Genomic DNA, 55,931 nt, shown 5'->3' with positions numbered 1-55,931 from the left:
GCCCGCCACATTGACGAGGATGTCCAACGGCCCCACGGTGCGCTCGACTTCGTCGACGGCCGCGTCCACGGCGGCCGCGTCGGTCACGTCGAGGACAAGACCGGTGATGCCGGAGCCCGTCTCCTGCCGCTTGACGTCGGGGGACCGGTCGGCGGCCACGACCCGCGCGCCGCGCTCGGCGAGCGCGCGGGCCACGGCCCGGCCGATGCCCCGGCCCGCGCCGGTGACCAGCGCGACCCGGCCGGCCAGCTCCGACTCGGCTATGCCGGAGGTCACTTGGCCATCGCCTTCTCGATGTCACCGAGCACCGAAACGGCGGCCTGCGCACCGCCGAGGCTGGTCCACTTCGAGCCGTCGATCTCCGTGGTGTGGCCCTTCTTGACCGCGTCGAGCTGCTTGTACGCGGCCTTGCCCTTCAGCTCCTTGAAGAGGTCGGCGTCCGGGCCCTTGGCGGCGAGCGTGCCGATGAACAGCCAGTCGGCGTCGATCTGCTTCAGGTCCTCGTCGCTGAGCGGCGTCGAGTGGCCCTGGCCCTTGTCGTTCTGGATGCCGGGCCGCTTGAAGTCCAGGTCCTTGAGGACGTCGGAGATGAAGACGCCCTGCTGCATCACGGCGGTGCCCTTGGCGGAGTAGCGCGCGACGGAGACGGAGGCGCCCGCGTTGTCGCCGAGGTCCTTCTTCAGGGCGGCGGCCTTGGTGTCGTAGTCCTTGAGGAAGGCGGTGGCCTCGTTCGACTTGCCGAGCACCTTGCCGGTCAGCTCCAGGGACTTCTTCCAGTCCTTGGTCTTGTCGATGGTGACGACGGTCGGGGCTATCGCCTTCAGCTGCTTGAGCACCTGCTGGTCGGCGAGCTGGCCGGCGAGGATGACGTCCGGCTTGGCCTGAAGCACCTTCTCGATGTCGGGGCCGGTGACCGCGCCGACGACCGGGATGCCCTTCGCCTGGTCGGCCAGGTACTCGGGGGCGCCCTTCTGGCCGCGGCCCGCGGAGAGGCCGACCGGCTTGACCTTCAGGGCGAGCGACGAGTCCAGGTCCATCTCGGACAGCGCGACGACCTTCTCCGGGTTGGCCGGAACCTTCACCTCCGCACCGGTGGCGTCGGTGACGGTGACGTCCTTCGCGGCGTTCTTGGCGTTCTTCTCGGAGCCGGAGTCGTCGGACGAGTCCGAACCGCAGGCGGAGAGCGTGAGCGCGGAGGCCAGGGCGAGGGCTGCTGCCGCGGTCAGCCGGGTGCGCGGGGAGTGGTTCGAGGACATGTCCGTGATCTCCATGATTCAGTCGTCCGGGGGTCAGTCCGGACATAAGGGTCATCTCTGGCCGCGTCGGGGCATGACGAACTGGCCCTGAAAGGACAGGGAGTTCGTGGCCACCCCGACTCGGGGCTCCAGGTCAAGGTTAGGTTAGGCTAACTTCATGTTGGTTGCGCAAGAGGGGCGGGTCCCAACGTCCGGATCCAGACCTCCGACACCGGACCTGGCCAAGATCCATCGCCCCACGCTGTGGGCGGCCGCCGCCCTGCTCGTGCTGCTCGTGCTGCTCGGCCTGCTGTCCCTCCTGGTCGGATCGGGGTCGACGCCGATGGGCCGCGCCTGGGACTTCCTCATGGGAGATCCGTCGGCGCGGGCCGACGCCCAGATCCGGCTCGCCGTCATGGACGTACGCCTGCCGCGGACCCTCGCAGGCCTGCTCGTCGGGGTCGCGCTCGGCGCGGCGGGCTGCCTCCTCCAGGCCGTCACCCGCAATCCGCTCGCCGAGACGGGACTCCTCGGGGTCAACTCCGGTGCGGCCCTGGGCGTGGTGATCGGTCTCACCTACTTCGACGTGACCTCGGCGTACGGCGTCCTCGTCTGGGCCCTTGTCGGCGGGATGGCCGCGAGCGCGGTCGTGCTGCTGCTCGCCGCGTCGGGGCGCGCGGCCGGGTCGCCGCTGCGGCTCGTCCTCGCCGGATCGGCGCTCGGCGCGACCTTCCACGGCATGACGTCGTACATCCTGCTCGGCACCCAGTCGACCTTCGACACCTACCGCTACTGGACCATCGGTTCTCTGGCCGGAATCAAGACGTCCGAGACCTATCCTCTGATCCCGATGATCGCGGTCGGTCTCGTCATCGCCTTCTGCTGTGTACGACCGCTGTCCGCGCTCGCCCTCGGCGACGACAGCGCACGCTCCCTCGGCCACCACCCCGGCCGCATCCGGCTCATCGTGGCGGTCGCGGTCACCCTGCTCGCCGGAGCCGCGGTCGCCCTCGCCGGACCCATCGCCTTCCTCGGGCTGCTCGCCCCGTACGCCGCACGGGCCGTCACCGGACCGCGCATCGCCGGTCAGTTGGTGCTCTCCGCGCTCGTCGCGGCCAACGTGATGATCGTCGCCGACCTGCTCGCCCGCGTCGTGATCCGCCCCTGGGAGACCCCGGTGAGCGTCCTTCTCGCCTTCATCGGCGGCCCGTTGCTGATCTGGATCGCCCGCTCGCAGCGGATGTCCACGGCGGGGGTGTCCTCATGAGCGCCCAAGAGACACCGCGGACCGAGAAGGCCGAGAAGGCCGGGCAGACCGGGCAGACCGGGCAGGCCGGGCAGACCGCCGGGGCGGACATCACCCCGCCCGACTCCACCCCGGTCCGCGTCGGGACCTTCTCCTGGCTCTTCCCCTACCGCAGCGCGCTCGCGGCCGTCGGCCTCACCCTGGTCATCGCCGTGGTCGTCTCCCTCGCCACCTTCGCGAGCTCGACCGGCATGAGCTTCTCCGACAGCCTCGAAGGGCTCCTCGGAACCGGCGACTCCGCCACCGTCATGCTCGTCCAGGACTTCCGCCTCCCGCGCATCGCGGTCGGCCTCATGGTCGGCGCGGCGCTCGGCATCGCCGGATGCCTCACCCAGACCCTCGCGGGCAACCGCCTCGCCACACCGGACATCATCGGCGTCAACGAAGGCGCCACCGCGGCCGTCGTCGCCTCCGTCGTCGGCTCGTCCACCGGGATGATCGGCGACTGGTGGCTCGGCCCGCTCGGCGCCGCCGCCGCGGCCATGGTCGTCGTCGCCTGCGCGGGCGGCGCGGGCAGCGGCGGCTACCGCATCCTCGTCGTGGGCATCGGCGTCTCCACCGTCATCGGCGCCGTCACCGACCTCGTCATGTCCCGCGAGAACGACAACACCGCGGGCGGCGTCTTCCTCTGGACGGTCGGCTCGCTCAACGGCAGGGACTGGAGCGTCGGTACGCCGCTGTCGCTCGCCCTGCTGGTCCTGGTCCCGCTGGCCCTGGTCGCCGGAAGCCGCCTCCAACTCCTGCGTTTCGACGACGACATGGCGGCCACGCTCGGCGTCAACGTCCGCCGGGTGCGCGCGGCGACCCTCGCGCTCGCCGTCGCGCTGTCCGGCGTCGCCGTCGGCATCGGCGGCCCGATCGCGTTCGTCGCGCTCGCCGCACCCGTCGTCGCGTCCCGGCTCAGCGGCCCCACCCGCGTACCCGTCATCGGCTCGGCCCTGGTCGGCGCGGCCCTCGTCGGGGGCGCCGACGCCCTCGGCCGGGTCATCGCCCCGGTTGAGATCCCGGTCGGCGTCGTCACCAGCGTGCTCGGCGGACCCTTCCTCCTGTGGGTCCTCTTCGGCAAGAACTCCCAGCAGCAGAGCGGAAAGGCCTGACCCCCGTGCAACTGACCGTCGAGGCGCTCACCTCCGGCTATCCAGGGCACACCGCCGTGGACGGCGTCGACCTGGCCATACCCAGCGGACAGGTCGCCGCGATCGTCGGGCCCAACGGCTGCGGCAAGTCGACCCTGCTGCGCTCCGTCGCCCGCCTCCACAAGCCGGCTTCGGGCACCGTACGCGCCGGGGACGAGGACGTCTGGCAGCTCACCCAGCGCCGCGCGGCCCACCGCATCGCCCTGCTTGCCCAGTCCCCGCAGGCCCCCGAGGCGGTCACCGTCGCCGGACTCGTCCGCTACGGCCGCCATCCGCACCAGGGCCTGTTCCGCCAGTGGTCGCGCGAGGACGAGACGGCCGTACGCGAGGCGCTCGAGGCCACCGGCACCACGGAACTCGCCGGGCGTCGCCTCGACCATCTCTCCGGCGGCCAGCGGCAGCGCTGCTGGCTCGCGATGGTCCTGGCCCAGCAGACCCCGATCGTGCTGCTCGACGAGCCGACCAGCGCCCTCGACCTCGGCCACGCGGTCGAAGTCCTCTCCCTGGTACGGGAGGTGGCCGCCGCGGGCCGCACCGTCGTCATGGTCCTGCACGACCTGGCGAGCGCCGCCCGGTACGCCGACACGGTCATCGCGATGAACGCGGGCAAGGTCGTCGCGCACGGCCCGGCCCGCGAGGTCGTGACGGCGCCGCTGGTCAAGGAGCTCTACGGCATCGACGCCGACATCCTGGAGGCACCGGGCGACGGCTCCCCGGTGGTCGTACCGGCAGCCACGAAGGTCACGCCGACCGGCTGACCGCGAAGTCCGCCGCCGTCCAGGCGAGCCCCACCGCCCCGTCGAGCATGGCCAGTTCGGCGGCCGGGGTGGCCGCCGCGGCCGCGAACTCCGGCTGATGCGGGCCGCAGTCGCCGCCGCTGATGTCGAGCACCGGGTGGATGGACGGCACCACGTGCGAGACGTTGCCCATGTCCGTGGACGCGAAGGGCCCGCGCCGCTGCGGCTCGGGCCGCCCGAGGACACGGGCGTTCGCCTCCCACAGCGCGACAAGACCGGCATCCGACCGGAAGTCGAGATAGTCGGGCGCGGGCTGCTCCAGGTCCAGCGCGCACCCGGCGGCGAGCGCCCCCGCCCGGAAGCAGTCGGCGACCCGCTCGCGCAGCTCCCGCAACTCCTCGACGGACGGAGTCCGCAGGGCGTAGGCGGCGCTCGCCCGCTCGGGAATGGCGTTGAGCGCCGTCCCCGCCTCGGTGGTGATGCCGTGCACCTTCCACTCGCCCGGCAGCTGCTGCCGCAGCAGTCCGAGCGCCACCTGGGCCACGGTCAGCGCGTCCGCCGCGTTCCGCCCGTCCTGCGGGTTGAGCGTGGCGTGCGCGGACTTCCCGGTGTACGTCGCGGAGAGCGCCCCCATCGCGTACGAGTGGAAGTCGGCGACCTCGAACGGGCACGGGTGGATCATCATCGCCGCGTCGACCCCGGCGAACGCGCCGGCATCGATGAGCAGCGCCTTTCCGGCCCCGCTCTCCTCCGCCGGGGTGCCCAGCACCCTTACGGTGAGCCCCAGTTCATCGGCGAACGGCGCCAGCCCGAGTGCGGCGCCCACCCCGGCCGCCGCGATCAGATTGTGCCCGCAGGCGTGCCCCATGCCGGGCAGCGCGTCGTACTCGCAGGCCAGCGCGACGGTCACGGGACCGGAGCCGACGGTCGCCTCGAAGGCGGTGTCGAGCCCGTACGCGGGAGCGGTCACCGCGAAGCCGTGGTCGCGCAGCACATCCGCGCACCACCCGGCCGCCCGCCGCTCCTCGAAGGCGATCTCCGGATGCCCGTGGATCCGCCGGCTGAGTCCGACGAGCTCGTCACGGACCTCCTCGATCCGTGCCCGGATGGCGGCCTTGGCCTCGTCCGTGCTGCCCGTCACCCGGTCCTCCTCGCGGTTCCTGTCGACGACGCGGTTCCTGCCGACGTCCCGTCCGGTCAGCTTACGGTGCCGTGCAAAGGCCGCTCAGACCGGCAGGAGGCGGCCGATCAGCGCGCTGAGCTGCTGTGCGTTGCGGCACTCGTGCATGTCGACGAGTTCCGCGTACGTCAGTGCCACCGAGTCGCCGGTCTGCCACAGGGCGCGGCGCTCGGGGTTGAGCCAGTGCACCTGACGGGCGCGTGCGGCGATGTCCTTCAGGGCGCGCACATGGGGGTCGCTCATGTTCGTCCGGGCGTCACCGAGGACGAAGACCGTGCTGCGCGAGCTCAGGACGTCGGCGTACCGCTCGGCGAACTCGCCCAGGGACGTGCCGTAGTCGCTGCCGCCGTGATAGCGCGTCACGGCGGCGGCGGAGATGATGCGGGTGCTCAGGCCCTCGGGGTCGGCCGTGCCGCGCGCGATCAGGTCCGTGACCTCGTCGACCCGGTTGACGAAGGCGAACACGCGGACCTTGCTGAACTGGTCGTGCAGTGCCTGCACCAGCAGCATCGTGAATCCCGCGAAGCCGGCCACGGAGCCCGACACATCGCACAGGAGCACCAGTTCGGGGCGGGCCGGGCGACGGCGCCGCAGCATCGGGCGCATCGGGATGCCGCCCGTGGACAGCGAGCCGCGCAGCGTGCGGCGCAGATCGATCCGGCCGCGGGCGGCCCTGCGCCTGCGGGCGGCGAGGCGCGTCGCCAGCTTGCGGGCCAGCGGCTGCACGGTCCTGCGGAGTTCGTCGAGCTGGGAGCGGCCCGCGATCAGGAAGTCGACCCGGTCGGCGGTCGGCAGGATCGCCCGCCGCGCGATGGTGTCCGCGCCCCGCCGCTCGGCGACCCGGCGGCGGGCCTCGGCGCCCACGCGGCGGCGGAAGTCCTCGATGCGACGGCGGGCCTCGTCCGCTTCGAGCCGGTCGGTGAAGCCGGCCCCGCCGGAACCCGCGCCGGGGGAGCCCTCCCGGATGGCGGCGAGCATCCGGGCGAGCAGGGTCTCGGGGCGGAGCCGGGAGAGCGTCTGGTGCGCGGACCAGCCGTCGGACCCGCCGGAACCGCCGACCCCGCCGGACCCTTCGCCGCCCGCCCGCGTGCCGTATCCGCCCAAGCCGTCAACGGCCTCGGCCGCCAGCTGGGCGAGCAGCGCCCGGTCGTCGGCGACGAGGGCGGCGGTGAGCCGGTCGCGCAGGTCGTCCCGGTCGAATTCCCGCTCGGGGCCGCCCGGTGCCTGCGGGCCGCCGACGCCGCGCGGAAAGTACAGGTCGAAGACCGGATCGAAGACCGGGCGCTGCCCCTCGCCGTGCAGCAGCGCGGCGGCGAGGCCCTCGCGGATCCGCTCCCGGTCGGTCATGCCGAGCGCTTCCAGCGCCTGCCCGGCGTCCACCGTCTCGCCCGTGCCGATCCGGATGCCGTGCGAGCGCAGCGCCTGGACGAGGGACGTCAGGCGTTCGGGGACGCCGGCCGGGGACGGCGCGTTCACACGGCGTCCAGGTCCAGCTTGGCCGCCGCCTTCAGTACGTCGTCCTGGTGCTTGAGGACGACGCCGAGACTGTCGCGTACGACGTCCTCGTCGAGGGAGTCGGCGCCGAGGGCCAGCAGTGTGCGCGCCCAGTCGATGGTCTCCGCCACCGAGGGCTGCTTGCGCAGGTCCATCGCGCGCAGCGCCCCGACCACGCGGACGACGGACTTCGCGAGCGCCTCGTCGAGCCCCGGCACCTTCAGCCGGACGATGCGGCGCTCCAACTCCTCCTCGGGGAAGCCGATGTGCAGGAAGAGACAGCGGCGGCGCAGCGCCTCCGACAGCTCGCGGCTCGCGTTCGAGGTGAGGACGGTGAAGGGGCGGCGCGTCGCGGTGATCGTGCCCAGCTCGGGCACGGTCACCTGGAAGTCGCTGAGCACTTCGAGGAGCAGCCCCTCGACCTCGACGTCCGCCTTGTCCGTCTCGTCGATCAGCAGGACCTTCGGGTCGTCGCCGCGGATGGCGGTGAGCAGCGGGCGCGGGAGCAGGAACTCCTCGCTGAAGATGTCGGTGCGCGTCTCGTCCCACGTCTCGTCGCGGCCCGCGGTGATGCGCAGGAGCTGCTTGGCGTGGTTCCACTCGTACAGGGCGCGGGACTCGTCCACGCCCTCGTAGCACTGGAGCCGTACCAGCGTCGCCCCGGCGACCTCGGCGACCGCCTTGGCCAGCTCGGTCTTGCCGACGCCCGCCGGGCCCTCGACGAGCAGCGGCTTGCCCAGGCGGTCGGCGAGGAAGACGGTCGTGGCGACGGCGGTCGACGCCAGATACCCCGTCTCGGCGAGCCGCTCGGCGACATCGTCCACGGATGTGAAGAGCAACGGGGCCTCCGGATGGGCACGGAACGAAGGGGCGACCGCGCAATGACGCGATGACTCCTGCCACTTGATCAGCAGCCCGGCGCGCGGCACAACGGCCCGGCCGTGTTTGCGTCGTACGTCACGTGCGCTCGGCACCGCTCCGGGCTGCTGGGTCTAGTACCGAGACCCGTAGGGTGGCGGCATGAGGCGGACCTCCTTCGCGAACTGGCCCTGCTCCATCGCCCGCACCATGGATCTGCTGGGCGACTGGTGGACTCCTCTGGTGCTCCGTGAGGCGTTCTACGGCATCAAGCGCTTCGACGTCTTCCAGCAGGAGCTGGGCATCGCCCGCAACACGCTGACCGACCGGCTGCGCCGCCTGGTCGACGAGGGCCTGATGGAGAAGCGCGCCTACCAGAGCGAGCCGGTGCGCTACGACTACGTGCTCACGGAGAAGGGGCGCGACTTCTTCGGCGTACTCGCGGCGATGAACAGCTGGGGCAACCGCTGGCTGAGCGGCGAAGAGGGTCCGCCGGTCGTCTTCCACCACGACCGCTGCGGGCACGAGGGCGAGGCCGAGGTGGTCTGCGGCCACTGCAAGGAGCCGATGACGGCCGCCGACACACGGGCCAGGATCGGCCCCGGCTATCCGGCGCGGCTCGCCGAACGGCCGGACATCCAGGACCGGTTCAGCCGCTGAGCCCACCGTCCGAGCGTCCGTCGGCACGCCCTTGACGAGTGAGTCTATCTACGCAACTCTCGTGGTCGGCAGGGTTCGGCAGGGTTCGGCAGGGCGAAGACAGCGACACTGACGAGAGGGCGACCCACGATGGAGTGGACAGGCGCGCGCTATGCGGACAAGCCGACGGCCGAGGTGCGCCGACGGATCGCGGCCTCACCGGAGCGCGTGTGGGAACTCGTCGCGGACATCGGCCTGATGCCGGAGCTGAGCGCGGAACTCCGCGCGGTCCGCTGGCTGGACGGGGCGACGGGGCCCGCGATCGGCGCGCGTTTCGCGGGCCGCAGCGAGCACGAGTCGCTCGGCGTGTGGGAGACCACGTCGTACGTCGTGGAGTGCGAGGCCCCGCGCGTCTTCGCCTGGGCCGTCGAGGATCCCGAACAGCCGAGCGCCCTCTGGCGGTTCAGCCTGCGCCCGCAGGACGACGGCGGCACCGAACTGACCCAGTGGATGCAGCTGGGGCCCGGCCGATCGGGGCTCTCCTTCGCGATCGACCGGATGCCGGAGAAGGAGCAGAAGATCGTCTTCGTACGGATGAGGGAGTTCGAGCGGAACATGACGGCCACGCTGGACGCGATCAAGGAACTCGCCGAGGGAACCCGGCCCGTCCCGGAGAGGCAGGGCGCGTGATGCGTACGTCGACGACCATCGAGGCGTCCGGGCCGGACTGGCGGGAGACCGCCGACTTCGTCACCGAGGCCGAGAAGCTCGGCATGGACATCTGCTGGGTCGCGGAGGCGTGGGGCGCCGAAGCGCCGTCCCCGCTCGGCTACTTGGCGGCCCGCACCGAGCGGATGCTGCTCGGCTCGGGGATCATCCAGCTCGCCACCCGGACCCCGGCGGCCATCGCCCGCGCGGCGATCACCCTCTCGAACATCTCGGAGGGCCGCTTCATCCTCGGACTCGGCCCCTCGGGGCCACAGGTGATCGAGGGCCTGCACGGCGTGCCGTTCGCCCGACCGCTGACCCGGATGCGGGAGACCGTGGAGATCGTGCGGCAGGCGGCGACGGGGGAGAAGATCGCCTACGAGGGGCGGGAGTTCACCGTCCCGCTGCCCGGCGGCGAAGCGAAGCCCATGCGCCTCGCGATGCGCGCCGAACACGAACTGCCCGTCTACCTGGCCACCCTCTCGCCCAAGATGCTGCACCTGACCGGCGAGATCGCCGACGGCTGGCTCGGCACCAGCTTCGTGCCCGAGGGCGCGAAGGAGGCGTACTTCGACCACCTGGACGCGGGCCTGACCGCCGCGGGCCGGACCCGCAGCGGCCTCGACATCTGCCAGGGCGCCGAAGTCGCCTTCGCCGCCGACGAGGACGCGCTGCGAGCGATGGTGGCGGGCCGCAAGAAGGAACTCGCCTTCAGCCTGGGCGGCATGGGCTCCGCCACCACCAACTACTACAACAACGCCTACAGCAGGCAGGGTTGGGCGGACACGGCCGCCGAGGTCCGCGCCCGCTGGCAGTCCGGCGACCGCGACGGAGCGGCGGCCCTGATCACCGACGAGATGGTCCTCGCCACGACCCTGATCGGCACCGAGGACATGGTCCGCACCCGCCTGCGCGTCTGGCGCGACGCGGGCGTGGACACGATCCGCTTCTACCCGGCGGGCAAGACCCTGGACACCCGCCTCGCCACGCTCGCCAGGGCGATCGGGCTGGTACGGGAGGTGGACGCGGAGCCTACGGGCCAGCCGGCGGCCGCCACAGTGAGGTGATCTCCGCGGTGCGGGCCGAGTGCAGGTGATGGGAGGGGGCGGACGCCCGGCGATGCCGAGGCGGCGTGCGACGCGCACCCCGGCCGGCTACGACGGGTGCGGAGCCAGGCGCACCCACTCCGCCGTCCGCAGTCGCCACAGTGAGGTGATCTCCGCGGTGCGGGCCGCGTGCAGGGGGTTGGTGGGGGTGGAGGGCCGGTGGTGGCGGGGTGCGGTGTCCGGGTGGGTGCGCGGCGCGCGGCCCGGTCGTGGGGATGGGTGCGGAGTCCGGCGTGCGTGCCTACTCCGTTGCCCGTAGTCGCCACAGTGAGGTGATCTCCGTGGTGCGGGCCGCGTGCAGGGGGCGGTGGGGGTGGAGGGCCGGTGGTGGCGGGGTGCGGTGTCCGGGTGGGTCTGCGGCGCGCGGCCCGGTCGTGGGGATGGGTGTGGAGTCCGGCGTGCGTGCCTACTCCGTTGCCCGTAGTCGCCAGAGTGAGGTGATCTCCGCGGTGCGGGCCGCGTGCAGGGGGTCGGTGGGGTCGGAGGGGCGGTGGTGGCGGGGGTGTGTGTCGAGGCGGTCCGTGACGTGCAGGCCGGCCGATGTGATGGCCGAGCGGAGTTCGTCGGGGGCGCGTAGACCCAGGTGTTCGGGCAGGTCCGACATGATGAGCCAGCCCTCGCCGCCGGGCAGCAGATGACGGGAGAGGCCGGAGAGGAACGCGCGGAGCATGGCGCCCTTGGGGTCGTACACGCCTTGCTCCAGGGGGGAGTTGGGCTTCGCCGGGAGCCAGGGCGGGTTGCAAACGACGAGGGCGGCGCGGCCCCGGGGGAAGAGCCCGGCGGTGATCTCCACGCGGCGGGTCAGACCGAGCCGCCGCATGTTGTCGGCGGCGCAGGCAAGGGCACGCGGATTGCTGTCGGTGGCGACGACCCTTTGGACCTCCCGGTGGGCGAGGACCGCGGCGAGGACTCCGGTGCCGGTGCCGACGTCGAACGCCGTCCCGTCGTACGCGGCGGCGGGCAGCGGGGCCCGCGCCACCAGGTCCAGATACTCGCCCCTGACCGGCGAGAACACCCCGTAGTGCGGATGGATCCGAGCGCCGATCGCCGGGATCTCCACGCCCTTCGTACGCCATTGATGCGCGCCGATCACGCCGAGCAGCTCGCGCAGCGACACCACCGACGGGCCCTGCCGGGGCGGGCCGTAGGCCTCCGTGCAGGCGGCCCGGACGTCCGGCGCGCGGCGCAGGTCCAGGGTGTGGTCCTCGCGCAGCGGCACCAGCAGCTTGCCGAGCACGCGGGCCCGGTGGCCGGCCGCGCGGCGCTGGAGGTGGAAGGCCGCCGCGGGCGACGCGGCGGCAGCAGGAGGAGGCTTGCGGTCGACGCGGCGGCCCAGGGCGCGCAGCAGCTGGCGGGCCTGGTGGTAGTCGCCCTGCCACAGCAGGGCGGTGCCTTCGCAGGCGAGGCGGTGGGCGGCGTCGGCGCCGAGCCGGTCGTCGGCGGGGACGACGCGGCGGGGCAGCGGCAGACCGGTCTCGGAATGCCAGCGGACGGTGTGCTCGGTGTCGCCGTCGGTCCAGCGGATCCGGTGGATCTCGGACAAGGGTGGTACTCCTCGGTGAGTGAACGTGCGGGGCACGAACAGCACTTCGACGAGGAGCGGGAGGGGCGTGGCCCGGCAGGACGCGCCGGGCGCCAGGCGGCTGGCGGCGGGCCTCGGCAGGAGGCTCAGCGGCGCAGCGGCTCCCGCGTCGAAGTGCGGGAGACGTCGCCGAGCACCAGGCCGGGCACGATGCCGAGTGTCATGACGGTCTCCTGGAGGAGGCGGGGCACTGAAGAGCTGCGAATCTCTCATGCGGAGCGGCGGCCGGGCAATCGGGTTTTCCGCCCTTGTGACGAAGATCGTCAACTCCCTTGTCGTGACGGCCTGTTGGCTCCGTCAAGCGCTCGATCTACCCTGGTATCCGCCTGAGGGGGTCGCATGAGCGGAACCGAAAGCGAAAGGGCCGGACAGACTCGGGGCACGGGACGGGCCGCCCCGCCCGGAAAGGGCGAGCGGGTCGCCGACTGGGCGGACGGCCGCCTCGGCATCCATACGCTGGCCAAGAGCCAGATGCGCAAGATCTTCCCCGACCACTGGTCGTTCATGTTCGGCGAGATCTGCCTCTACAGCTTCCTGATACTGATCCTCACCGGGATCTATCTGACCCTCTTCTTCGAGCCGAGCGGCGCCGAGGTCGTCTACGACGGGGTCTACACCCCGCTCAAGGGCATCCAGATGACCCGCGCCTTCGAGTCGACGGTCGACATCAGCATGGAGGTGCGCGGCGGACTCCTGATCCGGCAGATCCACCACTGGGCGGCGCTCGTCTTCGTCGCCGGGATGCTCGTGCACATGATGCGGGTGTTCTTCACCGGCGCGTTCCGCAAGCCCCGCGAGATCAACTGGCTGTTCGGCTGGACCCTGCTGTTCCTCGGCATCATCACCGGGCTCACCGGCTACTCGCTCCCGGACGACCTGCTCTCCGGCACCGGCATCCGCTTCGCGCAGGGCGCGATCCTGGCCATCCCGGTGGTCGGGACGTACATCTCCATGTTCCTGTTCGGCGGGGAGTTCCCCGGCGACGACATCATTCCGCGGCTCTTCAGCGTGCATGTGCTGCTGCTGCCGGGGATCATGCTGGGCCTGGTCGTCGCCCATCTGATCCTGGTCTTCTACCACAAGCACACCCAGTTCGCGGGTCCGGGAAAGACCGAGAAGAACGTGGTCGGCGCGCCCTTCCTGCCCATCTACGTCGCCAAGGCGGGCGGCTTCTTCTTCCTCGTCTTCGGGGTGCTCGCGATCATGGGCGCGGTCGCCACCATCAACCCCGTCTGGGTACTGGGGCCCTACCGCCCCGACCTGGTCTCCACCGGCGCTCAACCCGACTGGTACCTGGGCTTCTCCGAGGGCCTGATCCGGGTGATGCCCACCTGGGAGATCGACGCCTGGGGGCACACACTCCAACTCGGCGTCTTCATCCCGTTCGCGCTCTTCCCGCTGATCCTGCTCGCGATCGGCGTCTATCCGTTCATCGAGGCCTGGATCACCGGCGACAAACGGGAGCACCACATCGCGGACCGGCCGCGCAATGCCCCGGTGCGCACGGGGCTCGGTGTGGCGTGGCTGACGCTGTTCGCCGTGCTGATGGTCGGCGGCGGCAACGACCTGTGGGCCCTGCACTTCCATCTCTCCATCAACGCGATCACGTGGTTCGTGCGGATCGCGGTCTTCGTGGCGCCGGTGCTCGCGTACTTCGTCGCGCACCGCTGGTGCATGGGGTTGCAGCGCCGGGACCGGGAGAAGGCGCTGCACGGGCGGGAGAGCGGCACGATCAAACGCCTGCCGCACGGCGAGTACGTGGAGGTCCACATCCCCCTCACGCAGGCCGAGTTGTACACCCTCACCGCGCACGAACAGCCCAAGCCGTACGAAATAGGTCCGCTGGTGGACGCGAACGGAGTGGCCCGGAAGGTGACCCGCGCCCAGCGGCTGCGGGCCCGCCTGGGCAGGGCCATGTTCGGTCCCTCGGCTCAGGTGCCCAAGGCGACACCGGAGGAGTACCTGGAGATCCAGCGGAGCGGCGACTCGCACCACTGATCGCCTCGCACGGCGGGCGTGCGGCGGTTAGCCTCGCGGAGTGGACCAAGTGCCGGAGAAGACGCCGAAGTTGCTCGCCATCAGTGATCTGCATGTGGCGTACGACGAGAACAGGAAGTTCCTCGATACGCTGCGCCCGGAGACCGACGCGGACTGGCTGATCGTCGCGGGCGACGTCGCCGAGCGCATGGCCGACGTCGAATGGGCGCTGCGAACCCTCACCGAGCGGTTCGCCAAGGTGGTGTGGGCCCCCGGCAATCACGAGCTGTGGACGCCCCGCGACGACCCGAACCAGTTGCGCGGCGACGCGCGCTACCGGCATCTGGTCGAACTCTGCAGGGAATTGGGCGTTGCCACCCCCGAAGACCCCTACCCCGTCTGGGAAGGCGCGGGCGGCCCGGTAACCGTCGCACCGCTCTTCGTCCTCTACGACTACTCGTTCCGCCCCGCGGGCACCCACACCAAGACCCAGGCCCTGGAAGCCGCCCACGAGGCGGGTGTCGTCTGCACCGACGAGATACTCCTGCACCCCGACCCCTACCCGAGCCGCGACGACTGGTGCCGGGCCCGCGTGGCGATCACCGAGGACCTGCTCTCCCGCCGAAACCCGGACCTGCCCACCATCCTCATCAACCACTGGCCCCTGCTCCGCGAGCCCACACGGATCCTGTACTACCCCGAGTTCGCCCTGTGGTGCGGCACGGAACTGACCGCGGACTGGCACGTGAAGTACGACGCGAAGACGGTCGTCTACGGCCACCTGCACATCCCCCGCACCACCTGGCACGACGGAGTCCGCTTCCAGGAGGTCTCGGTCGGCTACCCGCGGGAATGGCGCCGCGACTTCCACCCGAACCCACGACTCCGCCAGATCCTGCCGGAGCCGCGGGCGGAGGGGTGAGGACTCACGGCCGCGCGGGCGCGTCCAGCCGGCGCGCGAGTTCGACCAGATCCGCGACCCGCAACACCCGCCCCGCCACGGCCGCGCCCGGCATCGGCACGTGCAGCGGATCCGTCCAGCGGACCGGGATCGCGTCGAGCCCGTAGCGGGCACCGGCGAGACCGCCGGTGACGGCGGCGACGGTGTCGGTGTCGCCGCCGAGGTCGATCGCGGCGCGCACGGCGTCCTCGTACGAATCCGTCGTGCGCAGCGCCCAGACCGCCGAGCCGAGGCAGGGCCAGACGGCGCCGTTGAACTCGGTGGCGTCGTCGGGGTGCCAGTCGGGGGCGAGGACGGTGGCATAACGGTCGCGGTGGTCCGGGTGGACCAGCCTCAGTGCCTCGGGGAGGCGGGGGAGCGGGTCGGCGCCGTCGAGAGCGAGTCGCAGCAGCTCGTGGTAGAGCGCCGTGCCTTCCCATGCGGCGCGGTCGCCGTGGGTGAGGGCGGCGATGCGGCGGGCCGCGTCCGTCGTGGCGGTCCGTCCGGCGCGGGCGAAACGGACGGCGGCGGTGGTCGCCCGCATCAGCGAACCGTTGCCCGCGGCACGGCCGTTGACCTGGAAATGCGCCTCGGCGGCCCGGTCCCAGGGCAGGCCGTTGCCGAGTACGTCCTCTGTCTGCAGGCCGATGTCCTTGGGGTCGGACGCCGCCCATCGCCGGAACCGGGCGTACACGTCGGCGGGGCGCAGCTCCCCGTGCTCCAGGAGCGAGTCGGCGACATGCACGGCCATCTGCGTGTCGTCCGTGGCCTCACCGGGGTCCCAGCCGCCGCCTCCGCACATCTCCCCGCCCCCGCCGGGCTCGGGGAAGCGCGCGGAGAAGTCCCCGGCGAGGCCGAACTCGAAGGGCGCGCCGAGCGCGTCGCCGACAGCGGATCCGACGACGGCGCCCGCGGCGCGCCCCGCACGGTCGAGATCACGTTCCATCACCGCAGATTACCCGTGGTCCCCTCCACCCCGGGCGCCCCGCCGGTGACGGACCGGATCAGCTCTTCGTGATGCCCGTCGCCGCTTCCATCTGCCGGTCCACCGCGCGGCCGAACTCCCTTAGCCAGTCGGGGCGTACGGCTGCCATGCCGAGGCCCGTGGGGGACTTGAGGGGGCCGTGGGTGAGGTCCTGCTGGCGGTAGCGGCGGCAGTCGCGGTGCCAGGTGTAGATGCCCGCCATCCAGTTCTCCAGCCCGTGCACGTAGCCGTCGAGGATGTCCCGCGTTTCCTGGGGGAGGTTGAAGTCGTCGTACAGGACCGGGAGTTCGTGTGCCGCCACGTGCTGGAACTGGCTCAGGCGTGACTTCATCAGGTCGTCGATGATGCCGAGCGCCGTCAGATAGTCGCAGCCGAAGAAGTTCTGCACCACCAGGACGCCGTTGTGCACCTCGCCCTCGTACTCGATCTCCTTCTGGTAGGAGAAGACGTCGTTCATCAGGGCGGAGTAGTCGCTCGCCGCGTTCTCCAGGTTCTGCATCGGACCCGTGCGGTAGATCTCCGGGGGGACCTGCGGGCCGTTGCCCGGTCGGCACAGGCTCATCGTGAGCGGGGCGCCGAAGGTGAGGCGGCGCATCTCGATGTAGTCGACGGGGTCCGGGATGCGGTTCAGGGCCTGGTTGTCCAGCTCCCAGAGCCAGCTCGCCGTCATGACCTCGATGGACGTACGCAGTGTCCGGCGCGCCTCCTGGTCCATCGGCCCGGCCGTGCGCACCCACAGGTCGGCCAGGCCCCGCTCCAGCGCGCTCAGCGGCTCCGGCATGTCCGCGAAGTCCAGCGGCATGAACAGGGACAGCCGGTCGTTGCAGAGCTTCGCGCCCGCCAGGTCGCGGGGCCTGCCGAAGACCACCGGGAAGTAGTCGTCCCCGTAGGTGCCCCACGTCAGCCACTGTGAGTCCAGGTCGAGGCCTTCGAGGTCCGCGTCCGGGTGGATGCCCGCCGCGCAGAGCGGGAAGTCGTAGCCGTACAGCTTGCGCACGTCCCAGATGTCCGAACTCGGCACTCCCGGCTGGGGTTCCAGCAGGCCCATCCGCGACGCCCACTCCACACAGCGGGGGCGTGCCGCCTCCAGATGCGGTGAGATCCTCGTCCTGTAGGGAAAGTCGAAGTCGGGGATCAGCGACGGGCCCACCCGTTGGAACGGGACATGCGTGCGGCCCCGCAGCCGCTCCGCGCCCGTCGCCGCGAGCAGCGCCTTGATGCCGGCCGCCGATGTGCCGAGACCGGCGGGGCCCGCGAGCGGCGAGGACCCCGCGGTGCCGCCCTTGTTCATGTAGCGGCTGGACCTCATGTGCCACTCGTGCCCGCCGGACTGCCAGTCCTGCAGACCCTTGGCGTACGCGAGGACGTCCGCGCACTCCTGGGGCGGCAGCCCCGTCGCGGCGAACAGCGGGGCCAGCTCGGTGCACGTCGTGCTCTCGAACTGCTGCATCCGCGAGGTCAGCAGATCGTTCACCGCGTCCGCCGCCTCCTGCGTCGTACAGTCCAGGAACTTCTCCAGGACCAGCACGCCGTTGGAGAGTTCGCCCTCGTCCTCGATCTCCCGCTGGTACGAGAAGAGGTCGTTGCGCAGATGGACGGCGTCGGAGAACGTCTCCTTCAGCACCCGCAGCGGCCGGGACTCCGCCACGGCCGGCGGCACCTCCGCCCCCGTCGCGTACTCGACGAGCCCCGCCGACCAGGGCGCCCCGCCCACCTTGCGGCGCATCTCGATGTACTCGACGGGGTTGGCGATCCGCCCCTCGTTGATGTTCGACAGCTCCCACAAGGACTCGTTGAGCAGGTTCTCCGTGCTCTCCGCGAACCTCGCCCGCCAGCCCTCCGACATGTGGGGCACCGTCCGCGCCCACAGGTCCGCGAGCCCGGCCTCCACCGGATTCGTCGGCTCCGGCACGGGCGCGGACAGATCCATCGGCATGAACGCCGGAAGGCGGTCGAGATAGGCCTTGCCGCCCTCGCGGTCCTGGGTCCGCTTGAAGAGTTCCAGGAAGTGGTCGTCGAAGAAGAACACCCACACATACCAGTCCGTGACGAGCGACAGCGCGGGGCCGTCGCAGTCGGGGTGGGTGTAGGCGCACAGCAGCGGATAGTCGTGGGCGTCCAGATCGCGCTGCTCCCAGACGCCCGACCCCTCCAGCATCCCCATGTCGCGTGCCCACTTCCTGGAGTGCTCCCGCGCCTCTTCCACATGGGGATTGAGGCGGGCGGGATGAACCATGTAGAAGGCGGGCAGTTCAAAGGGCTGCGACATACGGTGTTTCTCCTCCTGAGGCGGCGAACGAGCGCCTCAGCACTACCCGTGCGCCACAGCCCGATGCGGGAGCCCCGGCGGCCTCACACCATCGCGTGATCCCCGGAGTTCAAACCTCCGCCCGTCGTGAGGATCAGCACCAGTCCACGTGCACGGTCGCGGACTCGCCCGGTGTGCCGTCGGGGGCCACGGGTGTGAGGGTCAGCTCCGTCGAGGCCTCGCCCTCGCGCCGCCGCAGCGCCTTCACGTAGTAGACCTCGTCATAGATCCGCCCGAGCCACTCCTCGTCGCGCCGCAGGTCGTAGTACCAGACCCGGTCCGGCTCATCGATGCGCCAGGAGAGGAAGACCTCGGCCGTGCCGCCTTCTGCGTACGCGGAGTCGACACGGAAGTGCCGGGGGCGGGCGGGAGGGGTGAACCGGCCGTCCCGAAGGGCGAGTTCGCCGAGGTGGACGGGTGACGTCGTGCGCACGGCGAGCGCCGCGATCGTGCGGCCGTGGAACGGCGCCAGGCCATGGGCCGACGTGTGCCAGCCGTTTCCGGCCGCCTCCGCCGCACCCCGTACCCATTCGAACGTCTCTGGGGCGTCGGCGAAGAGCAGCCCCACCTCCAGCGCGCCGACATCTCCGGCGTACGTCACCGACACCGTCTCCGCGCCCGTCCGCACCGCGAGGTCCGTCTTGTGGAGGCGCACCGTCGCACCGCCCGGCAGCCGCAGCGAGCAGCCTCCGTCGTACGCACGCGTGTAGTCGAAGTCCGGCTGCCCGTCGCCGCCCTCGGACCAGAACTGCCACGTCGGCAGGACATCCTGGACCGACGCGTTGTACCAGTCCGCGCCGCTCGCCCTGCGCCCCGCCAGGAAGAAACCGCGGCCGTGCCCGGTGTTGAAGCGCGTGACGAACGGGAACGCGCCGATCACCGACCGCTCGGAGATGTAGTGCGCGACCCCGTCCCACTTGAGGTGGTTGGCGGGGTCCGGCCTGCCCGGCTCGTGCGTCCGGGTGCGGCCCGTCCGCGTCGGATCGCCCGCCGGCCCCGACCAGTAGCGGCGCTCCCGCTCGAAGACGGCCTCCTGCGCGTCCGGGTCCTCGTGACCGGGGTGCAGCTCCCACACGAAGTGCGAGCCGAACAGCGCCCAACTCGTCCTGGCGGGGCGGTCGTCGGGGAAGATCAGCCGCGGGTCGTACTCCGGGTCGAAGCCGAACTGCTCGTTCTCCGTGCCGTGGAAGACCGTCTCGTACGGATCACGGCCGAGCGCCAGCGCCGTGGCCCGGGAGGTCTCCACCCCGGCCTCGGTCATCCAGTAGTTGGCGAAGAAGCTGTCGGCGCCCGCCTCCAGCCAGGGGGCGTTCTCGGCGTTGAGGTGGTTGAGGTAGTCCAGGCTGCCGTCCGGCCTGATCGTGTCGTACCACTGGAGGTGGAATCCCTCCGGGGCCTTCGCGCGGAGCTGCCCGAGCAGCTCGCGCAGCAGCTTCGCCTCGGCCGGCGGAGTCTCCGCCTCGTGATTGATGAAATAGCCGTCGAACCCGAAGTACCCCGCCATCTCGATCAGTTTGTCCGCCACCGGGAACGATCCGTCCGCGCGCCGTTCGAGATACGGGGCGAACGCGCCGGGCCGCGGCCAGAACCAGCAGCCGAGGCTTCTGACGCCATTGCGGTGGGCCGCGTCCGTGTAAGCCGGATTGGGCGGGTTGACCAGGCCGTGCACCGGTTCGGCCACCGGCGATCCGTCGACCGGCAGACCGTGCCAGGAGCCGAGGAAGTCCGTGTACTGCCAGAAGCGGAGCAGCCTGCGCGCGAAGGAGCCGTCGTACTTGCGGGCGGTGAAGAAGGCGCCGTCGTAGTCGTTGCACAGGTTCATCACCTGCGCGCCCGTCGGTAGTCGGGGGCGGGCCTGGGTGGCGGGGAAGGGAGCGATGCGGGGCGCGAGCGGGACGTGCGAGCGGAAGTGTCGGGCCCAACGGTCGGACGACGGGCTCCAGTTCTTCAGGGCCTCGGCGTCGTAGCCGTGCATGAAGGGCTGGTGCGTGGAGAGTTGATGCGCGCAGGAGGGACGGCTGCTCGGGGACGGGCTCATCCGGGTGAGAGTGAAGCAGGAACCGCCCCTCGTCAATACCCTTAACGGCATCGGAATTTGTATTCCCACGCCCTCTTGTCGCCGACATCTTTAGCGCTTTAGCCTGCTCGCCCTCAAGCGCTTTAGCAGCGCGTGGGTCAGGACCCGTCCGTCAGCACCCGAGAGGAGGTTCCCGCATGCGTCGCACCCCGGCACGGCGCCCCACCATCAAGGACATCGCCGTGCGCGCCGGTGTCTCGGAGAGCGCCGTGTCCTTCGCGCTCAACGGCAGGCCCGGCGTCTCCGAGGCCACCCGCGACCGGGTCCGCCGCGTCGCCGAGGAGCTCGGCTGGCGGCCCAGCGCCGCCGCGAAGGCGCTCTCCGGGGAGGGCTCGGGCACGGTCGGGCTCGTCCTGGCCCGCCCGGCGCGGACCCTCGGCGTCGAGTCGTTCTTCCTCCAACTCGTCTCGGGAATCCAGGAAGTGCTCTCGCGGCGCAGGCTCGGACTGCTCTTCCAGGTCGTCGAGGACATCGACGCGGAGTGCGCGGTCTACCGCCGCTGGTGGGCCGAGCGCCGGGTGGACGGCATGCTCGTCGTCGACCCGCGCGGCACCGACCCGCGGCTTCCGCTGCTCGACGAACTGGGGCTGCCCGCGGTCGTCGTCGGCACCCTGCCGGAGCCGCACACCGACTACCCCGGCATCTCCAACCTCTGGGCCGACGACGCCCTCGCCATGGCCTCCATCGTCGACCACCTGTACGCGCTCGGCCACCGCCGCATCGCGCACGTCGCCGGGCTCCCCGAACTCACCCACACCCGGCGGCGCATCCACTCGCTGCGGGCGGAGGCCGACCGGCGCGGTCTCGCGGACGTGCGCTCGGTCACCACCGACTACTCCGACGCGCAGGGCGCCGAGGCGACCCGCCGGGTCCTGGCCGGGGAGCAGCGCCCCACCGCGATCGTCTACGACAACGACGTACTCGCCGTGGCCGGTCTCGGTGTCGCCGCCGAGCACGGCATCTCCGTACCGGCCGAGTTGGCGATCGTCGCCTGGGACGACTCCGTCCTCACCCGCTCGACCCATCCCGCGCTCACCGCCCTGGTCCGCGACACGGCCGTCTACGGAGGGCACGCCGCCGAGCAGCTCGTCGCGCTCCTCGACGGCGGCCCGGCCGTCCGCGTCCAGGACGAGCTGCCGCATCTGGAGGCGCGGGGGAGCACCGCCGCCCGCGCAGCCCCCTGACGCCCGCCCCCCACATGCACACGCACCGTCCCCAGCCTCAGACAACGTTGCCAGACCGGAGGTATCAACCCGCCATGAAGTGGACCAGACTGGGTGTCACGGGCGCGGCCGCTCTCGCGCTCGCCGTCACCGCCGCAGGCTGCTCGGCGACCCCCGCCGCCAACGGCGGCAAGGACACCGACTCGCTGACCGTGAACATGGGCTTCTCCGGCAACACCATCCCGCGCAACTTCAGCCCGTTCTCGCTGAAGGCCAGCCAGGGCACCTTCGGCTTCCAGTACGAGCCGCTGTTCTCCTTCAACAACCTCCAGGGCGGCACCTTCGTCCCCTGGCTCGCCACCAAGTACGCCTGGTCCGACGGCGGCAAGAAGATCACTGTCGACCTCGACAAGCGCGCCAACTGGAGTGACGGCACCAAGCTGACCGCCAAGGACGTGGTCTTCGCCCTCGAGTACGTCACCGAGCAGGACCTGCCGGTGGACTGGCGGTTCGAGTACGAGAAGGTGACCGCCACCGACGACCACACCGTCGTCATCACCTTCGACAGCCCCGGCTATGCCCGCCTGCGCAGCATCGGCTCCATCCGCCCGGTCCCCGCGAAGATCTGGAAGGGCAAGGACGGCAAGACCTTCACCAACCCCGACCCGGTGGCCAGCGGACCGTACAAGCTCAAGCGGTACGCCGCCCAGCAGCTCACCTTCGAGGCCAGGGACGACTACTGGAAGCAGAAGGTCCCGGTGAAGACCCTCAAGGCGCCGGTCGTCGCCTCGTCCTCCGAGATAGGCAAGCTGCTCAGCGGCGAGATCGAGTGGAGCGGCGGCGCCGTCCCCGACGTGAAGAAGAGCTACGTCGACAAGGACCCGAAGAACCACCACGCCTGGTATCCGACGTACGGCGGCACGTACATGTTCTTCAACCACAAGAAGGCGCCGTTCAAGGACGTCCACGTCCGCAGGGGCCTCTCGCTCGCCGTCGACCGCTCCGAACTCGCCGACCTCGGCAATCCGGGCATGTTCAAGCCGCTCAACCTGACCGGCCTCGACATCAAGACGCAGGGCAAGTGGATCGACGGAAAGTACCGGACGGCCGACCAGCCGAAGCCCCGACTGGCCGCGGCGGCAAAGGAGTTCGCCAAGGCCGGCTACAAGAACGAGGGCGGCAGGCTCGTCGGCAAGGACGGCAAGCAGCTCAGCTTCAAGATCCTCGAAGTGACGGAGTTCGCCGACGCCATCCAGCGCGACAAGGTCCTCGCCCAGCAGCTGAAGAAGGCCGGCATCAAGGTCGAGGTCGAGCCCATGCCCAGCGCCCAGCTCGACACGGCGCGCACGCAGGCCAAGTTCGACGTCCTGGTCGGCGGCGCCGTCTACTACAACACGCCGTACAACTTCTTCAAGGACATGCTGCACAGCGAAAACGCAGGCGTGTGGACCAACTACGGCCACTACAAGAGCGCCAAGGCCGACGGCATCCTCAAGGAGATGGAGCGCGCCGGTGACGACGCGACCATCAAGAAGCTCTCCGCGAAGCTGGAGAAGCTGATGATCGACGAGGTGCCCGCCGCCCCGCTCATCACCAACGGCGCCTCCACCCAGTACAACAGCAGGAACTGGACCGGCTGGCCCGACGAGAAGAACCCGTACGCCATCCCCGCGCCCTGGGCGGGCCCCACCGACATGGTCCGTACGATCCTGTCGCTGCGCCCCGCGAAGGCGGGCTAGGCGGATGACGGCCTCCTCCGAAACGGTGGCTGTCGTGGCGGCGGGGGAGAGCCGGCAGGACCGCCCCGCGCGCCGGTTCCGCCTTGGCGCCGCCCGCTACTTCGTCCAGCGGCTCGGCTTCTATCTGGCCGCAGCCTGGATCGCCGTCACGCTCAACTTCCTGCTGCCCAGGCTGATGCCGGGCGACCCGGCGTCCGCGCTCATCGCGCAGATGCAGGGCCGCTCGGCGCTCTCCGGCGAGCAGATCGCCAGCATCTACCGGCTGTTCGGCGATCCGGGCGAACCGCTGTGGAGTCAGTACGTCACCTACCTCGGGCAGATCGCGCACCTCGACTTCGGTCTCTCGGTGGCGTTCTTCCCGACCCCGGTGTGGGACGTCATCAGCGCGGGACTGCCGTGGACGATCGGGCTCGTCGGCATCACCGCCGTCCTGTCCTTCGTCATCGGCACGGCCGGCGGCATCATGGCGGGCGGCCGCGCGGGGTCCAGGGCCGACTCGGTGGCGACCCCCGGCGCGATGTTCCTGAACGCGCTGCCCACCTTCTGGATCGCGCTGCTCTTCGTCCTCGTCTTCGGCTTCCAGCTGGCGTGGCTGCCGACGGGCGGCGCGTACGACGGTGATCTGACGCCGGGGTTCACCACGGAGTTCATCGGCAGCGTCATCAGTCATGCCGCGCTGCCCGCGCTCACCATCGCGCTCGGCTGGGCGGCGACCTGGTACATCGGAATGCGGAACATGATGATCACGACGGTCTCCGAGGACTACGTCCTCCTCGCACGCGCCAAGGGCCTCGGCAAGAGCCGGGTGATGTTCCGGTACGCGGCCCGCAACGCGATCCTGCCGAGCGTCGCGGGCTTCGCCATCAACATCGGCAACGTGGTCGGCGGGCAGCTCCTGGTGGAGGCCGTCTTCGCGTATCCGGGCGTCGGCTATCTGCTCTACCAGTCCGTGGCCAGCGTCGACTATCCGCTGATGCAGGCACTGTTCCTGATGGTCTCGCTGTCGGTGCTCGCCGCGAACTTCCTCGCCGACTCCGTGTACGGCCTGATCGACCCCCGGGCCAGGGAGGGCCGCGCATGAGACTGACCCTGAGGGGGCGGCTGCCGGAGAACCGCAAGGTGCGGGCCGGGCTCGCGATCCTGTTGTTCTTCGCCCTGTTCGCGCTGGCCGGACCCTTCCTCGTGGAGGACGTCTTCGGCCTCTCCGCCACCGCCATCCACACCGCCGACGGCATGCAACCACCGTCTGCAGAGCACCTGTTGGGCACGACCGCGACCGGCGAGGACGTCCTCGCCCAGCTGGTCGTCGGCAGCCGCGTCTCGCTGCTCGTGGGCCTGGTCGCCGCGGTCATCTCCACCGCTCTGTCGGTGCTCGTCGGTGTCGCGGGCGGCTATCTCGGCGGCACCGCCGACGCGCTGCTCACCGCCGGCACGAACATCGCCCTCGTCATCCCCAGCTTGCCGCTCCTGATCATCGTCGCGAGTTACGTCAAGGGGCGCGGCGGCTGGCTCACGGTGGCCCTCATCATCGGCCTGACGTCCTGGCCGTGGGGCGCCCGCGGGAAGCGCGCGCAGACCCTCTCGCTGCGCCGCCGCGACTTCGTGACGGCCGCCGAGATGACCGGCGAGAGCCGCTGGTGGATCATCACCCGCGAGCTGATCCCCAGCATGGCCCCGCTGATCTCCGCGAGCTTCCTGTCCGCGGTGGTCCTTTCGATGTTCGCCGACGCCGGGCTCTCCTTCATCGGCCTCGGCAACATCAACCTCACCAGCTGGGGCTCGATGCTCTACTGGGCGCAGAACGCGTCGGCCCTGGCGCGCGGCGCCTGGTGGTGGTTCATCCCGCCCGGCGCGTGCATCGCCGTCGTCGGCATCGCGGCGGGCCTCATCAACTTCGGCATCGACGAGATCGCCAACCCCCGGCTGCGCAAGCCGGGCCGCGCGGTGCGCCGCAGGGCGGCGGCCGCGGCGCTGCGTACCACCGAGGAGGCACGATGAACGCCCCCGACGTACTCCTGAGCGCGCGCGGACTGCGCGTCGACTACTTCGACCGGGCCGACCCGGTGCACGCCGTACGCGACGTCGACCTCACCCTCTACCGCGGGGAGACCCTCGGCATCGTAGGAGAGAGCGGCTGCGGCAAGTCCACGCTGGTCACCGCCCTGACCCGCCTGGAGCGGCCGCCCGCCGTCACCACCGGCGGCACCGTCCATCTGCACGGCGACGGCGACCCGGTCGACCTGCTGCGGCTCGGCGAGCGTGAACTGCGCGCCCTGCGCTGGGAGCGCGTCGCGATCGTCTTCCAGAGCGCCATGAACGCGCTCAACCCGGTGCACCGGCTCGGCGCCCAGTTCGCCGACGTACTGCGGCTGCACCGCGGAGTGTCGAAGGCCGACGCCTGGCAGCGGGCGGGGGAGCTGCTCGGCATGGTCGGCATCCCGGCCGACCGGGTGCGCGCGTACCCCCACGAGCTGTCCGGCGGCATGCGCCAGCGCGCCACCATCGCGCTCGCCCTCGCCTGCGAACCGGACCTGGTGGTGATGGACGAGCCGACGACCGCGGTGGATGTCGTCATGCAGCGCCAGATCCTGCGCCAAGTGGCGAAGCTGAAGCGGGAGCTGGGTTTCTCCGTCATCTTCATCACGCATGACCTGTCGCTCCTGATCGAGATCGCCGACCGGATCGCCGTCATGTACGCGGGCCGCGTCGTCGAGACCGGCCCCGCCAGGCAGCTGTACGCCGACCCGCAGCACCCCTACACCGCCGCACTGCGCGGCGCGTTCCCGCCCCTGCGCGGCCCGCGCCGCGAGATCACCGGCATCCCCGGATCGCCGCCGGGCCTGCGGCATCCGCCGACGGGCTGCGCGTTCCATCCGCGCTGCCCGAAGCGGTTCGAACCCTGCGACGAGGAAGTTCCGTCGCTGCTCGCGCGGGAGGGCGGCGACGTCGCCTGCCATCTGTACGGAGGGCGGCACCCGGAGCAGCAGCACGAGCCGAGGAGCACCAATGTCCCTGGGTGAAAAGACACTTGAGCCGGCACGTGAACCGGTCCTTGAGGCCCGCGAGGTCACCAAACGCTTCCCGCTGCACGGCCCCGGCCGGCACGGCAAGGTCGTACGCGCCGTCGAACCCACCACCCTCGCCCTCCACCAGGGCCGCATCACCGCACTCGTCGGCGAGAGCGGCAGCGGGAAGTCGACGCTGGCCCGGCTGCTCGCCCTCGGCTATCCGCCCACGGACGGCGAGATCCGGCTCGACGGCGCGCCCGTCACCGCCGCGCGCTCGGCGAAGGACAAACGGGCGTACTACCGCCAGGTCCAGATGGTCTTCCAGGACCCCTTCTCCTCGCTGAGCCCCGTCCACCGGCTGCGCTACATCCTCGGCCGGCCGCTGAAGCTGCACGGCCATGTGCGCGGGCGCGCGGACCTGGAGAAGGCGGTCATCGAGCTTCTGGAGCGGGTCAACCTCACCCCCGCCGACCAGTTCGTCGACAAGTTCCCGCACGAACTGTCCGGCGGGCAGCGTCAGCGCGTCGCCATCGCCCGCGCGCTCGCCGCACGCCCCAAGGTGCTGCTCGGCGACGAACCCGTGTCGATGCTCGACGTCTCCATCCGCCTCGACATCCTCAACCTGCTCGGCAGGCTCCGCGACGACGAGGGCCTGGCGATCCTCTACATCACCCACGACATCGCGAGCGCCCGCTACTTCGCCGACGAGATCAAGGTCCTCTACGCCGGTCAGCTCGTCGAATCGGGTCCGGGCGACGCCCTGGTGGAGAACCCCCGACACCCGTACACCCGGCTCCTGTTGGAGTCCGCCCCCGACCCCGACCGGGGCGGACTCCTCGACGAACCGGACGTGGTGGACGACGAGGAGACCCTCGGCGAACCGCCCAGCCTCGTCGACCCGCCGACCGGCTGTCGGTTCCACCCGCGCTGCCCCATCGCCAGGCCCGTCTGCGCCACCGCCTTCCCGCCGCGCACCTACTTCGACGACGGCCAGTGGGCGCACTGCTGGAGCTACGACGAGGAGAGATTCGTATGAGGAAGAACCGACAGTTGAGGGAGAACTGCCCGTGATGCAGCCGTGGTTCACCGACGCCAAGCTCGGCATCTTCCTCCACTGGGGCATCTACAGCGTGGACGGAGTCGCCGAGTCCTGGTCCTTCTTCCACGACCAGGTGCCCTACGACCGCTATATGGCCCAGCTCGAAGGCTTCACCGCCTCCGCGTACGACCCGGACGCCTGGGCGGACCTGTTCGTCCGCGCCGGTGCCCGCTACGCCGTCCTCACCTCCAAGCACCACGACGGCGTCGCCCTCTGGGACACGGCCGCCCATGACCTGTCGGTCGTCAAGCGCACCCCCGCGGGCCGCGACCTCATCTCCCCGTACGTCGCCGCCCTGCGCGCCCGCGGCATCAAAGTCGGCCTGTACTACTCGCACTTGGACTGGTCCCACCCCGACTATGCCACCGTGCGCCCCGCAGGCCAGGACCCCGCCGAGCGCGGCAACCGCTACTCCATGCCGGCGGTCGGCGAGGAGTCCGAGGAGCGGTGGGCGGACTTCCTGGCCTTCCACCGGGCCCAAGTGCGGGAACTGCTCGAACGGTTCGAGCCGGACCTGCTCTGGTTCGACGGCGAGTGGGAGCGCAGTCCCGAGCAGTGGCGGATGGCCGAACTCGACGAGGAGATCAGGTCGTTGTCCCCGCACACGGTCGTCAACGGCCGCCTCGCCGGGCACGGCGACTACGCCACCCCCGAGCAGGGCGTGCCCATCGAACCGCCGTCCCAGCCATGGGAGTTGTGCCTCACCGTCAACGACTCCTGGGGCTACCAGCCGCAGGACGACCACCACAAGTCGCCGCGTCAGATCGTCCGCATCTTCGTCGAGGCCATCGGAGGCGGCGGCAATCTGCTCCTCGACGTCGGCCCGAAGGAGGACGGCACGATCCTGCCCGAGCAGACCGAACGCCTCGAAGCGCTGGGGGAGTGGATCGCGCGGCATTCCGATGCCGTGTACGGCACGATCCGCGGACTCCCGCACGGCCACTTCTACGGCCCTTCGACTCTCTCGGCCGACCGCCGCACCCTGTATCTGTTCCTCTTCGACCGGCCCAACGAGCATGTGGTGCTGCGGGGCGTGCGCAACGGCGTGACGTCCGCGCGCGTCCTGGGCAAGGACGTCGAGGTGCCGCACGAGAGGGTCGGCGGCCTGGGCGACGTACCCGGCTGGGAGTACGTCCGTCTCACCGACGACGCGCTCGATCCTCTGTGCACGGTCATCGCCCTGGAACTCGACGGCGAACTCGACCTGTACCGCGCCCACACGCGCGACTGAGCGCTCCGCCGGTCATGCGGTTCCGCACCGCGGGCCGGTGGGGGGCTGGTCGCGCTCGCGCGGCGGAGCCGCATATGTCACAGTCCCGCGCCCCCACGGGCGCTTCCCCCGGCGCGCCCCCTGATCCCACCCGCACCCCCATCCCGAAGTTCGGAGGCCCTATGCCCCGCACGACACGCGCTCTCAGACCCAGGACGGCGCTTCTCGCGCTCGCCGTCCTGGCGATCCCCCTCGCACCGTCCGCGGCCGCCGCGCCCCCATCCGCCCAGGAGGAAGCCGTGACCGGCCGGCTCCCCGTCGTCTCCCCGACCCCGCAGCACCTGGCCCGCGCGGGCGACGACGTACCGCTCGGCCGCCGCGCCGAACTCGTCGTCGGGGACGGCACGGACGAGCCCGCCCGGCGTCGCGTCACCGAACTCCTGCGCGCCCACGGGGTGCGCGACATCGACGTACGGGAAAAGGCGTCGGGCAAGGCCCCGTTGACGGTGCTGCTCGGCCCGGCGACCCGCCCCGACATCGCGAAGGCGCTCGGCGCGACCAAGGTGCCGGAGCAGGCGGAGGGCTACGCGCTGCGGGCCGCGAAGCGCACCGTCGCGCTCGGCGGCAAGGACGCGACCGGGCAGTTCTACGCGGCGCAGACGCTCGGCCAGCTGATGGCGAGGGGGCGGATCGCCGGGGCCGAGGTCTCCGACTTCCCCGCCATGCCGCTGCGCGGCAGCATCGAAGGGTTCTACGGCCCGCCCTGGACCGAGGCCGAACGCCTCGACCAGCTTGACTTCCTCGGCGACACCAAGGCGAACACGTACGTGTACGCGCCGAAGGACGACCCCTATCACCGCGAGAAGTGGCGCGAGCCCTACCCGGCGGACAAGCTCGCCGAGCTGGGCAAGCTCGTCGACCGCGCCACCGCCAACCACGTCCGCTTCACCTTCGCCGTGTCGCCCGGCGGGTCCATCTGCTACTCGGACCCGGCGGACGTCAAGGCGCTGACCGCGAAGCTCCAGGCGATGTACGACCTGGGCGTGCGGTCCTTCTCGGTGCCGCTGGACGACATCAGCTACACCAAGTGGAACTGCGATGCCGACAAGGCGGAGTTCGGCGAGCCGGGGCGCGGTCCCGCGGCCAAGGCACAGGTGGGACTCCTCAACACCATCCAGCGGGAGTTCATCGCGAAGAAGGAGGGCGCCAATCCGCTGCAGATGGTCCCCACCGAGTACGGGGACCTGACCGACACCGCCTACAAGCAGACGATGCGGGCCGAGCTGGACGGCGCGGTGGAGGTGATGTGGACCGGGACGGACGTCGTACCGCCGGAGATCACCAACGCCCAGGCGGAGAAGGCGGCCGAGCTGTTCGGGCGGAAGGTGTTCGTCTGGGACAACTACCCCGTCAACGACTTCGCGCGGACGGCCGGAAGGCTGCTCCTGGCCCCCTACGACAAGCGGGAGCCGGGCCTTTCCGGGCACCTCAGCGGCATCGTCTCCAACCCGATGAACCAGGAAGCGGCGAGCAAGCTCGCCGTGTTCACCATGAACGACTTCTCCTGGAACGACCGTGGGTACGACCGGACCCGGTCCGGTCGGCAGGCGGCGCTGTATCTCGCCGGGGGCGATGAGCGGCTCGCCGACGCGGTGCAGACGTTCGTGGACCTCAACCACGCGGCGCCCACGTTCGGCGCGAAGAACTGGCAGCCCCAGTCACCGGTCCTCGGCCCGAAGCTGAAGGCGTTCTGGCAGAAGTACGAGACGGACCCCGCCGCGGCGATCGAAACCCTGCGCCCCACGGCGAAGGAGATCGAGAAGACCCCGGCGGCGCTGCGCGCGGGCGTACCGGACAAGCTCTTCCTGCACGACGCCGACCGCTGGCTCGACGCCACCGAGCTCTGGGGCCGGGCCCTGCGCCACGGCCTTGCCGCGCTCACGGCCGTCGAGGCGGGCGACAAGGAGAAGGCCGCCGAGGAGCGCAAGGCGATGGACGGCCTCGCCAAGCAGGCCTCGGAGATCACCGTGGACCCCGCCGAGCACCACCAGCGCGGCCCCGTGAAGATCGCCGACCCCTTCCTGGAAGAGTTCGTCACCGGTGTCCAGGACCGGCACGACGCCTCGCTGGGCCTGCCCCCGCTGCGCAATCTCGCGCTCGGCGCGAAGGCGACGCAGGTCTCGGAGTACGAGTGGGACGACGGCACGCGCCCGTTCGGCGCGGAGAAGTCGTCCGACGGCGACCGCTTCAACTTCTCCACCACGGGTGGCACGGAGGCACAGCCCTGGTGGCAGGTCGACCTCGGCAGTGCGGCGGCGATCGAGGAGATCCGGGTCTTCAACCGGGGCGACTGCTGCGCCGACCGCACCCGTGACTACTACGTCCTCACCTCAGAGGAGCCCTTCACCGGCACGCTCGCCGAACAGAAGGACAAGCCCGGCGTCTGGTCGCACCACGAGACCGCACAGGCGGGCAGCCCGACCGTGATCACCGTGCCCGAGGTGAAGGGCCGCTACGTACGGGTGTGGCTTGCGACCCAGGAGAAGGCCGAGCTGAACATGGCGGAGGTGGAGGTGCTGGCGCGCAAGAGCGCATGAGGTGCATGACGTGCATGAGGTGCATGACGTGCATGAGGCGCATGACGTGCATGACGGATGACTGATGCGTTAGTCAGCATCTCAATCCGGTAGTGAGCATGGTGCCAGCTACCCGCGCATTGCGTGTATCGCAACGTGCGGGTACGCTCACCGACCATGCAGCAAGACCCCGAGGTGGCGGACCGCGTCCGCAAGGTCATCGCCGACGCCGGCACGACCCAGCGCGAATTCGCCCGCCGCATCGTGATGGACCCCTCCAAGCTCTCCCGCTCCCTCGGCGGCACCCGCCGCTTCACCGCCGCCGAGCTGGCCCGCATCGCGGACACCGGCGGCGTCGACGCGGGCTGGCTCCTGGGCACCCAGACCACGCCCGCACCCCCGTCGAAGCGCGAACGCACCGCAGTCCCCGAAGGCGGCCGCCCCCTCCAGATAGTCCGCGAAACCGTGCGCCTCGTCGCCGAGCGCGGCTTCCACGCCGTCCGCGTCGCCGACATCGCCGAGGCCTGCGCCACCAGCACCGCCGCCATCCACTACCACTTCCCCGGCCGCGACGACCTCCTCGAAGCCGCCGTCCGCTGGTGCATGGACGAGGACACCGCCCGCCGCGCCGCCCGCGTCGCGGACGCCGCCGACGCCGCCGACGAACTGCGCCAGCTGATCGAGCTGCAGATCCCCCGCACCCCCCAGCAGCGCTGGCAGTGGAGCGTCTGGCTCGACCTGTGGGCCGAGGCCGCCCGCTCCACCGCCGTCGGACGGCTGCACGCCGACTACTACCGCCAGTGGCGCTCCACCGTCGCCGACGTGCTCCGGCGCGGCATCGACCAGGGCGTGTTCCGCCTCGTCGACCCGCACTCCGCCGCGCTCCGGCTCACCGCGCTGATCGACGGCCTCGCCACCCAGGTCCTCGCCTCCACCCCCGGCGGCGACGGCACTTCTCCCGACGACATGCACGAGGCACTGCTCGTCTACGTCGAATCGACGCTCGCCGCCCCCAGGCCGCACCGCGACTGACCGCGGGCCCCCACCCCTCCGTACGCAACAGAAGCCCAAGGGAGACTTCCGCATGCCCGTGAACCAGGACGTCATCATCACGGCCGCCCTCACCGGCGCCGGCGACACGGTCCGCAAGAGCCCCCACGTCCCCGTCACCCCCGAGCAGATAGCCAAGTCGGCGGTCGAGGCCGCCGACGCGGGCGCCGCCGTCGTGCACATCCACGTCCGCGACCCCGAGACCGGCGACCCCTCCCGCGACCCGCGCCTCTACCGCGAGGTCGTCGAGCGGATCAAGGAGACCGGGGTCGACGTCGTCATCAACCTGACGGCGGGCATGGGCGGCGACCTCGTCATCGACCCCGTCCAGCCGCTGAAGGAACTCGGCGAGCTGCCCGGCACCGACCTCGTCGGCGGCATCGACCGCCTCCCGCACGTCGAGGACCTGCTCCCCGACATCTGCACCCTCGACTGCGGCTCCCTCAACTTCGGCGACAACCTCTACATCTCGACCCCCGACATGCTCCGTCAGGGTGCCAGGCGCATCCAGGAGCTGGGCGTACGGCCCGAGTTGGAGATCTTCGACACCGGCCAGCTCTGGTTCGCCAAGCAGCTGCTCGCCGAGGGGCTGCTCGACAACCCCACCGTCTTCCAGCTCTGCATGGGTATCCCGTGGGGCGCCCCCGCCGACCCCGGCGTCCTGCAGTCCATGGTCAACATGCTGCCCGAAGGCGCCCAGTGGGCCAGCTTCGCGCTCGGCCGCATGCAGATGCCGTGGGTCGCCCAGTCCATCCTGCTCGGCGGCCAGGTCCGCGTCGGCCTGGAGGACAACCTCTACCTGGGCAAGGGCAACAAGGTGACGAACGCGCAGCTCGTCGAGCGGGCCGTGCAGATCACCGAGAACCTGGGATCGCGTGTCGCCACGCCGGACGAGGCCCGCCAGAAGCTGGGCCTCAAGCCCCGCTCCTGACCCCCGCACCCACCTCTCACCCCCCACGAAGGACCGCTCCATGACCATCACCACCCCCGAAGAAGTCCGCCGCGTCGCCTGTATAGGCGCCGGAGTCATCGGCGGCGGCTGGGTCGCCCACTTCCTGGCCCGCGGGTACGACGTCACCGCCTGGGACCCCGCCCCCGACGCCGAGCAGAAGCTGCGCCGGCTCGTCGGCGCCGCCTGGCCCGCGCTCACCCAGCTGGGGCTCGCCGAGGGCGCGTCGCCCGAGCGGCTCACCGTCGCCGCGAGCCTCGAAGAGGCCGTCGCCGACGCCCAGTTCGTACAGGAGAGCGCCCCGGAGAAGCTGGAGCTCAAGCGGGACCTGCTGGCCCAGCTCGACGCCGCCACGCCCGCCGGAGTCGTCATCGCCTCCTCCACCTCCGGATACCCGATGACCGACATGCAGACCGACGCGGCCACCCCCGGCCGCCTCGTCGTCGGGCATCCCTTCAACCCGCCGTACCTCATCCCGCTCGTCGAGGTCGTCGGCGGCGAGCGCACCGACGCCGACGCCGTCGCCTGGGCCTCCCGCTTCTACGAGATCGCGGGCAAGTCCGTCATCACGATGACGAGCGAGGTGCCCGGCTTCATCGCCAACCGGCTGCAGGAAGCCCTCTGGCGCGAGGCGCTGCACATGGTCGCCAACGGCGAGGCCACCGTCCAGGAGATCGACGACTCCATCACCGAAGGGCCCGGCCTGCGCTGGGCTTTCATGGGCCCCATGCTCACCTTCGCGCTCGCGGGCGGCGAGGGCGGCATGGCGCACATGCTCGACCACTTCGGCCCGTCCCTGAAGTCGCCGTGGACGCGCCTCGAAGCGCCCGAGCTCGACAAGAAGCTGTACGACGCGGTGGTCGCCGGATGCGACGACGCGGCCGCCGGGCGGACCATCGCCGACCTGGTCGCCGAACGTGACCAGGGCGTCATCGACGTACTGCGCGCGACGGGCCGGCTGCCCCAGCAGCGGAAGGACGCCAAGTGACCGACACCACCGCCCGGTTGCCGCTGCTGCACCGGACCGTCCGGCCGGAGTGGATCGACTACAACGGCCATATGAGCGAGGCCTTCTACGTCCTCGTCTTCGGCTACGCCACCGACGCCATGATGATCGAGACCGGCCTGCACGCGGGCTACCGCGAGTCCACCGGCTGCTCCCTCTACACGGTCGAGGCGCACATCCGCTATCTGAACGACGTCGCGGAGGGCTCTCAACTCGTCGTACGCACAACAATGTTGGGCGCCGACGCGAAGAAGGCGCGCTTCACGCACGAGATGTACGTCGTCGAGGGAGAGGGCGACGAGCCCGCGCCGGACGCCGTGCCCGTCGCGACCACCGAGCTGCTCGCGATCCACGTCGACCAGAACGCGGGCCGCGCCACGCCCTTCCCCGACGTGATCCGCGAGCGCCTGACGGGCCTCGTGGAACCGGCCCCCGCATGGGCGGGCCGGTCCATCGCCGAGGTACCGAAGGCGAGTCAGCGCTCCAGCTCCTTGTGAGCGGTCTCCGGCAGACGCAGATACACCGCGGACGAGGCGAGACACAGCACGGCCACGTACACGGGAAACAGCCCCGGGGAACCGATCTCCTTGAACAGGGTGCCCATGTACGGGGCCGTGCCGCCGAATACGGCGACGGTGAGCGAGTAGGGGAAGCCGATCCCGGCCGCCCGCACCCGCGCGGGGAACACCTCCGCGTTCACCGCCGCCGAGATCGAGGTGAAGCCGGTCAGCAGGACCATGCCCGCGCACTGCACCATCAGGAGCGAGGCGAACGAGCCGTTCAGGGAGCGCAGCAGCGGCACGCTCAGAAGCGCGAAGCCGATGCCGAAGAAGAGGAGCAGCGGGCGGCGTCCGAAGCGGTCGGAGAGCAGTCCGCCGACCGGCTGGAGCAGCGCGAAGAACGCCAGCGAGAGGGTGCCGGACAGCAGGGCCTGGCTCTTGCCGATGTCCGTGTTCAGCTCGGCGTACGTCGGCAGATACGACGTCCACGTGTAGTAGGCGATCGTGCCGCCCGCCGTGATGCCGCAGATCAGCAGCGACTGGCGGGGATGGTGGCGCAGGGCGTCGAAGAGGCCGGGGCGGTCGGCCTGTTCCTGGGGCGTCCGGAGGGTCTCGTGCGCACCTTGCCTGATCCAGAAGCCGACCAGGCTGAGCACCGCGCCCACGACGAACGGAAGGCGCCAGCCCCAGCCGTCCATCTGCCCGTCGGAGAGCGTGGCGACGAGCAGCGCCGCGATGCCGGAGGCGGCGAGCTGGCCCGCGCTGGTGGAGACGTACTGGAAGCTGGAGAAGAGCCCGCGGCGGCCGGGACCCGCCGACTCCACGAGGAAGGTCGTCGACGCGGCGAACTCTCCGCCCACGGAGAGCCCTTGGAGCAGTCGGGCGACGACCAGGACGACCGGCGCGAGCACGCCCGCGGACGCGTACGTCGGCGTCAGGCCGACCAGCAGACTGCTGCCGCCCATCAGCAGGATCGTCACCGTCAGCGCGGTGCGCCTGCCGCGCCGGTCGGCGACCGCGCCCATCAGGAGGCCGCCGACGGGGCGCATGAAGAAGCCGACCGCGAAGACGGCGAAGGTGGACAGCAGCGGTACGAGGGAGTTGCCGGAGCCCTTGGGGAAGACCTGGTCGGCGATGTAGGTGGCGAGGAAGGTGTACGCGTACCAGTCGTACCACTCCACGGCGTTGCCCACCGACGCGGCGAGCAGCTGCCGTATGGGGCGGCGGGGCTGGGCGGGGAGCGCGTCGGTCGCTCGGTGTTGCTGTGTCATGATCGCGACCATCCCCCGCCCGGCCCTGGCGCACACGTCCCAAGGGGGCGTACGTCCCATGACGGGTACGCCTGCTGAGGGGCTAACCCGTCGTCGGCCGGTACGCGTACACCGACGTCGCGACGAGGCAGGGGATCGGCGGGATGACCTGGGTGCGCAGGGTGCGGCGACCGGCGTCGTAGTCGACGCCCTCCGCCTCGAACGTGCCGCGGCAGATGCTCCGTTGCGGCGTGGCGAACAGGCTGGTGACCCTGCCCGTGACGGGCTTGCCGTCCAGGGCGCGCTCCAGGTCCACCTGGAGGATCGGCCGGTCCTCGGGCCACAGCTCCTTCGAGGCGTCGTTGGACGCGCAGACGAGGCGCGTGTCGGAGACGAAGTCGCAGCCCTGGATGTCCCGCACCGGCTTGTCGAGGGTGATCTGCCCGGCCTGCGCGAGGGCGCCGCCGGCGGGCGGGGTGGAGGAGTTGAGGAGCGGGGCGGGGAAGACCTGGAGGCGGTCCTGGTCGCCCCATTCGCCCGACACCAGCCACTGGTTGTCGGGGGAGACGGAGGCGAAGGAGTTGTTCAGCTTCTCGCCCGCGTCGAGCCGGTGCTCGTACAGGTAGCGCTTGCCGTCGGGTGTCGTGACGGCGAACATCTTCGACTTCGCGTCGTCGCCGCCCTGATAGGCGTCCACGGTGTGGCCGTCGGCGATGTCCGGGTCGCCGACGTGCGACCAGCCCTTGGTCCGCAGGGCCAGAGGTATCGAGCCGAGCCCCCGGTAGAGCAGGCTGCCGTCGGCGCGGCTCGCCAGGCCCTGGCCGCCGGTGAGGGAGTTGACGCTCGAGCTGCCGGTCTCCTGCCAGCCGCCGGGGGAGCGGGGAGCGTCGGCGGAGGCCCCGGTGGCCATCGTCATCGTGAGGGTGACGGCTCCGAGCAGTGCCGCGGATGCCTTCAAACGTGTCATCGGTGCGCTACCTCCGTGGGGGGTCGATCGCTGCCGGGCAATCGTACGTAACGTGACCTCTGTCGAGCGGTGTTGCTACGGAAGGTGGTTGAGACGTGAAGCTGGTCATTCTCGGCGGTGGCGGGTTCCGTGTTCCGCTCGTGTACGGGGCGCTGCTCGGCGACCACGCCGAGGGGCGGGTCACCGAAGTGGTGCTGCACGACCTGGACGCGGGGCGGCTCGACGCGGTGGCCCGCGTCCTGGCCGAGCAGGCCGTGGGGGTGCCGGACGCGCCGGTCGTGACGGCCACGCGCGATCTCGACGAGGCGCTGCGCGGCGCGGACTTCGTGTTCTCGGCGATCCGGGTCGGAGGGCTTGAGGGCCGCGCGGCCGACGAGCGGGTGGCGCTCGCGGAGGGTGTCCTCGGACAGGAGACGGTAGGGGCGGGCGGCATCGCGTACGGGCTGCGGACGGTGCCGGTCGCCGTGGACATCGCGCGGCGGGTGCGGGAACTCGCCCCCGACGCCTGGGTCATCAACTTCACCAACCCCGCGGGGCTCGTCACCGAGGCGATGTGCCGCTCGCTCGGCGACCGCGTCATCGGCATCTGCGACTCGCCGGTGGGCCTGGGCCGCCGGGTCGCGCGGATGCTGGGCGGCGATCCCGACGAGGCGTTCATCGACTACGTGGGGCTGAACCACCTGGGGTGGCTGCGGGGACTGCGGATCGGGGGACGGGACGAACTGCCGCGCCTGCTCGCGGACCCGGACCTGCTCGGCTCGTTCGAGGAGGGCCGGCTGTTCGGCACGGAGTGGCTGCAGTCGCTGGGCTCGGTACCGAACGAATACCTGCACTACTACTACTTCAACAGAGAGGCGGTACGCGCCTACCAGGAGGCCGAGCAGACGCGCGGGGCGTTCCTGCGGGACCAGCAGGCGCGGTTCTACGAGGAGGTGGCGCGCGGTGACGTCTCGGCCTGGAAGGCCTGGGACGCCACCCGCGCCGAACGCGAGGCCACGTACATGTCCGAGAACCGCGAGGCCGCAGGGGTGGGGGAACGGGCCGCCGAGGACCTCGAATCAGGTGGCTACGAGAAGGTCGCCCTGGCGCTGATGCGGGCCATCGCCCGCGACGAGCGGGCAACGCTGATCCTCAACGTCCGCAACCGCACCACCCTTTCGCCCCTGGACGCGGACGCGGTGATCGAGGTCCCCTGCTCCGTGGACGCCAACGGCGCACACCCCATGACGGTGGCCCCCCTGCCGGACCACGCGACGGGCCTGGTCTGCTCGGTCAAGGCGGTCGAACGCGAGATCCTGTCGGCAGCGGAATCCGGCTCCCGCGCAACCGCGGTGAAGGCGTTCGCGATGCATCCCCTGGTGGACTCGGTGACGGTGGCGCGGCGACTGTTGGACGGGTACCGGGAGGTGCATCCGGGGTTGGCCTACCTGGACGGGGCTGCCTCGTCCAGGTAGGCGGCGCGGCTGACGGGACCCGTCGTCCCGGAGCGGCGTCAGGCGCTCAACGCGCCACCCCCGTCAGCCGGATGTCCCGCGAAGACGCCCCGACGTACACCCCGCGGCGCCCCTCCGGGCGTACCCAGCGGGCGGCTTCCGTGTCCCAGTACGAGATGCGGCGGGCGTCGACGTGGAGGGAGATTCGGTGGGACTCGCCCGGGTGGAGGTCTACGCGGGTGAAGGCGGACAGGGTTCGTGGGGCCATCTCCACCGGTGTGTCGTGCGGGGCGCCCAGGTAGATCTGGGGGACCTCCGCTCCTCTGCGGTGGCCCCGGTTCGTCACCGTGAAGGAGACGTCGTAGCCCGCGCCCGCGCGGCGCACGGAGAGGGCGGTGTAGGCGAACTCCGTGTAGGACAGGCCGTGGCCGAACGGGAAGAGGGGCTCTGTGCCCGCCTTGTCGAAGCCCCGGTAGCCGGTGAAGATGCCTTCGCTGTACGTCACCACTCCGTCGACCCCGTAGTAGCGCTCGGGGTGTGCCGGGTCCAGCGTGGGGTGGTCGGTGTCCTTCTTCGGCCAGGTCACCGTGGCCTTGCCGGACGGGTTCGCGCGGCCGGTCAGGAGATCGGCGGTGGACCAGCCGCCCTCCTGGCCGACGTAGCCGGTGTGCAGGATCGCGTCGACCGCGTTCCGCCACGGCATCGTCGAGGGGCAGCCGGTCGTGAGGACGACGATCGTGCGGGGGTTGGCCTTCGCCACCGCCGCGATCAGCTCGTCCTGGTGCGCCGGGAGCGTCAGCGTGGTGAAGTCACCGCCGCCGCCCACCGATCCGCCCGAGCCGTTGAACGCGAAGACCACCGGGGTGTGCACACGGCCTGCGAGCCGTGCTGCCGCCGTCATCGACGCGGTGCGGTGTTCCGGGGTCACCCAGGCCAATCTGACCTGGACCGGGCCGCGTTCAGCGATCGCCGGGGTCCAGCCGGTGGCCCTGACGACTACCTTGTGGCGTCGGCCGCCGGTGAGTTCGACGGGCTCCGCCTGGCCGTTGTCGAGGCCGTCCGTGGTGGGGACGATCGAGGACCACTTGCGGGCGAAGCTGTCCCGCGCTGCCGCCGCCGTCGCCAGCTCCTTCCCGTCCACGCTCAGCGAGACCGCCGCTCCCCAGCCCTGGATCTTGAGCGCGTACTCACCCGTGGCGGGCGGCACAAGGACACCGGTCCACTCGTGCGTCGTACCGACGGGGAGTGCCTTTTCGCCGACGAAGTCGATCGTCTTGTCCTTGCCGCCGCCCTTGCGGGCCAGGCCCTCGGGGAAGGCGGACGCGGGGACGGCCGTGCCTGTGAGGTCCACCCCCACTTCGTACGCGATCTTGCGCTTCGTCGTGCGGCGCAGCGCCTCCAGCGGGCTGACCAGGCGGTCCTCGAAGCCGTACGCGCGCTCGCCCGAGACCGACGTGGCGACCTGGCCCGCCGTCGGGCCGATCAGGGCCAGATCGCGCAACGCGGCGCGGGACAGCGGGAGTCCGCCGTCGTTGGCCAGCAACACCGCGCCCTGGGTGGCGACTTCGCGGGCGACGCGGGCTCCGGCCCCGATGTCGATCCGCTTCCTCGCGGGTACGCGGCTGCCGTCGAGCATGCCGAAGGCGTCGTACCGGCCGAGGATGCGGGAGACCGCCGTGTCCAGGGCGGCCTCGGGGATGGAGCCGTCCTTGATCGCCTTCTTCAAGGGTTCGCCGTAGAACGAGCCGTCCCACATCTGCATGTCCTGGCCCGCCTCTAGGGCGGCCGTGGAATGCGTGGCGCCCCAGTCCGAGGTGACGAAGCCCTCGAAGCCGAGTTCACCGCGCAGGATGTCCGTGAGCGTGGTCTTCTGCTCGGAGTTCCACTCGCCGTTGAGGTGGTTGTACGCCGACATCACGGAGGCCACCCCGGCGCGCACGACGGCCTCGAACGCCGGCAGATACAGCTCGTGCAGCGTGCGGTCGTCCACGACGAAGTCGTAGGAGTTCTCCGGCTTCTCGCGGTCGAACTCGTGCAGCCGCTGGTTGTTGGCGAGGAAGTGCTTGGCCTGCGCGAGCATGCCCTGCGCCTGCACGCCCTCGACCTGCGCGGCGCCGATCAGACCGTTGAGATACGGGTCCTCGCCCGACTGGTCCTTGTTGCGGCTGAAGAACGGGGTGCGGGACAGCTCGATCTGCGGGGCGAGCAGTACGTCCATCTCCAGGGTGCGGCCCTCACGCCCCATCACCGCGCCGTACTCACGGGCGAGTTCGAGGTTGAAGGACGCGCCGAGCGTGGCGACCGGCGGCAGTCCCGTGGCGGACTTCGTGACGTTCACGCCCGCCGGGCCGTCGGACAGCCGCAGCTCCGGTATCCCGAGCCGCTCGACGCCCGGCAGATAGCCCGCCTGGCCGAGTCTGCGCGGATCGGTGGCGCCGTGCACCAGGCTGATCTTCTCGTCGAGGGTGAGGCGGGCGACGAGCCCCCGGACGCGGCGCGTGGCGGCGGCCGCGCCCGGGGAGGCCGGTGCGGCAGCGGCGGTCTGACCCGTGGCCGCCACGAAGGCGAACGCCGCGGCGCCGCCGCCCAATTGCTTCAGAAGTTCACGACGGGTGCTGACAGGCATGGCGAAATGACCTCCTGAACGCGGCTCTCGGCACGCCGAACCGGCAGGCGGCGCCAAGACCTGAACGCACCGCCCGCTCCAGTGCGGGTCTGTGGGGCCAGAGTCTTGATTGGTTGAACAGTGAAGGTCAAGGGTCGGGAAGGGAAAACTTGGCGAGGCGTTCAGTTTTTGCGGCGCCGCTCATTGCGACCTCGTGAACGCGCGGTCCCGCCGGGAATAGCCGGGCGATCTTGGCGGTCGTCACACGTGAGGAAGTCGTCCATCGACTCGGATCGAGGGAGCACATGTCCAAGGCGTACGCGTTCACCCGGCACGGCGGTCCTGAAGCGGAGGCCTTCGTGGAGCAGCCGCCGCCGGAGCCCGGTCCGGGCGAACTCCTGGTCGCCGTGCGGGCCGCCGGGGTCAACCCCGTCGACTGGAAGCTGCGGGCCGGCAAGCGGAGGCCCGGATCACCGCCCGCCACGTTCCCCGAGGTCCTCGGCAGCGAGATCGCCGGCGTGGTCGAACGGGTCGGCGCCGATGTCACCGGCTTCGCCGTCGGCGACCCCGTCTTCGGCAACCCGGTCACCGGCGGCTACGCCGAGCACACCCTGCTGCCGGTCTCCATCGCCGCGCACAAGCCGGCGGGCCTGACGTTCACGGAGGCCGCCGCCCTGCCCGTCGCGGCGGCGACCGCGTACGACGGTGTGCACCAGCTGGATCTGCCCGCCGGGGCGACGCTCCTGATCACCGGCGTCGGCGGCGGCGTCGGAGTGGCCGCGGCACAGCTCGCACGGCATCTCGGCATCCGGGTCGTCGGCACGGCGAGCGCGGCGAAGAAGGAGTTCGTCGAGTCCCTGGGCGCGATCCACGTGCCGCCGGGCCCCGAACTCGCGGACCGGGTACGGGCCGCGGCGCCGGACGGCCGGGTCGACGCCGTCTTCGACCTGGTCGGCGGCGCGGACCTGGTGACGGTCGCCGAGCTGCTGACCGACCGCTCCAAGCTGATCACGGCGTCCGCCAAGGACACGATCGCCGAGCTCGGCGGCGCCCCGGTGGCGCGGGCCAGGACCGCCGAGGTCCTGGAGGCGGTGGCGCAACTCGCCGTCGACGGCGTGCTGCGGCCCCAGGTGTCGGCGACGTACCCGCTGGAGAAGGCCGACGAGGCGCTGCGGGCCGTGGAGAGCGGCCACGCGCGCGGCAAGATCGTGATCGAGGTGAGCGCGTGAGCGCCGGCCCCGAACTCGCGGACACCGCACGGCGGGCGGCGAACCCCGAACGCCCGCCGGAAGCCCCCGCGCACCCCTTGGACAACCCGGCCCACGGAGCGCTCGCCGGGCCGCACGCCCGGTTCGCCGAGCGCCGCGGCCGCGTCCTGCGCTACCAGCTCGACGTGTCGCCGTGGCTCGCGCTGCCCGACGACCCGGGGCCGCAGGACTGGGCCGACCTGGCCCGCCTCGCCGGACCCGGCGTCGAGGTGCCGCTGCCCGGCGTGCGGGCGGGCATACCGGAGGGCTGGGAGGTGACGTTCGACATGGAGGGCGTCCAGCTCGTCGACGTGTCGGTGGCCGCCGCGCCGGATCCGGAGGCGGTCAGGCTCGGCCCCGACGACGTACCCGACATGCTGGACCTGGTCGAACGCACCCAGCCAGGCCCCTTCCTGCCCCGCACCGTGGAACTCGGCACCTACCTCGGCATACGCCGGGGCGGCGCCCTGATCGCGATGGCCGGGGAACGGCTGCACCCGCCGGGTTGGACCGAGATCAGCGCGGTCTGCACCGACCCGGCCCACCGCGGCCAGGGCCTCGCGTCCCGCCTCGTCCTCGCGGTCGCCCATGGCATCCGGCAGCGCGGCGAGACCCCCTTCCTGCACACCTCGGCCCGGAACACGAACGCCATCCGGCTGTACGAGTCCCTGGGCTTCCGGCTGCGGCGCAGGACGCGGTTCCTGTCGGCGCGGGTCCCGGGCCAGGCGGCGCCGGCAGCCGAGGAACGGCAGCGCCGGCCGCCGGAAAAGAACAGGACGTCAAGCCCTGGCCATTGATAGCTTCCGCATCATGGAACCCATCGGCGAGACAGAGATCCGCGCGTCCTTCGTCAACTGCTCCATGGGCGAGGCCCGCAGGCTCACTCTTCCCGCGGGGTTCGCCGAGACTCCCTGGGACGACCTGGACTTTCTCGGCTGGCGCGACCCCAAGGCCCCGGACCGGGGCTATGTCGTGGCGGAGCGGGACGGCGGGCACGTGGGCATCGCGCTGCGCGCGTCGACCGGCGCGCGCAAGAGCCTGCTCAAGTCCAGCATCTGCTCGGTCTGTGTGACCCCGCAGTCCGGCTCCGGCATCACCCTCCTCGTCGCGCCCCTGTCCGGCCCCGCGGGCCGGCAGGGCAACTCGGTCGGCATCTACGTCTGCGCGGACCTGGCCTGCTCCCTCTATGTACGGGGCGTGAAGACGACGGCGCTGGCCCGCCGGATGGAGGAGAGCCTGACCCTGGAGGAGCAGAACGCCCGCACGACGGCGAATCTGAACGCCTTCCTGGGCAAGGTCCTGGCGGGGGAGCGGGCCACGGCCTGATCGGACCTTCCGATCGGACCTTCCGGTCTGGCCTTCCGATCGGTCCTCCTGGTCAGGCCTTTCCATCGGGCTCTCCGGTCTGGCCTGCCCGTCAGACCTTTCGGGGGTCGACCAGCTGGAGCGTCAGGGCGGCCGACGGCTCGGCGAGTCCCGGCCCGCCCGCCTCGGCCCAGTCGACTATGTCGTCGACCGAGGCGTCGTCCGTGGCGAAGCCGACCCACACCGCCTTGCCGCCCCTGCGCCGCCCTTCCCTCGACGGCTGTACGACGACGATGTTCGCCTGGCCGCAGGGCCCGAGGCAGTCGCTGGTCCGCACCGCGAACCGCCCCGCCGACGCCGCCGCGGCGGCTTGCAGCCGCGCCAGCTGCCACTCGTGGTCGACGCCGGGATTCTTGCGGGAGTTGCCGCAGCAGCAGCCGCGGCAGACGACGAGGGTGCAGGGCCTTGCGGCGGCGGATCCGACGGAAATCACGGGACTCATCCCGTGATCATCGCAGGGCCCGCATCCGGTGATTTCGCAGGGACCGCACGAAGGGGCGGCCCCCGGTCCATTCCGGGAGCCGCCCCTTCGCCGTGCCGCCCGGCGCATCCCCTGCGCCGGGTCCCGCGTCACCGAGTGACCTCGCGGTTGAACACCGAGCGCGACCACAGGTAGCCGAGCACCGCGAGCCCCGTGCACCAGGCGAGCGCGATCCAGCCGTCGTTGCCGATCGAGGTGCCGAGCATCAGCCCGCGCAGGGTCTCGTTGATCGGGGTGAAGGGCTGGTACTCGGCGAACCAGCGCAGGACCGTCGGCATCGAGTCCGGGGTGACGATCGCGCTGCCGAGGAACGGCAGGAAGGTGAAGGGCAGCGGCCCGTTCGACGCGGCCTCGACGGTCTTGGCGCCCATGCCCATCGCGGCGCACACATAGCTGAGGCCGAAGGCCAGGAAGAGCAGCAGACCGAAGGCGGCGATCCACTCCACCGGCGAGGCGTTGGGCCGGAATCCGATCGCCAGGGCGACGCCGGTGACGACGACGAGCACGGCGAAGGTCTGGATGAGGTTGCCGAGGACATGGCCCGCGATGATGGAGCCGCGGGAGATCGACATCGTACGGAAGCGGTTGACGATGCCCTCCGTCATGTCGGTGCAGACCGACACGGCGATCGGGACGGAGCCCGAGGTCGCGGCCATCAGGATGATGCCGGGGATCAGGTAGTTGATGTAGTCGCCGCGGTCGGAGCCCGCGCCGATCCCGGCGCCGATGGCTCCGCCGAAGACGTACACGAACAGCAGCAGCATCAGCAGGGGCATCACGAGGACCGAGACGGTCATTCCCGGATAGCGCTGCATGTGCTTGATGTTGCGGCGCAGCATCGTCATCGTGTCGCGGAAGGCGTACGAGCGGGCCGGGCCGCCGGTCTTCGCCGGGGTGATGGTGAGGGTGCTCATCGGTTCGACTCCTTCTGCGTGGCGGCGGAGGTGGCGGTGGGGGCGACGGTGGCGGAAGTGGTGGTCGGGGCGTTCTGCTGCCCGGTCAGGTTGAGGAACACGTCGTCCAGGTCCGGCGTGTGCACGGTGAGCGACTCGGCCTGTACGTCGGTGCTGTCCAGGGCGTCGAGGATGGCCCGGATGTTGGCGATCGAGCCGTCGCTGGGGATCTGCAGGGTCAGCGACTCGTCGTCGCGGGTGGCGATACCGAAGAGGCCCGCGGCCCTGTCGAGGTGGTCCGTGCCGGAGAACTGGACGCGGACATGGCCACCCGGGACCAGCCGCTTCAGTTCGTCCGCGGTGCCCTCGGCGACCAGCTTGCCGTGGTCCAACACGGCGATGCGGTCGGCGAGTTGGTCGGCCTCCTCCAGGTACTGCGTGGTGAGGAAGATGGTCACGCCCTGGGCGACCTGGTCCCGGATGAGGTCCCACATGACGCGGCGGCTGCGCGGGTCGAGTCCGGTGGTCGGCTCGTCGAGGAAGATGATGCGCGGCTGGGCCATCAGGCTCATCGCCAGGTCGAGCTTGCGGCGCATGCCGCCGGAGAAGGTGGCGGTGTTCTTGCGGGCCGCCTCGGTCAGCTCGAACCGGTCCAGGAGCTCGGCGGCGCGCCGCCGGCCCTCCCGCCGGCTCAGGTGGTGCAGGTCGGCCATGAGGAGCAGGTTCTCCTCGGCGGTGAGCAGCCCGTCGACCGCCGCGAACTGACCGGTGACGCCAATCTGGCGCCGTACGGCGTCGGGGTCCTCGGTGACCTCGTGCCCGCCTACCTGCGCCTGGCCGCCGTCGGCGGAGATCAGCGTGGAGAGGATCTCCACCGTGGTCGTCTTGCCGGCGCCGTTCGGGCCGAGCAGGGCGAAGATCGTGCCCTCCGGGATCCGCAGGTCGATCCCGTCGAGGACCACCTTCTCGCCGTACGACTTGCGCAGTCCGACTGCTGAAATCGCGGCCGGACGGTGGCCGTTGGGGCTGGGGGCGGCGGCCTGGGCCGGTGCCGGGATCGGGGTCGCGGGGTCCATGACGGGGTCCTCTCCTTTACGAAGGGCGCCTCCGTGGCGCCGCTCTCGTTCTCGGTGCCACCAGCATGGCACACGCATGGCGCCATGTCGAGCCATCGTGGCGCCATATGTGCTGCCAAGTGGTGCTGAGGTGTCTGAGCTGGGGCGATGCGAGGGCGGCGATACGCACGAAGGCGCCCCTGCTTCCGGCCCGGAGGTCGGATGCAGGAGCGCCTTGAAGGTGAAGACGGCCCGCTGTGGCCCGCACGGGGCGGGAAGGGTCAGGCGCGGCGGATCACGATGTCGCCCACGCTCGTGCGGCCGTGCACCTCGACCGTCTCCTCGGACTGCTTCGGGCCCTCGGCGGCCCCCATCTCGTTGCGGACGCGGCCCACCTTGGACCGCACGTCGAGCCAGGCCGCGGTGCCCTCGGCGATGCCGATCTCGAGGCCGCCCGCGGAGGTGGCGAGGTCGACCCGACCCCGTACGACCTCGTCGATCCGGATGGCGCCGCTGGCCGACTTGGCGGTGACGGAGGACTCCGCGCGCACGACGCTGATGGACCCGTTGGAGGAGTTCACCCGCAGCTCGCCGCCGACCCGGCCGATCGTGGTCTCGCCGTTGATGTTCTTCACGGTCGCGCCGCCGCCGATGCGGCCGACCCGCACCCGGCCCGCCCCGTAGATGTCGGCCTCGCCCGTCACGAGGTCGACCTGGACGTCGCCGTGCGTGGTCTTCAGGCGTACGTCCGCGGCCTCGTCGAGCTGGATGTCGCCGGTGGCGGTCGTCAGCCGGCAGTCGCCGAGCCGTCCCTCGCCGACGAGGCTGCCGAGACCGGTCCTCGCGTTCACCTCCGAGCCCGCGGGCAGTTCGACGGTCACGTCGACCACGCCGTACTTGCCGAACGGCGAGCGCTTCTTGGGTCCCTTGACGAGCAGTCTCCCGCCCGAGCAGGTGACCTGGGTGTCCTCGGCGGCCTGTACGTCTTGCTTGTTGCCCGGGTCGCTCGGTGCCACATCGACGACGGTGTCGGTGCGCTCGCCCGCGACGATCCGGGCCCGCCCGATCTCGATCTCGACGGTGGCGGAGAGGGGTTCGGGGGTCTCGAACGTAGGCATGGCTGTGCCGTCCTTCGGCTGAGTGGGGTGAGTGGCTGGAACGCGGTGGACGTGCGAGGCGGTGCCGGGTGCGGCCGGGCCCTGGGGCCTGTCCGGCGGATCTTGCCTGGGGCGCGGTGGTCTGGCACGCGCATCTGCGGCGTTGTCGTCAATCAGCATCGCTCCGCGATGCCTCGATCCTCCGCCTTGCGGCTGCACGCACCGGACCGCCGCTCACCGGCAGAGACAAGGCGCCGCTCACAGGAGTCGGCCAGATCCGCCGGACAGGCCCTAGCGGACCCAGCCGGTGAACCCCTGCCCGACTCCGGTGCTCGTGCCGCCCGTCGAGCTCTTGCGGCCGCGGTCCGCCGTGGTTTCGAGCGCGGCGGAGACGGCGCGCACGAGCCAGGCGTTGACCGAGAGTCCCTCGCGGCCGGCGGCTTCCTCGACCCGGACCTTGAGCTGGGCCGGCGGCCGGAAGTTGATGCGTGACGTGGCGCCGTCGTCGACGCCGACGGGGGCCGCCGGGGGTGGCGGTGCCTGCACCGGGGCCTCGGCCTCGAAGGCTTCGGCGCTCGGCGGGGCCGTCACCACGAACTCCGGGTTCATTCCGCGCAGCCGCAGGTCGACCGAGCCGGGCGCCAGGTCACGGGTGACCTCGTCCATCGCGTCGGACAGTGCGTTCAGGAGCGTGAGCCGGGTCGCCGATTCCAGCTGGGCGGTGAGCCGCTCGGCCAGCGCCCGGGCTTCGTCGCCGCCCGTCTCGGCGGCGACCCCGAGCTCGTGCCGGAGATTGTCAACGTACGGAGTGAGGTCCATGACGCAATGCTGACACCACGATGGCGCCATGGCAAGTCACATGGCGCCATCGTGTGCCATGGGGTCTTTCGGGTGGCGCCACGACGGTACGTCCTAGGGGCGGGCCACCCGCAGCAGCAGCGCGTGCAGCGTCTCGCGTTCCTTCTGTGACAGCGGCTCGGTGAGTTCGTCGGTCACCCGGCGGCTCATCGCGTCGCTGTCGCGCAGGTAGCCGCGGCCCGCGTCGGTGAGGACGACGATGCGGCTGCGGCGGTCGCCGGGAGCCGGGCGCCGCTTGACCAGGCCGAGGTCCTGGAGATCGTCGACCAGGCCGACGATGGCGCTCGGGTCATAGCCCAGCGCGGTGCTCAACTCCCGCTGCAGGGCGCCCTCGACGGTGGCCAGATAGCGCAGCAGCGCGTAGTGGCGCAGCCGGAGTCCCGACTCCTGGAGTGCGGAGTTGAAGAGCTGGCCGGAGCGGAGTCCGAGCCGGTACAGGAGATATCCCGTGTCGGCGTGCAGCTCGCGCATCCACGGCTCGTCCGCGTCGACGGGCCGGGCGGGCGTGGCGGTGTCGGGGGTCCTGGGAGCGGTCATGGGTCCAGCATGCCGCATTCTCGATTACGGCGGCAATCATTGACGACAACAATGATTTGTCTTAGCTTCCTTTTCCGGATCGGTCCCGACGCGGTCCGTCGCCATCGGGCGCCGTCGTGCCGCTGGACCGCGCCCGGTGAACTCCCCGTTTGCCGTTGCCTGTTGAAAGGAACCCCGCATGCCTGACATCTCCAGCTCCAGCTCCAGCTCCAGTCCCAGCTCCAGCCCTCGCCCCACCCTCGACCTCACCGGCAAGGTCGCCGTCGTCACCGGCTCCGGCCAGGGCCTCGGACTCGCGTACGCCACCGCACTCGCCGCGTCCGGTGCCGCGATCGTCGTCAACGACATCGACCCCGAAGCCGCCGAGCGGGCCGCCGATTCGCTGCGCGCCGCAGGTGGCCGTGCCGTCGCCGAGGCCGTCGCGGTCGGCACCACGGAAGCCGCCGATCGACTGGTGGCCCGCGCCGTCGGTGAGTTCGGGCGGCTCGACGTGCTCGTCACCAACGCGGGCATCCTGCGCGACCGCGTGCTGTGGAAGATGACGGACGACGACTTCGACGCCGTCGTCGCCACCCACCTCAGGGGCACCTTCACCTGCGCCCGCGCCGCCGCCGTACACATGCGGGAGCGGGGCGAGGGCGGCAGCCTCATCCTGGTCGGCTCCCCGGCGGGGCAGCGCGGCAACTTCGGGCAGACCAACTACGCCGCCGCCAAGGCGGGCATCGCCGCGATGGCCCGCACCTGGTCGATGGAGCTGGCCAAGGCGCGGATCACCGTCAACGCGATCGTGCCGGTCGCGGCCACCGCGATGACCGAGACCATCCCCGCCTTCGCGCCGTACATCCGGGCGCTGAGGGAGCGCGGCGAACCGCTGCCCGGCTTCCTGCGCAAGGGCGAGGGCTTCGGCACGCCCGAGGACTGCGCGGCCCTCGTCCCCTTCCTCGCCTCGGACGCCGCCCGCGACGTGACCGGCCAGTGCGTCGGCATCGGCGGCGACCGCCTCACCCTCTGGTCGCACCCGCAGGAGGTCAACGCGGCCTACGCGGACGGCGGTTGGACCCCGGACGCGATCGCCGACGCCTGGCACACCTCCGTGGGCGGCGCCCCGCAGTCCGTCGGCATCCCCGCGCCGAAGGCGCCTGCCGCGTGAGCGCCGCCCCGATGGACGTGGACGACCTCGTCGCCATCGACGTCCACACGCACGCCGAGGTCTCCGCGAAGGGCGCCGCCTCCCTCGACGACGACCTGCACGACGCCTCGTCCGCGTACTTCAAGGTCGAGGGCAACCGGAAGCCCACGCTGCCCGAGATCGCCGCGTACTACCGCGAGCGGCGGATGGCCGCCGTCGTCTTCACCGTCGACGCCGAGTCCGCCACCGGCACCGAGCCCGTACCGAACGAGGAGGTCGCCGAGGCCGCCGCCGCCCACCCGGACGTGCTGATCCCGTTCGCCTCCATCGACCCGTTCCGCGGCCGGTCGGGGGTGCGGCAGGCACGCCGCCTCGTCGAGGAGTACGGCGTCCGGGGCTTCAAGTTCCACCCGAGCATCCAGGGCTTCTTCCCCAACGACCGTGCCCTGGCCTATCAGCTGTACGAGGTGATCGAGGAGACCGGCGCCATCGCCCTCTTCCACACCGGTCAGACCGGCATCGGCGCGGGCGTTCCCGGCGGGGGCGGCATCCGCCTGAAGTACTCGAACCCGCTGCACGTCGACGACGTCGCCGCCGACTTCCCGCACCTGAAGATCATCCTCGCGCATCCGTCCTTCCCCTGGCAGGACGAGGCCCTCGCCGTGGCCACGCACAAGCCCGGCGTGCACATCGACCTCTCCGGCTGGTCGCCCAAGTACTTCCCGCCGCAGCTCGTCCAGTACGCCAACACACTCCTTCAGGACAAGGTCCTCTTCGGCTCCGACTACCCGGTCCTCACCCCCGACCGCTGGCTAGCCGACTTCGCGAAGCTGCGGATCAAGGACGAGGTCCGGCCCAAGATCCTCAAGGCGAACGCGGCCCGGCTGCTCGGCCTCGGCTGACCGCACCTCGAGGCCTCCGCGCCTCCAGGCCCCCGCGTCTCGACGCCTCCATGCCTCCACGCCTCCCGAAGGGGCAGCACCCATGCGCAACGAGGGAATCGGCTCCTGGCCCGCCCGCCGGGCCCGCAAGACCCCGCACCGCACCGCGTTCCGGTACGAGGACGGCACCGTCTCGTACGCCGAACTGCACGCCCGCACCACTCGACTCGCCCGCGCCCTGCGGGAGTCCGGGGTGCGGCGCGGCGACCGGATCGCCTACCTCGGCCCCAACCACCCCGCCTTCCTGGAGACGTTCTTCGCGGCGGGCCTGCTCGGCGCGGTCTTCGTGCCGCTCAACACCCGCCTGGCCGTCCCCGAACTCGCCCACCAGCTCACCGACTCGGGCGCCGGAACCCTCGTCCACGCCCCGGTGCACGCCACGGCCGCCGAGGAACTGCACACCCTCGCGCCGACCATCCGTACGTACGTCGAAGTGGGCGCACCCTACGAGGAGTTGCTCGCCACGGCCGCCGCCACCACAGCCACGGACCCACTCGACGAACCCGTCACCGGCGACGACGTCAGCATCATCATGTACACCTCGGGGACCACCGGCCGCCCCAAGGGCGCCATGCTCACCCACGCCAACCTCACCTGGAACGCCGTCAACGTCCTCGTCGACGCCGATCTCACCTCCGACACCACCGCCCTCGTCACCGCCCCGCTCTTCCACACGGCGGGCCTCAACATGCTGGCGCTGCCCGTCCTCCTCAAGGGCGGCACCTGCGTCGTCGTCGAGTCCTTCGACCCGGACGAGACGCTCGACCTCGTCGAACTCCACGCCGTCAGCGCGATGTTCGGGGTACCCACGATGTACGAGCGGATGGCGCGCCGCCCGCGCTGGCGCACCGCCGACCTCTCCTCGCTGCGCATCCTGATGTGCGGCGGCGCCCCCGTCCCGGAGCCGCTCATCGCCGCGTACGCCGAACGTGGACTCGCCTTCCAGCAGGGCTACGGCATGACCGAGGCGTCGCCCGGTGTGCTCTTCCTCGACGCCGAACACGCCGTCAGCAAGGCCGGTTCGGCGGGCGTCCCGCACTTCTTCACCGACGTACGCGTGGTGCGCCCCGACCTCACGGACGCGGACACCGGCGAGGTGGGCGAGGTCCTGGTGCGCGGACCCCATGTCATGCCCGGCTATTGGGGGTTGCCGCAGGAGAGCGCGGACGCCTTCGCCGACGGCTGGCTGCGCACGGGCGACGCCGCGCGCCGGGACGCCGACGGGTACGTCACCGTCGCCGACCGCCTCAAGGACATGATCATCTCCGGTGGCGAGAACGTCTATCCGGCCGAGGTCGAGAGCGCCCTGCTCGCCCACCCCGACATCGTCGAGTGCGCCGTCATCGGCGTGCCCGACGAGAAGTGGGGCGAGGTGCCGCGCGCCGTCGTCGTGCTCCGCGAGGGCGCCGCACCCGATCCGGCCGAACTCCTCGCATCCCTCACGGGCCGGCTCGCCAAGTACAAGATCCCGAAATTCCTCGTCACCGCCGCCGAACTGCCGCGCACCGCCTCCGGAAAGCTCCTCAAGCCCGACCTGCGCCGCCGCTACGGCAGCACCGGCACCACCAACTCGCCCCAGGAGAACGCCATATGAGCGCCACCGGCAAGACCACCGCCACCACGGCCACCGTCACCAAGACCACTCCCACCACGACCACCGTCACCGGCATCGACGAGCTCAAGAAGCTCGCCGGAAACGACATCGGTGCCAGTGACTGGATCGAGATCACCCAGGAACGGATCGACACCTTCGCCGACGCCACCGGCGACCACCAGTGGATTCACACCGACCCCGAGCGCGCCGCAACGGGCCCCTTCGGTGCCCCCATAGCCCACGGCTACCTCACCCTCTCCCTCTTCATCCCCCTGTTCACCGGACTGCTCGACGTCCAAGGCGTCACCACGAAGGTCAACTACGGCCTGGACAAGGTGCGTTTCCCCGCGCCGGTCCCCGTCGGCTCCCGCATCCGCCTCGTCGCCCGCCTCGACTCCGTCGACGACGTGAGCGGCGGTGTGCAGATCGCCGTGGACGGCACCGTCGAGATCGAGGGCGGCGCGAAGCCCGCCTGTGTCCTGCGCAGCCTGTCCCGCTTCTACGTCTGACGGCGAGGGCTCACCATGCCAGAGGCCCAACCAGCGCACGGCACAAGCCAGTTGCGCAGAGTCGCACTCTCCGGACTGCTCGGCACCGCCGTGGAGTTCTACGACTTCCTGGTGTACGGGACCGTCGCGGCGCTTGTCTTCGGGGACCTGTTCTTCCCCGAGGCCGAGTCGTCCGTCGGCACCATCGCGGCGTTCGGCACCTTCGCCGCCGGATACGTCGCAAGGCCGCTCGGCGGCATCGTCTTCGGGCACTTCGGCGACCGGCTGGGCCGCAAGTCGATGATGCTCCTGACCATGGTCCTGATGGGCGCCGGCAGCTTCCTCATCGGCTGCCTCCCGACGTACGACACGATCGGCGTCTGGGCGCCCGTGCTCCTGGTCCTGCTGCGCGTCGTCCAGGGCATCGCCATCGGCGGCGAATGGGGCGGCGCCACCCTGATGGTCGCCGAGCACGCGGGGGAGCGGCCGCGCGGACTGTGGACCAGCTTCACGCAGCTGGGCGCGCCGCTGGGGACGGTCCTCTCCACGGCTGTCGTCACCCTTGTCAGCACCCTGCCCGACGACGAGTTCCGGGCCTGGGGCTGGCGGGTGCCGTTCCTGCTCAGCCTGGTGCTGCTCGCCGCCGGGCTCTACATCCGGCTGAGGGTCGAGGAGAGCCCGCTGTTCACCGCCGCCCGCAAGGAGCAACCCACCGCACGCCTCCCGCTCCTCGACGTGCTGCGCAAACCGCGCTCCGTGCTGCTCGCGGCCTGTGTCGGCATCGGCCCGTTCACCGCGCAGTCCCTGATGACCAGCTTCATGATCTCGTACGCCGTCGACTCCGGGTACGCCCGCTCGCAGGTCCTCACCGGAGTGACCGTGGCCTCCTGCACGGCCCTGGTCGTGATGCCGCTGGCCAGCATCCTGTCCGACCGGTTCGGGCGCCGCCCCGTGGTGCTCACGGGCGCGCTGCTCTCGGCGGCCACGGCCTTCCCGGTCTTCGCCCTGGCCGACTCCGGCAGGCCCGGACTGCTGATCCTGGCCTGCGTCATCGGCCACGGCATCGCCCAGTCCACGATGTACGGACCGCTCGGCGCGCTGCTCACCGAGATGTTCGGCACCCGCGTGCGCTACACGGGCGCCTCCCTCGGCTACCAGACCGCGACCCTCCTCGGCGCCGGATTCTCCCCGCTGATCGCGAGCAGCCTGCTCGCCTCGTACGACAGCAGCTCGGCCGTCGCGCTCCTGCTCACCGCCGGTGCCGCCGTCACGGCACTCACGGTGTGGCGGATGCGGGAGACGAGCGGCGCGACGCTCGCCTCGCGGCCCGCCGAACCCCGTACCACGGAAGGAGCCCACTCCTGATGCGTCCACCAACCAGCCCTGCCCGTACGCCGATGAGGGCCGTCACCGGTGTACTCGCCCTCCTCCTCGTGGCCACCGCCACCCCGTCGACCGCGCTGCCCCGCACGCCGTCCGGCCACGTCGAGGGCAAGCTGCCCTCCGGCGCCGCCTACGTCATCGACACCCCCGACCGCTGGAACGGCACGGTGCTCCTGTTCAGCCACGGATACCGCCCCGCCGGATCGCCGAACCCGGCCGTCAACGCCCCGGACGACGAGGTCAGGAAGAAGCTCCTGAAGGAGGGTTACGCCCTCGTCGGCTCCTCGTACGCGACCACCGGCTGGGCCGTCGAGCAGGCCGTGCCCGATCAGCTCGCCGCGCTCGCCGCGCTCGCCGCGCTCGACGTCTTCACGGCGCGGGCCGGGCAGGCCCGGCACACCCTCGCCTGGGGTGAGTCGTACGGAGGTCTTGTCACCACCGCGATCGCCGAGCGGCACCCGGAACGCATCGACGGCTCCCTGTCGATGTGCGGACTTCTCCAGGGCGGCGTCGCCAACTGGAACTCCACGCTCGACCCCGTCTTCGCCCTGCGCACGCTGCTCGCCCCGGACTCCGGGATCCAACTGACCCGATTTGGGGGCCAGTCCGAGGCGAAGACTGCCGCCGACCGACTCGGCGGCGTACTCGAAGCCGCCCAGTCCACCCCCACGGGCCGCGCCCGCATCGCGCTCGCCGCGGCCCTGCACGCCGTCCCCGGCTGGAACGATCCGAAGCAGCCGCGCCCCGCGCCCGACGACTACCCCGCCCAACAGGCCAACCAGTATGCGGCGTTGACCGGGCTGGTCAAGGCGCCCGCTTTCCTCTGGCGGCAGGAGGCCGAACAGCGCGCGGGCGGCAGCATGTCCTGGAACATCGGCGTCGACTACACGGCCATGCTCGCGCGCTCCTCCCAGTACAAGGAGGTCAAGGCCCTCTACAAGGCCGCGGGCCGCTCCCTGGGCGCCGACCTCAACGCCCTCGCCGCCGCGCCCCGCATCGAGGCCGACCCGTCCGCCGTCCGCTACATGACACGGAACATCGCCTTCACCGGCCGGCTCACCAAGCCCCAGCTCACCCTCCACACCACGGGCGACGCCCTCATCCCGGTGCGTGCCGAGAGCGCCTACCGGGACAGGGTCAAGGCTGCGGGCCGGGCGCCGCTGCTGCGTCAGGCGTACGTCGACAACGCGGGGCACTGCACCTTCAGCCCGGCCGAGCAGCTCGCCGCCGTGCACACCACGGAGCGCCGCGTCACGACGGGCCACTGGGGCGACACCTCACCGGCCGCGCTCAACGCCGAGGCGCGGCACGCCGATCCGACGACGGCCGCGCGCTACGAACGCTTCAGGCCGGGCCCGTACCCCCGCACGTCCCGTCCTCCAGCCCACGGCCGTCCACGGTGAGCGCCCGGGCAAGCCGCTCCAGATAAGCGCGGTACAAGCCCACGAAGTCGATGCCGCCCTCAGCGATCGCCCACTGCACCTGCAGCCCGTCCGACACGGCGAGGATCTCGCGGGCCACGCCCTCCGCATCGGCGTCGGCCACCAACTGCCCGGCCTCGAAGGAGCGTTGCAGCACGGCCGCCAGGGACCCCGCGACCCGTTCGTACCGCTCGGCGAAGTACGTGTGCGCGGGGTGCGCCGGATCGGAGGCCTCGGCGGAAAGGCGGGTGAACAGCTGGATGAGGCCCGGCTGGGTGAGGTTGTACTCCGCTAGGGCGAGCATCTCGCGGAAGAGCGCCCGCGCGTCGGCGCCGCCGGAGTCCGGGTGCAGCCGCCCGAACGTACGCACCGTGCGCTCGTCCCTGGCCTGCAGCACCGCCATCAGGAGGCGCTGCTTCGAGCCGAAGTGGTGGGTGATGACGGTCGCGGACGTGCCCGCCCCGGCGGCGACCTTCGCCAGCGAGGAGTTCAGATAGCCGGACTCGGCGAAGAGGGCCAGCGCGGCGTCGATGATGGCCGCACGGCGTGCGTCGGCGGCGGCGTACTGCCCGGTGGGACGGTGACGGGGGCGGGGGCTGTGCTCCATCGGGCGAGGTTA

The 55,931-nt window shown here is 71.2% G+C and carries 49 protein-coding genes (1 of these 49 only partly in view); 30 read left to right on the top strand and 19 right to left on the bottom strand.

Annotated features, from left to right (window positions below; genetic code table 11):
• Window positions 1-276, bottom strand: the 5' portion of a protein-coding gene (locus ACIBKX_RS10165) for a 2,3-dihydro-2,3-dihydroxybenzoate dehydrogenase (protein ID WP_363271409.1). It extends 510 nt beyond the left edge of the window; 276 of the gene's 786 nt are visible here — the first part of the coding sequence; the start codon lies at window positions 274-276; the stop codon falls past the left edge of the window.
• Window positions 273-1,256: an ABC transporter substrate-binding protein gene (locus tag ACIBKX_RS10160; RefSeq protein ID WP_399375721.1), complete on the bottom strand. Its 984-nt coding sequence runs from the start codon at window positions 1,254-1,256 to the stop codon at window positions 273-275. The genes ACIBKX_RS10165 and ACIBKX_RS10160 overlap by 4 nt, the downstream gene beginning before the upstream one ends.
• Before the next feature lie 157 nt (window positions 1,257-1,413).
• Between ACIBKX_RS10160 and ACIBKX_RS10155 the strand changes: the two genes are divergently transcribed.
• The 3 genes from ACIBKX_RS10155 to ACIBKX_RS10145 are packed head-to-tail and all read left to right on the top strand — an operon-like array spanning window position 1,414 to window position 4,435.
• Window positions 1,414-2,502 (top strand): iron ABC transporter permease, encoded by a 1,089-nt coding sequence (locus tag ACIBKX_RS10155; RefSeq protein WP_363271407.1) that lies wholly within the window; start codon window positions 1,414-1,416, stop codon window positions 2,500-2,502.
• On the top strand, window positions 2,499-3,638 hold the full coding sequence (locus ACIBKX_RS10150; RefSeq protein WP_363271406.1) for an iron ABC transporter permease: 1,140 nt from the start codon (window positions 2,499-2,501) through the stop codon (window positions 3,636-3,638). The genes ACIBKX_RS10155 and ACIBKX_RS10150 overlap by 4 nt, the downstream gene beginning before the upstream one ends.
• A gap of 5 nt (window positions 3,639-3,643) precedes the next feature.
• The gene (locus tag ACIBKX_RS10145) at window positions 3,644-4,435 is read left to right on the top strand and encodes an ABC transporter ATP-binding protein (protein ID WP_363271405.1); all 792 of its coding nucleotides are present in this window, start codon (window positions 3,644-3,646) and stop codon (window positions 4,433-4,435) included.
• Here the strand turns inward: ACIBKX_RS10145 and ACIBKX_RS10140 are convergent.
• The 3 genes from ACIBKX_RS10140 to ACIBKX_RS10130 form a co-directional block, all read right to left on the bottom strand.
• Window positions 4,419-5,555 carry an amidohydrolase gene (locus tag ACIBKX_RS10140; protein WP_399375720.1) on the bottom strand — a complete coding sequence of 379 codons (1,137 nt, stop codon included), beginning with the start codon at window positions 5,553-5,555 and terminating at the stop codon, window positions 4,419-4,421. The two genes, ACIBKX_RS10145 and ACIBKX_RS10140, sit on opposite strands and share 17 nt — an antisense overlap.
• 84 nt (window positions 5,556-5,639) lie before the next feature.
• Window positions 5,640-7,070, bottom strand: a complete 1,431-nt coding sequence (locus ACIBKX_RS10135) for a VWA domain-containing protein (protein WP_363271404.1) — start codon at window positions 7,068-7,070, stop codon at window positions 5,640-5,642.
• On the bottom strand, window positions 7,067-7,927 hold the full coding sequence (locus ACIBKX_RS10130) for a MoxR family ATPase (protein WP_363271403.1): 861 nt from the start codon (window positions 7,925-7,927) through the stop codon (window positions 7,067-7,069). The genes ACIBKX_RS10135 and ACIBKX_RS10130 overlap by 4 nt, the downstream gene beginning before the upstream one ends.
• A 181-nt stretch (window positions 7,928-8,108) precedes the next feature.
• Here ACIBKX_RS10130 and ACIBKX_RS10125 point away from each other — a divergent pair, with 181 nt between their 5' ends.
• From ACIBKX_RS10125 to ACIBKX_RS10115, 3 genes are all read left to right on the top strand, one after another.
• Window positions 8,109-8,606, top strand: a complete 498-nt coding sequence (locus ACIBKX_RS10125; protein ID WP_363271402.1) for a helix-turn-helix domain-containing protein — start codon at window positions 8,109-8,111, stop codon at window positions 8,604-8,606.
• A gap of 129 nt (window positions 8,607-8,735) precedes the next feature.
• Entirely contained in the window at window positions 8,736-9,275 is a 540-nt protein-coding gene (locus tag ACIBKX_RS10120) for an SRPBCC family protein (RefSeq protein ID WP_363271401.1), read from the top strand.
• Complete coding sequence (locus ACIBKX_RS10115; protein ID WP_363271400.1) at window positions 9,275-10,360, top strand: LLM class flavin-dependent oxidoreductase; 1,086 nt, start codon at window positions 9,275-9,277, stop codon at window positions 10,358-10,360. Before ACIBKX_RS10120 ends, ACIBKX_RS10115 begins: the two co-directional genes overlap by 1 nt.
• A 445-nt stretch (window positions 10,361-10,805) precedes the next feature.
• Here the strand turns inward: ACIBKX_RS10115 and ACIBKX_RS10110 are convergent, their stop codons facing one another.
• Window positions 10,806-11,933, bottom strand: coding sequence for a methyltransferase (locus ACIBKX_RS10110; RefSeq protein WP_399375737.1), 1,128 nt, complete (start codon window positions 11,931-11,933; stop codon window positions 10,806-10,808).
• Window positions 11,934-12,320: 387 nt separating this feature from the next.
• On the opposite strand from ACIBKX_RS10110, the gene ACIBKX_RS10105 reads away from it, so the two are divergent.
• Together ACIBKX_RS10105 and ACIBKX_RS10100 are read left to right on the top strand one after the other, a co-directional pair.
• Window positions 12,321-13,979 carry a cytochrome bc complex cytochrome b subunit gene (locus ACIBKX_RS10105; protein WP_363271398.1) on the top strand — a complete coding sequence of 553 codons (1,659 nt, stop codon included), beginning with the start codon at window positions 12,321-12,323 and terminating at the stop codon, window positions 13,977-13,979.
• Between the two features lie 40 nt (window positions 13,980-14,019).
• Window positions 14,020-14,880 carry a metallophosphoesterase gene (locus tag ACIBKX_RS10100; RefSeq protein WP_363271397.1) on the top strand — a complete coding sequence of 287 codons (861 nt, stop codon included), beginning with the start codon at window positions 14,020-14,022 and terminating at the stop codon, window positions 14,878-14,880.
• 4 nt (window positions 14,881-14,884) lie between these two features.
• Here the strand turns inward: ACIBKX_RS10100 and ACIBKX_RS10095 are convergent, their stop codons facing one another.
• The 3 genes from ACIBKX_RS10095 to ACIBKX_RS10085 all read right to left on the bottom strand — a co-directional run bounded on the left by ACIBKX_RS10095 (window position 14,885) and on the right by ACIBKX_RS10085 (window position 20,229).
• On the bottom strand, window positions 14,885-15,844 hold the full coding sequence (locus ACIBKX_RS10095; RefSeq protein ID WP_363271396.1) for an ADP-ribosylglycohydrolase family protein: 960 nt from the start codon (window positions 15,842-15,844) through the stop codon (window positions 14,885-14,887).
• 58 nt (window positions 15,845-15,902) lie between these two features.
• On the bottom strand, window positions 15,903-18,152 hold the full coding sequence (locus ACIBKX_RS10090; protein WP_363271395.1) for a terpene synthase family protein: 2,250 nt from the start codon (window positions 18,150-18,152) through the stop codon (window positions 15,903-15,905).
• 133 nt (window positions 18,153-18,285) lie between these two features.
• A complete protein-coding gene (locus tag ACIBKX_RS10085; protein WP_363271394.1) occupies window positions 18,286-20,229 on the bottom strand; it encodes a hypothetical protein in 1,944 nt (647 codons plus the stop codon).
• A gap of 176 nt (window positions 20,230-20,405) precedes the next feature.
• Here ACIBKX_RS10085 and ACIBKX_RS10080 point away from each other — a divergent pair, with 176 nt between their 5' ends.
• The 12 genes from ACIBKX_RS10080 to ACIBKX_RS10025 all read left to right on the top strand — a co-directional run bounded on the left by ACIBKX_RS10080 (window position 20,406) and on the right by ACIBKX_RS10025 (window position 34,565).
• Window positions 20,406-21,452 carry a LacI family DNA-binding transcriptional regulator gene (locus tag ACIBKX_RS10080; protein ID WP_363271393.1) on the top strand — a complete coding sequence of 349 codons (1,047 nt, stop codon included), beginning with the start codon at window positions 20,406-20,408 and terminating at the stop codon, window positions 21,450-21,452.
• 74 nt (window positions 21,453-21,526) lie between these two features.
• Entirely contained in the window at window positions 21,527-23,170 is a 1,644-nt protein-coding gene (locus ACIBKX_RS10075) for an ABC transporter substrate-binding protein (protein WP_363271392.1), read from the top strand.
• 4 nt (window positions 23,171-23,174) lie between these two features.
• Window positions 23,175-24,251 (top strand): ABC transporter permease, encoded by a 1,077-nt coding sequence (locus ACIBKX_RS10070; RefSeq protein ID WP_363271391.1) that lies wholly within the window; start codon window positions 23,175-23,177, stop codon window positions 24,249-24,251.
• Window positions 24,248-25,168 carry an ABC transporter permease gene (locus ACIBKX_RS10065; RefSeq protein WP_363271390.1) on the top strand — a complete coding sequence of 307 codons (921 nt, stop codon included), beginning with the start codon at window positions 24,248-24,250 and terminating at the stop codon, window positions 25,166-25,168. Before ACIBKX_RS10070 ends, ACIBKX_RS10065 begins: the two co-directional genes overlap by 4 nt.
• Entirely contained in the window at window positions 25,165-26,190 is a 1,026-nt protein-coding gene (locus tag ACIBKX_RS10060; protein WP_363271389.1) for an ABC transporter ATP-binding protein, read from the top strand. Before ACIBKX_RS10065 ends, ACIBKX_RS10060 begins: the two co-directional genes overlap by 4 nt.
• A complete protein-coding gene (locus ACIBKX_RS10055; RefSeq protein ID WP_363271388.1) occupies window positions 26,177-27,214 on the top strand; it encodes an ABC transporter ATP-binding protein in 1,038 nt (345 codons plus the stop codon). The genes ACIBKX_RS10060 and ACIBKX_RS10055 overlap by 14 nt, the downstream gene beginning before the upstream one ends.
• A gap of 34 nt (window positions 27,215-27,248) precedes the next feature.
• Window positions 27,249-28,508: an alpha-L-fucosidase gene (locus ACIBKX_RS10050; protein ID WP_363271467.1), complete on the top strand. Its 1,260-nt coding sequence runs from the start codon at window positions 27,249-27,251 to the stop codon at window positions 28,506-28,508.
• Window positions 28,509-28,669: 161 nt separating this feature from the next.
• Window positions 28,670-31,084 carry a beta-N-acetylglucosaminidase domain-containing protein gene (locus tag ACIBKX_RS10045; protein ID WP_363271387.1) on the top strand — a complete coding sequence of 805 codons (2,415 nt, stop codon included), beginning with the start codon at window positions 28,670-28,672 and terminating at the stop codon, window positions 31,082-31,084.
• A 156-nt stretch (window positions 31,085-31,240) separates the two neighbouring features.
• Window positions 31,241-32,095 carry a TetR/AcrR family transcriptional regulator gene (locus tag ACIBKX_RS10040; RefSeq protein ID WP_363271386.1) on the top strand — a complete coding sequence of 285 codons (855 nt, stop codon included), beginning with the start codon at window positions 31,241-31,243 and terminating at the stop codon, window positions 32,093-32,095.
• Window positions 32,096-32,147: 52 nt separating this feature from the next.
• On the top strand, window positions 32,148-33,044 hold the full coding sequence (locus tag ACIBKX_RS10035; protein WP_363271385.1) for a 3-keto-5-aminohexanoate cleavage protein: 897 nt from the start codon (window positions 32,148-32,150) through the stop codon (window positions 33,042-33,044).
• Window positions 33,045-33,084: 40 nt separating this feature from the next.
• Window positions 33,085-34,050 carry a 3-hydroxyacyl-CoA dehydrogenase NAD-binding domain-containing protein gene (locus ACIBKX_RS10030; RefSeq protein WP_363271384.1) on the top strand — a complete coding sequence of 322 codons (966 nt, stop codon included), beginning with the start codon at window positions 33,085-33,087 and terminating at the stop codon, window positions 34,048-34,050.
• Window positions 34,047-34,565, top strand: coding sequence for a thioesterase family protein (locus ACIBKX_RS10025; RefSeq protein ID WP_363271383.1), 519 nt, complete (start codon window positions 34,047-34,049; stop codon window positions 34,563-34,565). Before ACIBKX_RS10030 ends, ACIBKX_RS10025 begins: the two co-directional genes overlap by 4 nt.
• On the opposite strand, the gene ACIBKX_RS10020 is transcribed toward ACIBKX_RS10025, so the two are convergent.
• The gene (locus tag ACIBKX_RS10020) at window positions 34,544-35,839 is read right to left on the bottom strand and encodes an MFS transporter (protein ID WP_363271382.1); all 1,296 of its coding nucleotides are present in this window, start codon (window positions 35,837-35,839) and stop codon (window positions 34,544-34,546) included. The two genes, ACIBKX_RS10025 and ACIBKX_RS10020, sit on opposite strands and share 22 nt — an antisense overlap.
• Window positions 35,840-35,921: 82 nt before the next feature.
• A complete protein-coding gene (locus ACIBKX_RS10015) occupies window positions 35,922-36,734 on the bottom strand; it encodes a hypothetical protein (protein WP_399375736.1) in 813 nt (270 codons plus the stop codon).
• A gap of 146 nt (window positions 36,735-36,880) precedes the next feature.
• Here ACIBKX_RS10015 and ACIBKX_RS10010 point away from each other — a divergent pair, with 146 nt between their 5' ends.
• A complete protein-coding gene (locus tag ACIBKX_RS10010) occupies window positions 36,881-38,239 on the top strand; it encodes a 6-phospho-beta-glucosidase (protein ID WP_363271380.1) in 1,359 nt (452 codons plus the stop codon).
• Window positions 38,240-38,285: 46 nt separating this feature from the next.
• Here ACIBKX_RS10010 and ACIBKX_RS10005 read toward each other — a convergent pair whose 3' ends face one another.
• Entirely contained in the window at window positions 38,286-40,844 is a 2,559-nt protein-coding gene (locus ACIBKX_RS10005; RefSeq protein WP_363271379.1) for a glycoside hydrolase family 3 C-terminal domain-containing protein, read from the bottom strand.
• Window positions 40,845-41,128: 284 nt separating this feature from the next.
• On the opposite strand from ACIBKX_RS10005, the gene ACIBKX_RS10000 reads away from it, so the two are divergent.
• The 3 genes from ACIBKX_RS10000 (at window position 41,129) to ACIBKX_RS09990 (ending at window position 43,396) form a co-directional block, all read left to right on the top strand.
• Window positions 41,129-42,052, top strand: a complete 924-nt coding sequence (locus ACIBKX_RS10000) for an NADP-dependent oxidoreductase (RefSeq protein ID WP_363271378.1) — start codon at window positions 41,129-41,131, stop codon at window positions 42,050-42,052.
• Between the two features lie 77 nt (window positions 42,053-42,129).
• Window positions 42,130-42,867 carry a GNAT family N-acetyltransferase gene (locus ACIBKX_RS09995; protein ID WP_363271466.1) on the top strand — a complete coding sequence of 246 codons (738 nt, stop codon included), beginning with the start codon at window positions 42,130-42,132 and terminating at the stop codon, window positions 42,865-42,867.
• A gap of 13 nt (window positions 42,868-42,880) precedes the next feature.
• On the top strand, window positions 42,881-43,396 hold the full coding sequence (locus ACIBKX_RS09990; RefSeq protein WP_363271377.1) for an FBP domain-containing protein: 516 nt from the start codon (window positions 42,881-42,883) through the stop codon (window positions 43,394-43,396).
• A 91-nt stretch (window positions 43,397-43,487) separates the two neighbouring features.
• On the opposite strand, the gene ACIBKX_RS09985 is transcribed toward ACIBKX_RS09990, so the two are convergent.
• The 6 genes from ACIBKX_RS09985 to ACIBKX_RS09960 form a co-directional block, all read right to left on the bottom strand.
• Window positions 43,488-43,877, bottom strand: a complete 390-nt coding sequence (locus ACIBKX_RS09985; protein ID WP_363271376.1) for a (2Fe-2S) ferredoxin domain-containing protein — start codon at window positions 43,875-43,877, stop codon at window positions 43,488-43,490.
• A 128-nt stretch (window positions 43,878-44,005) separates the two neighbouring features.
• Window positions 44,006-44,830 (bottom strand): ABC transporter permease, encoded by an 825-nt coding sequence (locus ACIBKX_RS09980; RefSeq protein ID WP_363271375.1) that lies wholly within the window; start codon window positions 44,828-44,830, stop codon window positions 44,006-44,008.
• Window positions 44,827-45,885: an ATP-binding cassette domain-containing protein gene (locus ACIBKX_RS09975; RefSeq protein ID WP_363271374.1), complete on the bottom strand. Its 1,059-nt coding sequence runs from the start codon at window positions 45,883-45,885 to the stop codon at window positions 44,827-44,829. The genes ACIBKX_RS09980 and ACIBKX_RS09975 overlap by 4 nt, the downstream gene beginning before the upstream one ends.
• Window positions 45,886-46,145: 260 nt before the next feature.
• Window positions 46,146-46,982, bottom strand: coding sequence for a DUF4097 family beta strand repeat-containing protein (locus ACIBKX_RS09970; protein WP_363271373.1), 837 nt, complete (start codon window positions 46,980-46,982; stop codon window positions 46,146-46,148).
• A gap of 270 nt (window positions 46,983-47,252) precedes the next feature.
• Window positions 47,253-47,780, bottom strand: coding sequence for a hypothetical protein (locus tag ACIBKX_RS09965; RefSeq protein WP_363271372.1), 528 nt, complete (start codon window positions 47,778-47,780; stop codon window positions 47,253-47,255).
• A 93-nt stretch (window positions 47,781-47,873) separates the two neighbouring features.
• A complete protein-coding gene (locus tag ACIBKX_RS09960; protein ID WP_363271371.1) occupies window positions 47,874-48,356 on the bottom strand; it encodes a MarR family winged helix-turn-helix transcriptional regulator in 483 nt (160 codons plus the stop codon).
• A 178-nt stretch (window positions 48,357-48,534) separates the two neighbouring features.
• Between ACIBKX_RS09960 and ACIBKX_RS09955 the strand changes: the two genes are divergently transcribed.
• The 6 genes from ACIBKX_RS09955 to ACIBKX_RS09930 all read left to right on the top strand — a co-directional run bounded on the left by ACIBKX_RS09955 (window position 48,535) and on the right by ACIBKX_RS09930 (window position 55,294).
• Window positions 48,535-49,506: an SDR family NAD(P)-dependent oxidoreductase gene (locus ACIBKX_RS09955; RefSeq protein ID WP_363271370.1), complete on the top strand. Its 972-nt coding sequence runs from the start codon at window positions 48,535-48,537 to the stop codon at window positions 49,504-49,506.
• Between the two features lie 11 nt (window positions 49,507-49,517).
• Window positions 49,518-50,387, top strand: a complete 870-nt coding sequence (locus ACIBKX_RS09950) for an amidohydrolase family protein (protein WP_363271465.1) — start codon at window positions 49,518-49,520, stop codon at window positions 50,385-50,387.
• Window positions 50,388-50,469: 82 nt separating this feature from the next.
• The gene (locus ACIBKX_RS09945) at window positions 50,470-52,020 is read left to right on the top strand and encodes a long-chain fatty acid--CoA ligase (protein ID WP_363271369.1); all 1,551 of its coding nucleotides are present in this window, start codon (window positions 50,470-50,472) and stop codon (window positions 52,018-52,020) included.
• Entirely contained in the window at window positions 52,017-52,529 is a 513-nt protein-coding gene (locus ACIBKX_RS09940; protein WP_363271368.1) for a MaoC family dehydratase, read from the top strand. The genes ACIBKX_RS09945 and ACIBKX_RS09940 overlap by 4 nt, the downstream gene beginning before the upstream one ends.
• 15 nt (window positions 52,530-52,544) lie before the next feature.
• Window positions 52,545-53,873: an MFS transporter gene (locus ACIBKX_RS09935; protein WP_363271367.1), complete on the top strand. Its 1,329-nt coding sequence runs from the start codon at window positions 52,545-52,547 to the stop codon at window positions 53,871-53,873.
• A complete protein-coding gene (locus tag ACIBKX_RS09930) occupies window positions 53,873-55,294 on the top strand; it encodes a DUF6351 family protein (protein ID WP_363271366.1) in 1,422 nt (473 codons plus the stop codon). The genes ACIBKX_RS09935 and ACIBKX_RS09930 overlap by 1 nt, the downstream gene beginning before the upstream one ends.
• Here ACIBKX_RS09930 and ACIBKX_RS09925 read toward each other — a convergent pair.
• Window positions 55,236-55,919, bottom strand: coding sequence for a TetR/AcrR family transcriptional regulator (locus ACIBKX_RS09925; protein WP_363271365.1), 684 nt, complete (start codon window positions 55,917-55,919; stop codon window positions 55,236-55,238). The genes ACIBKX_RS09930 and ACIBKX_RS09925 overlap by 59 nt on opposite strands.
• Window positions 55,920-55,931 lie beyond the last annotated feature (12 nt).

Source organism: Streptomyces sp. NPDC050658, assembly GCF_044457025.1.
Classification (GTDB): Bacteria; Actinomycetota; Actinomycetes; order Streptomycetales; family Streptomycetaceae; genus Streptomyces.
Note: the sequence above shows the minus strand (reverse complement) of the source record. Positions and strands in the feature narration are given on the sequence as shown.

What these genes read in the sequence shown, in the direction of transcription:
- ACIBKX_RS09925 (WP_363271365.1), bottom strand. Translation starts at nt 55,919, where the DNA reads ATGGAGCACAGCCCCCGCCCCCGTCACCGTCCCACCGGGCAGTACGCC.
- ACIBKX_RS10125 (WP_363271402.1), top strand. Translation starts at nt 8,109, where the DNA reads ATGAGGCGGACCTCCTTCGCGAACTGGCCCTGCTCCATCGCCCGCACC.
- ACIBKX_RS10050 (WP_363271467.1), top strand. Translation starts at nt 27,249, where the DNA reads ATGCAGCCGTGGTTCACCGACGCCAAGCTCGGCATCTTCCTCCACTGG.
- ACIBKX_RS09930 (WP_363271366.1), top strand. Translation starts at nt 53,873, where the DNA reads ATGCGTCCACCAACCAGCCCTGCCCGTACGCCGATGAGGGCCGTCACC.
- ACIBKX_RS09945 (WP_363271369.1), top strand. Translation starts at nt 50,470, where the DNA reads ATGCGCAACGAGGGAATCGGCTCCTGGCCCGCCCGCCGGGCCCGCAAG.
- ACIBKX_RS10005 (WP_363271379.1), bottom strand. Translation starts at nt 40,844, where the DNA reads ATGCCTGTCAGCACCCGTCGTGAACTTCTGAAGCAATTGGGCGGCGGC.
- ACIBKX_RS10065 (WP_363271390.1), top strand. Translation starts at nt 24,248, where the DNA reads ATGAGACTGACCCTGAGGGGGCGGCTGCCGGAGAACCGCAAGGTGCGG.
- ACIBKX_RS09970 (WP_363271373.1), bottom strand. Translation starts at nt 46,982, where the DNA reads ATGCCTACGTTCGAGACCCCCGAACCCCTCTCCGCCACCGTCGAGATC.
- ACIBKX_RS10015 (WP_399375736.1), bottom strand. Translation starts at nt 36,734, where the DNA reads ATGACGATGGCCACCGGGGCCTCCGCCGACGCTCCCCGCTCCCCCGGC.
- ACIBKX_RS09990 (WP_363271377.1), top strand. Translation starts at nt 42,881, where the DNA reads ATGGAACCCATCGGCGAGACAGAGATCCGCGCGTCCTTCGTCAACTGC.
- ACIBKX_RS10095 (WP_363271396.1), bottom strand. Translation starts at nt 15,844, where the DNA reads ATGGAACGTGATCTCGACCGTGCGGGGCGCGCCGCGGGCGCCGTCGTC.
- ACIBKX_RS10080 (WP_363271393.1), top strand. Translation starts at nt 20,406, where the DNA reads ATGCGTCGCACCCCGGCACGGCGCCCCACCATCAAGGACATCGCCGTG.
- ACIBKX_RS10070 (WP_363271391.1), top strand. Translation starts at nt 23,175, where the DNA reads ATGACGGCCTCCTCCGAAACGGTGGCTGTCGTGGCGGCGGGGGAGAGC.
- ACIBKX_RS09940 (WP_363271368.1), top strand. Translation starts at nt 52,017, where the DNA reads ATGAGCGCCACCGGCAAGACCACCGCCACCACGGCCACCGTCACCAAG.
- ACIBKX_RS10055 (WP_363271388.1), top strand. Translation starts at nt 26,177, where the DNA reads ATGTCCCTGGGTGAAAAGACACTTGAGCCGGCACGTGAACCGGTCCTT.
- ACIBKX_RS10035 (WP_363271385.1), top strand. Translation starts at nt 32,148, where the DNA reads ATGCCCGTGAACCAGGACGTCATCATCACGGCCGCCCTCACCGGCGCC.
- ACIBKX_RS09985 (WP_363271376.1), bottom strand. Translation starts at nt 43,877, where the DNA reads ATGAGTCCCGTGATTTCCGTCGGATCCGCCGCCGCAAGGCCCTGCACC.
- ACIBKX_RS10000 (WP_363271378.1), top strand. Translation starts at nt 41,129, where the DNA reads ATGTCCAAGGCGTACGCGTTCACCCGGCACGGCGGTCCTGAAGCGGAG.
- ACIBKX_RS10160 (WP_399375721.1), bottom strand. Translation starts at nt 1,256, where the DNA reads ATGTCCTCGAACCACTCCCCGCGCACCCGGCTGACCGCGGCAGCAGCC.
- ACIBKX_RS10060 (WP_363271389.1), top strand. Translation starts at nt 25,165, where the DNA reads ATGAACGCCCCCGACGTACTCCTGAGCGCGCGCGGACTGCGCGTCGAC.
- ACIBKX_RS09935 (WP_363271367.1), top strand. Translation starts at nt 52,545, where the DNA reads ATGCCAGAGGCCCAACCAGCGCACGGCACAAGCCAGTTGCGCAGAGTC.
- ACIBKX_RS09975 (WP_363271374.1), bottom strand. Translation starts at nt 45,885, where the DNA reads ATGGACCCCGCGACCCCGATCCCGGCACCGGCCCAGGCCGCCGCCCCC.
- ACIBKX_RS10045 (WP_363271387.1), top strand. Translation starts at nt 28,670, where the DNA reads ATGCCCCGCACGACACGCGCTCTCAGACCCAGGACGGCGCTTCTCGCG.
- ACIBKX_RS10020 (WP_363271382.1), bottom strand. Translation starts at nt 35,839, where the DNA reads ATGACACAGCAACACCGAGCGACCGACGCGCTCCCCGCCCAGCCCCGC.
- ACIBKX_RS09960 (WP_363271371.1), bottom strand. Translation starts at nt 48,356, where the DNA reads ATGACCGCTCCCAGGACCCCCGACACCGCCACGCCCGCCCGGCCCGTC.
- ACIBKX_RS10040 (WP_363271386.1), top strand. Translation starts at nt 31,241, where the DNA reads ATGCAGCAAGACCCCGAGGTGGCGGACCGCGTCCGCAAGGTCATCGCC.
- ACIBKX_RS10115 (WP_363271400.1), top strand. Translation starts at nt 9,275, where the DNA reads ATGCGTACGTCGACGACCATCGAGGCGTCCGGGCCGGACTGGCGGGAG.
- ACIBKX_RS10085 (WP_363271394.1), bottom strand. Translation starts at nt 20,229, where the DNA reads ATGAGCCCGTCCCCGAGCAGCCGTCCCTCCTGCGCGCATCAACTCTCC.
- ACIBKX_RS09950 (WP_363271465.1), top strand. Translation starts at nt 49,518, where the DNA reads ATGGACGTGGACGACCTCGTCGCCATCGACGTCCACACGCACGCCGAG.
- ACIBKX_RS10120 (WP_363271401.1), top strand. Translation starts at nt 8,736, where the DNA reads ATGGAGTGGACAGGCGCGCGCTATGCGGACAAGCCGACGGCCGAGGTG.
- ACIBKX_RS10075 (WP_363271392.1), top strand. Translation starts at nt 21,527, where the DNA reads ATGAAGTGGACCAGACTGGGTGTCACGGGCGCGGCCGCTCTCGCGCTC.
- ACIBKX_RS10150 (WP_363271406.1), top strand. Translation starts at nt 2,499, where the DNA reads ATGAGCGCCCAAGAGACACCGCGGACCGAGAAGGCCGAGAAGGCCGGG.
- ACIBKX_RS10105 (WP_363271398.1), top strand. Translation starts at nt 12,321, where the DNA reads ATGAGCGGAACCGAAAGCGAAAGGGCCGGACAGACTCGGGGCACGGGA.
- ACIBKX_RS09965 (WP_363271372.1), bottom strand. Translation starts at nt 47,780, where the DNA reads ATGGACCTCACTCCGTACGTTGACAATCTCCGGCACGAGCTCGGGGTC.
- ACIBKX_RS10030 (WP_363271384.1), top strand. Translation starts at nt 33,085, where the DNA reads ATGACCATCACCACCCCCGAAGAAGTCCGCCGCGTCGCCTGTATAGGC.
- ACIBKX_RS09980 (WP_363271375.1), bottom strand. Translation starts at nt 44,830, where the DNA reads ATGAGCACCCTCACCATCACCCCGGCGAAGACCGGCGGCCCGGCCCGC.
- ACIBKX_RS09955 (WP_363271370.1), top strand. Translation starts at nt 48,535, where the DNA reads ATGCCTGACATCTCCAGCTCCAGCTCCAGCTCCAGTCCCAGCTCCAGC.
- ACIBKX_RS10090 (WP_363271395.1), bottom strand. Translation starts at nt 18,152, where the DNA reads ATGTCGCAGCCCTTTGAACTGCCCGCCTTCTACATGGTTCATCCCGCC.
- ACIBKX_RS10155 (WP_363271407.1), top strand. Translation starts at nt 1,414, where the DNA reads ATGTTGGTTGCGCAAGAGGGGCGGGTCCCAACGTCCGGATCCAGACCT.